The organism is Microbispora sp. CL1-1 (assembly GCF_012034195.1).
In the GTDB taxonomy this organism is placed as follows: Bacteria; Actinomycetota; Actinomycetes; order Streptosporangiales; family Streptosporangiaceae; genus Microbispora.
The window spans coordinates 1-56,280 of sequence record NZ_JAATEK010000041.1 but is presented as its reverse complement, the minus strand read 5'-3'; the positions used below and the strand labels follow the sequence as shown (position 1 = coordinate 56,280).

Below are 56,280 nucleotides of genomic sequence, written 5' to 3'. Positions count from 1 at the left end.
GACGTCGCGCTGGAGCGGGCGCTGGAGGAGTTCTGGCGGCATGGCTACGAGGCGACCTCGATCGCCGGCCTGACCGCGGTGATGGGGATCAACCCGCCGAGCCTCTACGCCGCCTTCGGGGACAAACGCCGGCTGTTCGGCGAGGCCGTGCGCCGTTACCAGGAGACCCACGGCGCGTTCGCCTCGCATGCCCTGGCGGGGGAGCCGACCGCGCGGGCCGCCGTCGAGCGCCTGCTGCGCGAGGCGGCGGAGGTCTACACCGACCAGGCCCACCCACCCGGCTGCATGATCATCTCGGCGGGAGTGAACACGAGCGACCCCGGCGTGGTCGAGGAGCTGCGGACGCACCGCGAGGCGAGCAAGGCGGCGATCCGCCGCCGGATCGAGCGGGACGTCGAGGCCGGCCTCCTCCCCCCGGAGACCGACGCCCCCGCGCTCGCGACGTTCTTCGCCGCCGTCATCCAGGGCATGTCCACCCAGGCCAGGGACGGCGCGAGCCGTGGCGACCTCGACGCGGTGGCGACGCTCGCCATGCGGGCGTGGCCGTAGGCTGTCGGGCGTGATCGACGACATCTGGGTGGACGACGCCGTCACGGCGCTACGTCCGGACTTCGCCGTCCTGGTGGTCTGCGCGTACGGCCTGCGCAACGGGCCCTCCGACGACCGGTCGCGGGCCTGGCTCGCCGACGCGGCGGCCCACGCCGTGCCGCTCACCGACGAGAGGATCGAGGCCTGGCGGACGGCCTACCGCGCCTTCGGCGCCAAGCCGCAGCGCACCCGGCCCTCGGTCGACGCGCTGGTCCGCCGGATGCCGCTACCCGAGATCAACCTCGTGGTGGACGCCTACAACAGCGTGTCCGTACGGCACGGCCTCCCGATCGGCGGCGAGGACCTGAGCCGCTACCAGGGCACGGCCCGGCTGGTGCGGGCCGCGGGCGACGAGCCCTCGGAAGAGGTGCTGGGCGACCCGGAGATCGGCGAGGTGGTGTGGCGCGACGACGCGGGCGTCACCTGCCGGCGCTGGAACTGGCGGCAGTGTGTCAGGACGAGGATCACCGAGGAGACGGTGGACGCGCTCTTCCTGCTGGAACGCCTCGAACCGCTCTCCCTCGAGGCGCTGCACGCCGCGGCCGACGACCTTGCCGGTATGCTGACCGATATAGCTCCCGATATCCAGATCAAGTCGCGGCTCATCGGCTGACCAGCCGCTGTGACCAGGGGGTAAGGGACACCTCACCACCCAGACGGGCTATCCGCGCGTGACCTGTTTTATCGATCCTGGGAGGATGGGCCGGGACCTACGACCCGCCGGGGCGCACGTCGGTGTGTGAGGCGAGTAGCCTTGGACAGGTTCACCAAACATCAACGCCGATCTGCGGAAGAGGGCGATTTCCGCCGTGTCGTCTGAGTCGTCGCGGTCAAACCCGCTGGCAAGCTTTGGACAAAATGAGTGGCTTGTCGACGAGTTGTACCAGAAGTATCTCGAAGATCCAGAGTCTGTTGATCAGGCCTGGTGGCACTTCTTCGCTGACTACAACGGGACGGCCAAGCCCGCTCCGTCCAAGTCCGCCGCCGTCGCGAACGGCGCGACGGCGACGGCAGCGCCCGAGGCTCCCGCTCCGGTGAGCCCGGCTCCGCAGACGGCGCCTCCGCAGCCCAAGCCGCAGGCGAAGCCGGCGGCCAAGGCCCCCGCAAAGGAGCAGGCCCCCGCCAAGCAGCCGGCCCCCGCCGGCGCGGTCGAGGAGAAGCTGCGCGGCGCCGCCGCGCGCACCGCCGCCAACATGGAGGCGTCGCTGGTCGTCCCCACGGCCACGAGCGTCCGCGCGGTCCCCGCCAAGCTCCTGATCGACAACCGCATCGTCATCAACAACCACCTGTCCCGCGGCCGTGGCGGCAAGATCTCCTTCACCCACGTCATCGGCTACGCGATCGTCCAGGCGCTCAAGTCGATGCCTGAGATGAACTACTCGTACGCCGAGGTGGACGGCAAGCCGGTCCTCGTCAAGCCCGAGCACGTCGGGCTCGGCCTCGCGATCGACGTCCAGAAGAGCGACGGCACCCGTCAGCTCCTGGTGCCCTCGATCAAGCAGGCCGAGACCATGGACTTCCGCCAGTTCTGGGTGGCGTACGAGGAGATCGTGCGCAAGGCCCGCGCGGGCAAGCTCGGTGTGGAGGACTTCCAGGGCACGACGATCTCCCTGACCAACCCCGGCACCATCGGCACGGTCCACTCGGTGCCGCGCCTGATGCCCGGCCAGGGCACGATCATCGGCGTCGGCGCGATGGAATACCCCGCCGAATACCAGGGCGCCTCGGCGGAGACGCTGTCCCGCCTCGCGATCAGCAAGGTGATGACGCTCACGTCCACCTACGACCACCGGATCATCCAGGGCGCCCAGTCGGGCGACTTCCTGCGCCGCATCCACCAGCTCCTGCTCGGCGCCGACGGCTTCTACGACGAGATCTTCCAGTCGCTGCGCATCCCCTACGAGCCGGTGCGCTGGGTCCAGGACATCTCGGCCACCCACGACGACGACGTCGCCAAGTCCGCGCGCGTGCTGGAGCTCATCCACGCCTACCGGGTCCGCGGCCACCTCATGGCCGACACCGACCCGCTGGAGTATCGCCAGCGCAAGCACCCCGACCTCGACATCCAGTCGCACGGCCTGACGCTGTGGGACCTGGAGCGCGAGTTCCCGACGGGCGGCTTCGGCGGCAAGCCGCTGATGAAGCTGCGCGACATCCTCGGCGTGCTGCGCGACTCGTACTGCCGCACGATCGGCATCGAGTACATGCACATCCAGAACCCCGAGGAGCGGGCCTGGATCCAGGCGCGGGTGGAGCGGCCGCATTCCAAGCCCAGCCGCGAGGAGCAGCTCAACATCCTGCGCAGGCTCAACACCGCCGAGGCGTTCGAGACCTTCCTGCAGACCAAGTACGTCGGCCAGAAGCGGTTCTCGCTCGAGGGCGGCGAGTCGCTGATCCCGCTGCTCGACTCGGTGATCAGCTACGCGGCGGCCGAGCACCTTGACGAGGTCGTCATCGGCATGGCCCACCGCGGCCGGCTCAACGTGCTCGCCAACATCGTGGGCAAGTCGTACGCCCAGATCTTCGGCGAGTTCGAGGGCAACATCGACCCCCGCAGCGCGCACGGCTCCGGCGACGTGAAGTACCACCTCGGCGCGAGCGGCGACTTCACGACGCCCGAGGGCAACACGATCAGCACGTCCGTGGTGGCGAACCCCTCGCACCTGGAGGCGGTCGACCCCGTCCTCGAAGGCGTGGTCCGGGCCAAGCAGGACCTGCTGGAGCGCGGCGAGGAGGGCTTCACCGTCCTGCCCGTGCTCGTCCACGGCGACGCGGCGTTCGCCGGCCAGGGCGTGGTCGCCGAGACCCTGCACCTGTCCCAGCTGCGCGGCTACCGCACCGGCGGCACCGTCCACATCGTGGTCAACAACCAGGTCGGCTTCACCACCTCCCCCGCGTCCTCGCGGTCGAGCGTGTACGCCACCGACGTCGCGCGCATGATCCAGGCGCCGATCTTCCACGTGAACGGCGACGACCCCGAGGCGGTCGTGCGGGTCGGCCGGCTCGCGTACGAGTACCGCCAGACGTTCCGCAAGGACGTCGTCATCGACATGGTCTGCTACCGGCGGCGTGGTCACAACGAGGGCGACAACCCGGCGTTCACGCAGCCGCTGATGTACGACCTCATCGACGCCAAGCGCTCGACCCGCAAGCTGTACACCGAGGCCCTCATCGGCCGCGGGGACATCACGGTCGAGGAGGCCGAGCAGGCCCTGCGCGACTACCAGGAGCAGCTTGAGCGGGCCTTCACCGAGACCCGCGAGGCCGTCAAGCATCCACCGGCGCCCGGTGCCGTCCGGGTCCCCGAGCCCGACGAGCTGATCCCGTGGTCGCACGAGGACACCAAGACGGCGATCTCGGAGGAGGTCGTCAAGCGGGTCATCGACACCCAGCTCAACCTGCCCGAGGGCTTCACCGTCCACCCGCGTCTCGCCCCGGTCATCCAGCGCCGCGGCACGATGGTCGCCGAGGACGCGATCGACTGGGCGACCGGTGAGCTGCTCGCGTTCGGCTCGCTGCTCATCGACGACCACCCGGTCCGCCTGGTCGGTCAGGACTCCCGCCGCGGCACCTTCGGCCAGCGTCACGCCGTGCTGGTCGACCGCGTCACCGGCGAGGAGCACACCCCGCTCAAGACGTTCAACCACGGCACCACGAAGTTCTACGTGTACGACTCGCTGCTCAGCGAGTTCGCCGCGATGGGCTTCGAGTACGGCTACAGCGTGGTCCGCCCGGACGCCCTGGTCGCCTGGGAGGCGCAGTTCGGCGACTTCGCCAACGGCGCCCAGTCGATCATCGACGAGTTCATCTCGTCGGGTGAGCAGAAGTGGGGTCAGCGCTCCTCGGTCGTGCTGCTGCTGCCGCACGGCTACGAGGGTCAGGGCCCGGACCACTCCTCCGCCCGCATCGAGCGCTACCTGCAGCTGTGCGCGCAGGACAACATGACGGTGGCGCAGCCGAGCACCCCGGCGAACTACTTCCACCTGCTGCGCTGGCAGGTGCTGTCGGAGCGGCGTAAGCCCCTGATCGTGTTCACGCCCAAGTCGCTGCTGCGGCTCAAGGCGGCGGCCTCGGCCACCTCGGAGTTCACCTCCGGCGCCTTCCGACCGGTCATCGGCGACTCGACGGTGGACCCGTCGGCGGTGCGCAAGATCGTGGTCTGCTCGGGCAGGATCTACTACGACCTGCTCGCGCGGCGCGAGAAGTCGGGCAGGAACGACGTGGCGCTGGTCCGCCTGGAGCGCCTCTACCCGTTCCCGGAGAACCCGCTCAAGGCCGAGCTGGCCCGCTACAGCGCGGACGCGGAGCTGCTCTGGGCGCAGGACGAGCCCGTCAACATGGGTCCGTGGCCCTACCTCAGCCTGAAGATCGTGGAGAAGCCCGACCTGCTCGGGGGCCGCACCTTCCGCCGGGTCTCGCGTACGCCGAACTCCTCGCCGGCCGTCGGCTCGCACGCCAAGCACGACGAGGAACTGCACGGCATCCTGGACGAGATCTTCGGCTGAGCGAGGATCCCGTACCACTGAGGAGGTCCCCCACGCCCGTGGGGGACCTCTCTCCATGATCAGACCATTCACTGGAGCTCACTGGAGCGAGGCATGTACTTCACCGACAGGGGGATCGAGGAGCTCGTCGAGCGTCGCGGCGAGGAGGAGGTCAGCGTCGGCTGGCTCGCGGAGCGGCTGCGCGAGTTCGTGGACCTCAACCCCGAGTTCGAGGTGCCCGTCGAGCGCCTGGCCACCTGGCTCGCACGCCTGGACGAGGACGACTGACAGGAGGCCACCAAGACCGGCTGGCCACGGAAACGCGATACATCTTGACTTTGCACAAACGCGATATATCGTGTTTGTGGATGGTTCGTCTGCGCGGAAGCCGACCCGTGCGGACGCAGGACTTCGCGTGGAAGGGCCTGAGCGATGCCCCAATGGACGATCGACTCTCCCGGACGGCTCACGTTCGGCGCGGTCACCGCGCTCAACGTGCGCATCATGGCCGGTCGGCTGGCGGTGCTGGCCAGTGACGGCCCGCCGGCCCTCGACGTGACGGAGGTGGACGGCGCGCCCCTGGTGGTGACGCACGACGATGACGGCCGCCTGACCGTCGCGTACAAGGACCTGACGTGGGACGGCGTCCTCGGGTTGTTACGCCCGGGCCCGCGCAGCACGACGCTGACGCTGACCGTGCCGAGGACGTGCCCCGTGCGGGCCGGGGTCGTCTCCGCCTCCGCCGTCGTGACGGGCATGGAGGGGAACACCGGGGTGAAGTCCGTGTCGGGCGACATCGTCCTCGACGGCGTCAGCGGCGAGGTGCACGCCGAGACGGTCTCGGGCTCGGTGGAGAGCCGGGGCCTGACCGGCGACCTGTCCTTCTCCAGCGTCTCCGGCGACCTCACCGTCGCCGCGGGCCGGCCGCGGCGGCTGCGCGCGAACACCGTGTCGGGCCGCGTCACCGCCGACCTCGAACTGGAGCCCACCGGTCACGTCACCGCGAACAGCATGTCGGGCTCGATCGTCGTACGGCTCCCGCACGACGTGGACGCCGACGTGTCCGTCCGCTCGACCTCCGGCAGGATCGAGTCGGCCTTCCCCGAGTTGCACGTCACCTCGGCCCCGGGCACCCGTTCGCTCAGCGGCCGGCTGGGCGGCGGTATGGCGTCCCTCTCGGCCATCACGGTGTCCGGCGCCGTCACCCTGCTCAGCGGCCAGCCCGCCGGCAGGCGAGAAGAGGAGAGAGCGTGAGCGAGCGAACGAGGCGGCACCGCACCGGGCGGCTGCCGCTCGGGGCCGAGAGCGAGGAGACGTCATGAGTCCCGTGTTCGGGCACGGCCGGCTGCGGCTGTACCTGCTGAAGCTGCTGGAGGAGAGCCCGCGGCACGGTTACGAGATCATCCGGCTGCTGCAGGACCGTTTCCTCGGCGTCTACTCCCCCTCCCCCGGCACGATCTATCCCCGGCTGGCCAGGCTGGAGGACGAGGGCCTGGTCACCCACGAGGTCGTGGACGGCAAGAAGGTCTTCACCCTCACCGACAAGGGGCGGGCCGAGATCAACGACCGGATGGACGAGCTGGCCGACCTGGAGCAGGAGATCACCGCCTCGGTCCAGGACATCGCGCGCGAGGTGAAGGAGGACGTGCGGCAGACCGTGCGGTCCCTGCGCGAGGAGCTCACCCAGATGGCCAGGGACATCGGCCACGACAACCGCGACCTGCGGCGTGAGCAGAAGGAGGAGTGGCGGCGGCAGCGCGACCACGCCAAGGAGGAGTGGCGTCGCCACAAGCGCCAGTGGAAGGAGGAGAGCGAGCGCTGGCAGCAGGAGTGGCGGCGGATCTGGGAGGAGTCCTGGGGATTCGGCGGCGGCCGCCAGGGCGACCACGACGCCGCGCTCAGCCGGATGCTGGCCGACTTCGTCGCCGACGTCCACCGCTCCTCCGACGGGGGCGTGCCCGGCGAACAGGCCCTCGCCGAGTGCCGGGCCGCCCTCGACGAGGCCGCCGAGCGCATCCGCCGGGCACTGCACCCCTGAGCGACGCGTACCCGGCCGAAGCCTTCCGGGCCGGGACGCGCCCTCCGCGCCCCGGCCACGCGCGTCAGAGCGTGAAGACCACCTTGCCGAAGACCTCGCCGCGGTGCATGGCCGTGAAGCCCTCCTCCGCCCGGGCCAGTGGCAGCACCCGGTCGATCACCGGCCGGACACCCGTCTGCTCCAGGAACACCGCGAGCCGCGCGAGCTGCTCGCGCGTCCCCATCGTGGATCCGATGATCGACTTCTGCAGGAAGTAGACCTGCGCGAGCTGCGTCGCGGCGACCATGCCGCTCGTCGCGCCGCAGGTGACGATCCGGCCGCCCGGGCGCAGGGAGCTGAGCGAGTGCTTCCAGGTGGCCTCGCCGACCGTCTCCATGACGGCGTCCACCCGCTCGGGCAGCCGCGCGCCGGTCTCGAAGACCCGGTCGGCGCCGAGCCCGAGGGCCCGTTCCCGCTTGTCCTGCGAGCGGCTCGTCGCCCAGACGCGGAAGCCGCCGGCCCGGCCGAGCGCGATCAGCGCGGTCGCCACACCGCCGCCTGCGCCCTGGACCAGGATGGTCGAGCCGGGCTCCAGCTCAGCCTTGTCGAAGATCATGCGAAAGGCCGTGAGCCAGGCCGTGGGCAGGCAGGCGGCCTCCTCGAAGGAGATCGACGCGGGCTTGGGCACCAGGTTGCGGCGGGGCACCGCGACCTTCTCCGCGAACGTCCCGTCGTACTTCTCCGACAGCAGCGAACGCGCCGGGTCGAGGGTCTCGTCCCCGTCGACCGGCGTGCCGATCACGGAGTGGACGATGACCTCGTTGCCGTCCTCGTCCACCCCCGCCGCGTCGCAGCCGAGCACGATCGGCAGCCGCTCCTGGCTGATCCCCACGCCCTTGAGGGTCCACAGATCGTGGTGATTGAGCGCGGCGGCCCGGACCGTGACGGTCGTCCATCCCTCCGGCACGACGGGCTCGGGGTGCTCCCCGAGCGTCAGGCCCTTGATCGGGTCGTCCGGATCGAACTGTGTGGCGGTGACGGCGAACATGCCAGAACATTACTCCGGCCGCCGCCTCCCGCCCGGACACCCTCGTACGGCTCGTCGCGACCGCGACGATCACCCCGGCCGTCGCGGCGGCACAGGCCACTCCGGGCGACGTGACCGTCAAGGCCGCGGCTCGGACACCCGAGAAGGCGGCCGCCAACCGGTGGACCCAGTGATGGCTCACGTCTGACATATCAGGGCAAGGTCGGACAGGGGGCCCGGCGGGACGTCCCGCCGGGCCCTCTCGTGTCACGGTTCCCCGGTCCACCTTTTACGTTCCCCGTACGCCGCGTGCGGTCGACTGGGATCGTCAGAAGTCGAACAGCGCCCCGGCGGCCGACTTCAGCTCACAGTCGTTGCCGAAGGTGCGCCGGAACTGGAAGTACTTCCCGTCCCATATGCCGCTGGCGGTGACCGTGACAGGTGCGTAGATCATCGTGCAGGGCGCGGCCGCGTTCACCCGCAGCGCGCTCGGGTCGACGCCCGCCCTGTTCAGCCACGCGCACGCCTCCTCCGCGGAAGGGTGCGAGCCGCCCACCGGAGAGCAGTTCAGGAACACCGACCGCGCCGGCGGCTCCGCCTGTTCGCCCTCGGCGACGGTCAGGATCACCGCCCGCACCCGGGCGGCCGACAGCCGGGACGCCCGCAGGGCGACTTCGGGCGGCGGTGGAGCGGGCAGGGTGTCCGCCCACTCCGGGAGCGATGTCGCCCCGTCGCCGGAGACACCCGGCCGAGCAGGAACCTGCGCGGCGGCCTCGGCAGAGGCCTGCGCAGCGGGGCCGGCGGCCAGCGCCGCACCGGCCAGTAGGACAAGCAGCGGTTTCATGCGATCCCCCCGTTTCCGCTGCTGACCAGCGTGTTCACGGGAGAGCTCCAGGGCAAGCGTCCACTCCGGACCTCAGCGGAAACGTGGCGTACCACAGACCACATCGGTTCCGCTCGATTCATAACGAGGTGGACAAGAAGCTGTGCCACAACCGTATGGATCTGGAAAAATCACCCCTTACTGACCATATCTCCGCCCCGAGAGGCTCACGGTGACCAGGAACCTCACACTCGCCATCGGTGGCGTCGTCGCCGCCGCGAGTGCGGTCGCCGTTTTCTGGAGCCAGGGGCCCGCCGTTCCCGCGACCGCCGCGTCCCGCGTGGCCACGACCCCGGTCTCCGCGGTGACCGGCGTCGACGAGAGCGCCGGTGTCAACAGGAACGCCGGCGTCAACAAGAACGGGGTCAGCGCCTTCCCGCTCGCTCCCAGCCAGGCGGACAAGCAGCGGGTGGCGGCCTATTGGAGCCCCGAGCGGCTCAAGCAGGCCAGCAGCTACGTGCCCAGCACCAAGCCGTCCCCCTCGACCAGGAGCACGACCTCCGCCGTGGAGATGGGCCCGGGGGACGCGAAGACGCACACGAGGACCCCACGGGGCGCCGCGCCCCCGCCCGTGGCCTCCCCGCCGATGGTGGGCAAGGTGTTCTTCAAGGTCGGCGACAAGGAGTTCTGGTGCTCCGCCTCCGCGGTGCACTCCGCCCATCGCAACCTCGTCGCCACGGCCGGGCACTGCGCGTACGCGCTGTCACAGGACAAGCCGGTGCAGAACTGGGTCTTCATCCCCGGGTACCACGACGGCGTCGCCCCTTCGGGCATCTTCGTCGGCCACACGCTCTACATGCAGGAGGACTTCGCCGGCCAGGGCGACTTCGACCGCGACTACGCCTTCGTGACCGTGCACCGGGGCTTCTCCTGGCAGCCGTACGTGGAGGGCGGCAGGCTCAAGTATCGCTCGGTCGACGTGGGCCGGCTGGAGGACAAGGTCGGGGCGTTCCGGTTCGCCTCCGGCAAGCCGCTCGGACGGCAGACGTACGTCTTCGGCTACCCGGCGGGCGCCAATCCCGACGGCACCCGCCCGTACACCGGGCAGACGGTGAAGTCCTGCGACGGCATCACCGAGAAGAAGTTCGTCAGCGCCCCGACCTGGCAGCTTGAGCACGGGGTGCGGCTGGCGGGCTGCCCGTTCACGGCCGGCGCGAGCGGCGGCCCGTGGGTGATCGGCTACAACGCCACCACGCGGACCGGCTACCTCGCCGGGATCACCAGCCTGACCTGGAACCTCAACGGCGGCGGACGCCTCGACGCCGTCTCCACGCCCTACTTCAACCAGCTCACCCAGCGGGTGTACACCCAGGCGAGCAAGCAGGGCACGGGCTGACCCCCTCCAGGCGCGTCACCATGTGATCTGCGTCACACAAGGACGCCCCCTTCGACTGCGCCGCGTGCTCGGCTTGACACGGACGGAAGCCGAGGAGACCTGCACTGATCGCACGTTCCTGACAAGCGCTGTCGAATGTCACGAAAAGATCACGCGCACATCGGTCCGAAAAGCTCCCGAAACACGGATAAGGCGCGGGGTACTGTCTTTACTGTCCCTTTACTGACGTGTGGGACGCATGTGACCTGCCCCGACAGCACCTGGAGATTCATGAACACGCGAGTCAAGCGCCTGATCCTGCCCATCGGGGGCGTGGCCGTCGCCGGCCTCGTCGGGGCCTCGATGGCGGCGCCGGCTCAGGCCGCCGGCGACACGGCCCACGACACCCTGGCCGGAAGCGGCCTCGCCGCGAAGAACGTCATCGCCTACTGGCTCAACCAGAAGGCCTCCAACCTGCTCCACGCCACCCCGTACGGGTATGAGAGCCAGGTCAGCGCCAAGCACATCTCGAGCGGCGGCCCGTCCGCCGACAGCAAGCCCGGCATCGTCTCCCCCATCGGCGGCGGGTCGTCCGGCGGCTCGCTGAAGAACGTGAACCTGCCGCGCACCACCGGCAAGGTCTTCTTCCGCGGCGGCGACGGCAGGCCGCACTGGTGCAGCGCGACCTCCGTCCACTCGAAGTACGGCAACCTGGTCGCCACGGCCGGGCACTGCGTCTACGACACCAAGACCAACCGGGCCACCATGGACCGCTGGGTGTTCATCCCCGGCTACTACCAGGGCAAGGCGCCGTGGGGCATCTACGTCGGCAAGACGGCCTACACCCACTACGACTACGACGTCTACGAGGACGGCGACCGCGACTACGCCTTCGTGACCGTCTACAACGGCATCAAGGCGGGGCGCGGCGGCGACCTGCGCAACGTCGCCGAGTGGAGCTGGAAGCAGGTCGACAGGAAGACCTACGCCGGCCACGACCGCTTCCTCCGCAAGAGCAAGGGCGGCAAGTACTACGTCGTCAAGTTCACCGACGCCGGCCGGCTCGAGAGCAACGTCGGCGCGCAGGGCCTGGCCTACAACCAGAAGGTCGGCAGCTCGGTCTACGTGTTCGGCTACCCGAGCGGGTCGCACCCGGACGGCAACCACGCCTTCACCGGCCAGACCCTCAAGTGGTCGTACGGCAAGACCTTCGCCGCCAAGGCCCCCTCGGTCAAGGGCGAGGAGCTCGTGGGCGTCAAGTCGTCCTTCACCGGCGAGGGCTCCCTGGGCTCGTCGTGGCTGCTGAGGTACAGCAGCTCCAAGCGGCTCGGCTACCTCAACGGCGTCACCAGCGGCGTCTCGGACACCGACGGCAACCGGCGGATCGACACCAGCGTCTCCCCCTACTTCGACGGCGAGACCTACGGCGTCTACAAGGCCGCCGCCAGCAACTGGTCCGGCTCGATCGCCTGAGTCGCGAACACCCCGGTGCCGGTCCGCGAGTGACATGCTGGGTGGACGGCGATCACGAGGAGATCAGGATGACCCACCCTTCCAGCACGCGGCCCGCCTTCCGGCGCACCCCCCTGAACGCGGAGGAAAGGGCGCGCGGCGAGATCACCTTCTCGCAGCTCGTCACCCACCACCTCACCACCCAGGGACGGTTCCGGATCACCGCGGACACCCCGGAAATGGTGGACCTGTGGCAGACGGTCGCCCGCAGGGTGGGTGAGACGCTCCAGCGGCCGGTGGTCAGCTACGCCAACGGCCGCGACATCGTCATCACCTTCGCCCAGGAGGCCGCCCAGCCCACGCAGGCCGCGCAGCCCACGCAGGCCGCGCAGCCCACGCAGGCTCCGGGTCTCACGGCACAGGCCTGAGCACCCCCCGGAAGTGCCCCGCCGCACCGCGGTGGGGCACTTCTGCGTTCCGGGAGAACAGCTCTCCACCCGCGTTGTTTTCCCGACTTGATCCCCGTCGCTGTATCTTCCTTCGCAGCCCCTTCACACCGCACTCCCGAGGGCGCCACGGGCGAGGGAGACGTTCCACAGCAAGGAGATCCGGTTGAAGCGCATCCTCCCCCCGCTGTGGGGTGCGGCGGCGACGGCCGCGTTGCTCGTCAGCGGGACGGCGGTGCCCGCTCACGCCTACGAGATCACGGTGACGACACCCCTCGTCTCCGGTGAGAAGGCGGCGGACGTGATCGCCTACTGGCTCGGCGACGGCGGACGCCCGCTCACGGCGGCCACTCCCTTTTCCGCACCGGCCGGGATCCAGGCCACTCCCGTCAAGGCCGAGGGCAGCGCCCCCGGCGGCGTGCGGGGCGTGGTGCCGGCCTCCGCCGGGGTCAAGCGGGCCTCCGGTCCGTCGAGGAACGTCAACCTGCCGAGGACGACGGGCAAGGTCTTCTTCGTCGGCTCGGACGGCCGCCCCCACTGGTGCGCGGGCACCTCCGTGCAGTCCGATCACCGCAATCTCGTGGCGACGGCCGGACACTGCGTGTACGCCCCGAGGCCCGCGGCAGGGAGCACGTCAGAAGGCACGGCAGCGGGCACGGCAGCGGGCACGGCAGCGGGCACGGCGCAGGGCGCGGAGGACTCCACCCCGGCGCCCTACCGCTACTGGATCTTCATTCCGGGGTACGCCGGCGGCGGCACGCCGTGGGGCGTCTACGTCGGCGCCCGGGTCTTCGCCCACAGCGACTTCACTCGATATGGCGACCTCGACCGCGACTACGCGTTCGTCAGCGTCCACGCCGGACTGCTGCCCAAGCGCGTCACGCTGCGGGACGCGGCGCAGTACGCCGCGTTCTCCGCCGGGCCGAAATATCGCACCGCCACCGGCTACACCGGCGTCAGGCTGCTGCCCGCGGGGCGTCTCGGCGACAAGGTCGGCGGGCAGGGCCTCGCCTACAACCTGCCGGTCGACCGGCCGCTCGCCATCTTCGGCTACCCGACGCAGACCGCCGAGGGCCACGCGACCGGGAGCACCCGGCTCACCCGCGCGTACGGCAGGCCCTTCCTGGCCCAGGACCTGTCCAGGAGGGCGAACGAGCTGATCGCCGTGCGCTCGGCCTTCACCGCCGCCTCGGGGTCGCCGTGGCTGGCCGCCTACCACGGCGTACGCGGCCTCGGATATCTGAACGGCCTGACGATCGGCCTCTCCGGCCCGGGGACCGGCCTGTCGCCGTACTTCGACGGGGAGCTGTTCCAGGTCTACAGCGCGGCGCGGCGCGCCGGCTGAGGAGCACCGGCTGAGAGCGGGGGCTGGCGGCGGCGTCGGATCAGACGCCGACCGCCTCCCTGCTCACGCTCTGCCTGCCCGTGCCCTGCCGGGCCGCGCCCTGCCTCCCCGCATCAGCCGTGTCCTTCGCGCGGCCCCGGCCGCGCTCCAGCACCTCCGCCACGCGCGGCTCCGCGGCGTACGGCGCGAACCGGCGGCACATGTCCGCCACGTACGTCCGGGTCCGCGCCGACTGGATGCCCTCGGCCAGGTCGAGGGCCGACGACGCCGCCTGGCACGCCTCCTCCAGCTCGCCCTCCTGGATGAGCGAGGTGGCGAGCAGCGAGAGGTTGAACATCTTGCCGCGCACGTAGCGCCCGTCCATCAGCAGCGAGCGCCGGGCCTGCTGTACGGCCCGCGTCCCGTCGCCGAGGTCGCGCAGGCAGTGCGCCGACTTCGCGGCGAGGTAGGCCTCGTCGAAGTAGCCGATCCAGCCGGGCTCGTCCTGGGGTCTGCGCCGGTCGAAGGCGACCTCCGCCTCGTGCAGCGCGCCGCCGCACGCCTTGTGCTCCCCGAGCAGGGCCAGGGCGTGCGCCTCCAGCACCCGGGCCTCGGCCAGCAGCGTGCCGACCCCCGAGCGCCGGGCCGCCGCGACGGCCGCCCCCGCCAGCTCCAGCGCGTGCCGGGAATGCCCGATGTAGACGGCCTGGTGGCTCATCCCGGCCAGGATCTCGCCGCACAGGGCGTGGTCGCCCGCGCCGCGCGCCAGGCCGAGCGCCTGGATCAGGTAGCGCTGGGCCAGCCCGTGCTGCTCCAGGTCGTAGGCCATCCATCCGGCCAGCCGGGTCAGCTCCGCCGCCGCCGTCGCGAGCGAGCGCCCGGTGGCCTCGCCGTACGCGCCGTCGCGCAGCAGCGGCGTCACGGCGGTGTGCAGGTAGCGCACGACCGGGCCGCGGATGCTGCCGCCGCCGAACCGGTTGTCCAGCTCGCTGAACGACCGGGTGACCTCACGGATCGCGGCCACGTCAGAGGGCCCGACCCGGCGCGGCCCGTTCGCGGAAAGCCGCTCCCCGTCGGGCGCCGCCAGCCAGCGGAACATGCCCGCCGAGCCCGCTCCCAGGGCGAAGGTGGAGTCGAGCAGGAACCTGCGCCGCTCGACGTCGGCCCTCCACAGTGCTGTCACGCTTGCCACACCCTCCTCCCACGAATGGGGGAACTTTTGTCCAAGATCGGCGGGCACCGTTCCGCGCGGCATGCCGATGTCCTCCCTGGACACCTGCCGCCCCAGCCGCAGCGAGAAGATCTCGGCCAGCAGGCCGGGCACCGGTTCGCGCGGGCGGCGTCCGCCGATCCAGCGCAGCACGGAGCCGTGGTCGTACCGCATTCCCAGCAATCCCCGGGCCGAGCCGAGGCCGTTGAGCCGCCGGGCCAGGCCCTTGCGGGACAGTCCGGCTTCGGTGAGGTGCTGCTGGAGGAGGCGGTTGGGGTCACGTCGCATCGCTCTCCAACCGGGACAGGCAATAACCGAGTTGGTTACGGAGAGCTTTCTTTATAGCACTAACCGTGAGGACCTAAAGGGATTCCCAAATGTTCGGCGCCCTGGCAAGGGGCGCTGACGAGGCCGACGACAGGGCACGATGCCAGAGCACGACGAAGGGCCGCGCCCCGCGTCCGTCACGCGGTGCGCGGCCCCCGGGGTCCGTGTCTACGGTCGTGTCTACGGCGGCGGCCACGTTCCGTGCCCATGCGGCCGCCTGCCTCAAGGGCGGCTACTTGCGGGCGACGCCGTCCTCGCGGGCCTGCTGCGCCACCGCGGCGATCACCGCGGGCGCGACCCGGGCGTCGAACGGCGAGGGGATGACGTAGCTCTCGGAGAGGTCGTCCCCGACCACGGCCGCCAGCGCGTCGGCCGCCGCCACCTTCATGTTCTCCGTGATCGTCGTGGCGCGGACGTCGAGCGCGCCGCGGAAGACCCCGGGGAAGGCCAGCACGTTGTTGATCTGGTTGGGATAGTCGGACCGGCCCGTGGCGACCACGCGGGCGTGCCGCGCCGCCACCGCGGGATCCACCTCGGGGGTGGGGTTGGACAACGCGAACACGATCGAGTCCTGCGACATCCCGGCGATGGCCTGCTCCGAGACCGTCGATCCGGACAGCCCGACGAAGACGTCGGCCCCGGCGAGCGCCTGCTCGGTCGACCCGGACAGGCCCGCCTTGTTGGTGTCGCGGGCCAGCGCCCGCTTGACCGGGTTCAGGTCCTCGCGGCCGGCGTGGATGACGCCCTTGGAGTCGGAGACCGCGATGTCGCCGATCCCGGCGTTCAGCAGCATCCGCGACACGGCGACGCCGGAGGCGCCGGCGCCGGCCACCACCGCGCGCAGCTCGCCGAGGGACCGCCCGGTGAGGCGGGCGGCGTTGCGCAGCGCGGCGAGGACCACGATCGCGGTCCCGTGCTGGTCGTCGTGGAAGACGGGGATGTCGAGAAGCTCCCGCAGGCGCTCCTCGACCTCGAAGCAGCGGGGGGCGCTGATGTCCTCCAGGTTGATGCCGCCGAACGACGGCGCGAGCCTGACCACGGTCTCGACGATCGCGTCCGGGTCGGTGCAGTCGATGCAGATCGGCACGGCGTCGACGCCGGCGAACTCCTTGAAGAGCAGGGCCTTGCCCTCCATCACGGGCATGGCCGCGGCCGGACCGATGTCCCCGAGCCCCAGGACGGCGGTGCCGTCGGAGACCACGGCCACGACGTTGGAGACCCAGGTGTAGTCGTTGACCAGGTCCGGGTTGTCGGCGATGGCGGTGCAGACGCGGGCGACCCCCGGTGTGTACGCGAGCGACAGGTCGTCGGCGTCGCGAACCGGAACAGTGGAGCGGACCTCCAGCTTGCCGCCACGGTGTAGCGCGAAAGCGGGATCCAGGTCGAGAGATTCCAAGGAAACAGGTGTAACGGTCACAGCGACCCCAGTGTCGAAAGGACGAGTTCCTTCGGTAGCGCGCCGTCAAGAGAACGAGAGCCCTGGCTTCGGTAGCCGCCGGGGGCCGTCGTCGTTGACGGTCGTCTCTTGAGGGGGGTACGGGGGTCACCCGTTCCCTGATTGTGCCACACGAAGTGACAACCGCCTCTGCCGGATCGGGTCGCATAACGTTGTACGCCGAGGTGTTCCCCCAGGCCATCGGGCGTGTAATACTCGGCTTTGCCAGTGATCTCTTACTCATTTGGGCGCCCCAGTGGACTTGACGTCTTACGCCGAGCTGGCCGTTCAACTGGTCAACATGGGCGACGAGCTCAAAAACCCCTTCTCCCTTCGTGCCCTGCTGGAGGAGACGGGCCGCACGGAGGCGGCCGCCCGCCTTACTCGCCGTGACATCGACGCGCTGTGCGAGCTGCGCGACGAGCTCGCGGGGGTCTTCGCCTCCGCCGCCGAGGGCGACGACGCGGACGTGGTCGAGCGGCTCAACGGGCTGCTGGTCCGCCATCCGGTGCATCCGCAGATCTCCGGGCACGACGGGCAGCCCTGGCACCTGCACCTGACCGAGGGCGGCCGGGTCGCCGACGCCCTCGCGGTCGGGTCGGTCATGGGCCTGGCCAGCGTGGTGACCCGGCTCGGCGTGGATCGCCTCGGCATCTGCCAGGCGACGCCGTGCCGCAACGCCTACCTCGACACCTCCTCGAACCGGTCGCGCCGCTACTGCTCCGAGCGGTGCGCCAGCCGGGCCAACGTGGCCGCCTACCGGGCGCGCAAGCGGGGCGCCTGACAGGTCCGGAGGCAAGGTCAGGAGGCAAGGTCAGGAGGCGAGATCAGGAGGCGGGCGGCGCCGGGAAGCGCAGCGCGGGCCTCGGCCAGTAACGCAGCACGACCCTGCCGACGACGTCCTCCTCGGGCACCGCGCCGAAGTCCCAGCTGTCGCGGCGCCCGGGGGCCGACTGGTTGTCGCTCTCCAGCCACCAGCCGTCCCCGGTGTGCCGGAAGGCCCGCTTGACGATCAGCCCGTGCGGCCGCCTGGCGACCACGACGTCGCCCGGGCGTACGGGGGCGCCCAGCCGTACCAGCAGCCAGTCTCCCGGGCGCAACACGGGCAGCATCGAGTCGCCGGAGACACACACCGCTGTGAGCACATCCCCCTCCGCACAGTCATTTCGAGACGAGTAAGGTCGGTCCTGGAACAGTGCTGTCACCAGCATTCCTAAGGAAGGATTCCGATGCTCGCACGACTGCTGCGACCCAGGCACGAGGCATCCGCCCATTGCGACCTGCCGTGCGGGGTCTACGACCCGGCGCAGGCCCGCATCGAGGCCGAGTCGGTGAAGGCGATCATTAAGAAGTACGCCGAGAACGACGACCCGGTCTTCAGGACCCGCGCGCTGATCATCAAGGAACAGCGGGCCGAGCTGGTCAAGCATCACCTGTGGGTGCTGTGGACCGACTACTTCAAGCCCCCGCACCTGGAGCAGTACCCCCAGCTTCACCAGCTCTTCTGGGACGCGACGAAGCTCGCCGGCGCCGCCGGGGCCAAGGGCACCGTCGACCCCTCGCTGGCCGACGACCTCCTCGCGAAGATCGACGAGATCGCCAAGATCTTCTGGGAGACCAAGGCCGCCTGAGCCGCGGAATCACGGCCCCGCACGGCCTCCACGGCCGCGCGGGGCCAGATCATCTCAAGGCCCATACAAACTCCATATTCGGTAGTACGGAATTTACGTGCAGTTACCTCCAAGGATCGCCACAATCAGCGCGTCCAGCCGGGGCAGCACCGCGCGAGTGGCGGTAGGTTGCAGTCAGCGGCACTCAGCCGGCTGAAGGGGCGAGGAGGAACGTGACCGAGGAAACCGAGACGCCTGCGGTGGATCTGACCGGGATTCGCGATGCTGTGAGTGTCCGGCTGCCCGCCGTGAGCGCCTACCTGTCCGTGCTGCGCACGGCAACCGCCGGGCTCGCCGCGCGGCTGGACTTCACCCTCGATCAGATCGAGGATCTGCGCATCGCCGTCGACGAGGCGTGCGCCATGTTGCTGCGGCACGCTGTGCCCGGAACGGATCTCCTCGCGGAGTTCGAGCTCACGGGCCAGGAGATGACGGTCCGCGTCGAGGTCAACACGCTCGGCGTCAGCTCGCCCAACCGGGAGGACTTCGCCTGGATGGTGCTGACGGCGCTGGCGGACGACGTGGACGCCATCTCCGATCACGCCGACCACCTGGCGATCGTGCTGCGTAAGCGCCGGAGCACGGCGAGGCCGTCGTGATGACGGAAAGGACGAGTGCGATGACCTCCGGCGACTCGGCGGTGCCGGACCGCGTACGCGCGCGCACACTCTTCGCCGAGCTGTCGGAGCTCCCGCCGGACGACCCGAGGCGCCAGCGCATCCGCGACGAGCTGGTCGAGCTCCACCTGCCACTGGTGGAATACCTGGCCCGTCGCTTTCGCAACCGGGGCGAGTGGCTCGACGACCTCACGCAGGTCGCCACGATCGGGCTGATCAAGTCGATCGACCGCTTCGACCTCGCACGCGGCGTGGAGTTCTCCACGTACGCCACCCCGACCATCGTCGGCGAGATCAAGCGGCACTTCCGCGACAAGGGCTGGGCGGTCCGCGTGCCGCGCCGGCTGCAGGAGCTGAAGCTGTCGCTCACCAAGGCGATAAGCGAGCTCTCGCAGCGGGAGAGCCGGGCGCCCACGGTCGCCGAGCTCGCCGTCCACCTGGGCATGAGCGAGGAAGAGGTCCTGGAGGGCCTGGAGTCGGCCAACGCCTACTCCACCGTGTCGCTCGACGCGCCCGACTCCGGCGACGACGACGCGCCCGCCGTGTCCGACTCGCTCGGCATCGTGGACGAGTCGCTGGAGGGCGTGGAATATCGGGAGTCGCTCAAGCCGCTGCTGGAGCGCCTGCCGCCGCGCGAGAAGCGGATCCTGCTGCTGCGTTTCTTCGGCAACATGACGCAGTCGCAGATCGCGACCGAGCTGGGGATCTCGCAGATGCACGTGTCCCGGCTGCTCGCCCGGACCCTGGCCCAGCTCCGCGAGGGCCTCACCGCCGAGGACTGACCGCCCGGCCCGCAAAGATCAGAGACGGACGACCGCGACGCCGCGCTCCCCCCGGCGGCGCCCGGTCAGTGGTGGATCGCCGCCCGCTCGGAGCCTGTTCAGCGTGCGCCGTCCTCGCCCATGAGGGCGTGGGTGGAGGCCGGCGCGAGCAGCGCGACCAGGGCGACCACCGCCGCGGTGATGAGCGGAACGCCGAACCCGTACTGCGCCGACTGGATGAGGCTGATCGCCACCGGAAGCGCGAATATCTGCGTCACCACGGCCGGGCCCCGGCTCCAGCGCAGCACCTGCCACACGCCCCAGGCCACCCAGAGCAGCAGGGCGCCGCCGAGCACGCCGAATCCGGCCACCGCGATGCTGGTGACCAGGTCGGTGGGTTTGCCGATCACGGTCTCAATGCCGACATAACCCCCCAAAGCCAGGGCGAGCAGGCCCTCCGCGGCCAGGACGACGGCGGCCACGGTCAGGGTCACGGGGCGGCCGGCGGAACTGCTGATCACACCGCACAACCCTACCCGCAGGCACCCGCGCCTCCGTGGGTGAGGCACCGGGGAGGCGTCACCCCGCACGAGCGGTAAACCGTTCGTTAACCTTCAGGCATGCGGGCACTCCTCCTCGTCAATCCCAAGGCGACCTCGACGCACCGGCGCACGCGCGACGTGCTGATCCGGGCGCTCGGCGCCGCCGTCGACCTGTCGGTCGAGGAGACCGCCTACCGCGGCCACGCGACCGCGCTCGCGGCCACCGCGCACGCCAAGGGCTTCGACGCGGTGGCGGTCCTCGGCGGCGACGGCACGATCAACGAGACGGTCAACGGCCTGCTGGACGCCCGCCCCGACGGCGGCGCGAACGAGCGGCCCGCGCTCATCGTGATCCCCGGGGGCAGCGCCAACGTCTTCGCCCGCGCGCTCGGGCTGCCCAACAACCCGGTCGAGGCGACCGGCGCCGCCCTGGAGGCGCTACGCGAGGGACGCCGCCGGACCATCGGTCTGGGACAGGCGATCTGGCACGACGAGGTTTCAGGCCCGGATCCGGGGGCAGGAGCGCCACCTGACCAGCAGAGGTCTAGATATTTCACATTTTGTGCTGGGCTGGGATACGACGCGGAGGTCGTCCGAGCCGTGGAGGGCCTGCGGAGCGCGGGGCGTCGCGCGCTGCCCGCTCTCTACGTGAACACGACGGTCCGCCACTTCTTCGTGACCGACCGGCGGCAGCCGGCGATCCGGCTGACGCGTCCCGGCCGGCCGGCGGAGAACGGGATCTTCATGGCGATCGTGTCCAACACGTCGCCGTGGACGTACGCCGGCACACGTCCGATCAACCCGACGCCGTGGGCCGGTTTCGAGACGGGGCTCGACATGCTCGGGCTCCGGAGGATGAGCCTGCCGACCATGCTCTCGCTCGTCCGGCAGATCATCGGCGAGCACCGGGGATTGCCGCGCGGTAAACACCTCGTTCAGCTTCATGACGAGGCCGAGTTCACGCTCCACGCCTCCCGCCCGGTCGCCTTCCAGCTCGACGGCGACTACCTGGGAGAACACGAGTGGGTGATCTTCCGCGCTATCCCTGACGCATTACAAGTCCTCGTCTAGCTTGTTACATGTAGTCATAGTGTGACGCATCCGACAGCCACGACGGGCAAAACCTTGTCCCAAACCTCTTGTGTGGTGTTGGAACGGCTGAAAAGCTGAACTACGACGTCGGAACGTAGGACCTTTACGGAGACCACAGCCTCCGGAAGGTGCCCCGACGATCACGCGGACAAGCCCGGCCCCCACCCTGGATCCGGGTAACCGTTCGCATCAGCTAGTGAAAGAGTTCACAAAGTTGACGGCCAGAGGAGCCACCGAGGCTCCGCCTTACGAAGGAGTGGAACGCATGGACTGGCGCCACCGCGCTGCCTGCCGTGACGTGGACCCCGAGCTGTTCTTCCCGATCGGGAACACTGGTCCGGCGCTCATGCAGATCGAAGAGGCCAAGCAGGTATGCCGGCGATGCACGGTCGCCGAGTCCTGTCTCAAGTGGGCCCTCGAGTCGGGTCAGGACGCCGGAGTCTGGGGCGGGCTCAGCGAGGATGAGCGTCGCGCTCTCAAGCGCCGGACGGCTCGCGCCCGCGCCCGCGCCGCCGTCTGACTCCCCCGCCGCACGCGAACGCCTTCGGTGAATGCCAGTCGGGGCATTCACCGGATCGCGGGGCCTCGGAGCCCGGCCGGGACTGCCGCGTAGCCTCCCGCCCACAGGGCCTTCTGTCCACCAACGCATCGCGTCCACTATGGCATCCCTCACACGGGTGCCGTGCAGCGGGACCCCCCGTGGAGCCGCCCGCGTACGCGATAGCCCCCGGATATCAGCAGGAGGACCGGATATCAGCAGGGGGATGAGCCCGGCTGCACCGGGATGCTGAGCCTGACCTCGGTGCCCCCGCCGTCTCTCCTGGCCACACCCAGGCGGCCCGACAGCTCGCCGACGACCAGCGTACGGACGATCTGAAGACCGAGGCTCCCCGTGGCCTCCAGGTCGAAGTCCTCGGGCAGGCCCTTGCCGTCGTCGGCCACCGTGAACTCCAGCCGGTCGGCGTCCCGGGAGACGACGACCTGGACGTTCCCGGAGGAGTGGGCGAACCCGTGCTCGACCGCGTTCTGCAGCAGCTCGGTCAGCACCATCGCGATGGGGGTCGCGACCGCGGCGGGCAGCACGCCGAAGCTGCCGACCCGCTTGATGGCCACCTGCGCGAGCGCCACCTCCGCCGTCATCGCGATGACCCGGTCGGCGATGTCGTCGAACTCGACCATCTCCTCCGGCATCTGGGCGAGGATCTCGTGCACGATCGCGATCGAGCCGACCCGCCGTACGGCCTCGTTCAGCGCCTCCTGGCCCTCCGGGTTGTTGAGCCGGCGCGCCTGGAGCCGCAGCAGCGCGGCCACGGTCTGCAGGTTGTTCTTGACCCGGTGGTGGATCTCGCGGATCGTCGCGTCCTTGGTGAGCAGCTCCCGCTCGCGCCGCCGCAGCTCGGTCACGTCGCGGATCAGCACCAGCGCGCCGATGCGGCCCCCGCCGACGATCAGCGGGATCGCCCGGAGCTGCACGACCGTGCCGCCGTTCTCCACCTCGGTCTCCCGGGGTGCCCGCCCGCTGGCGACGAGCATCAGGTCCTCGTTGATCGGCTCGTCGGAGTAGCACAGGGCGGCGGTCGTCTTGCCCAGGTCGGCCCCCACGAGATCGGCGTGCAGGCCGAGCCTGCGGTAGGCCGACAGCGCGTTGGGCGAGGCGTAGGTGACCCGCCCGGCCTTGTCGAGGCGGAGCAGGCCGTCGCCCACCCGGGGCGACCTGACCAGGATCGGCTCCTCCTCCGCGAAGGGGAACCTGCCCTCGGCCACCATCTGCGCCAGGTCGGACGCGCTCTGCAGATAGGTCAGCTCCAGGCGGGACGGCGTGCGCGCCGACGACAGGTTGGTCGAGCGCTGGATGACCCCGATGATCGGGCCGTCCTTGTCGCGCCGCACCGGGATCGTCTCCTCGCGGACCGGCACGCCGCTGGACCAGTCGGGGTCGCCCTCTCTGCAGATGCGGTTCTCGGACCAGGCCACGTCGATCAGCGGCCGGTCCCCGACCGCGATGGACATGCCCACGACGTCGTCGTGATAGACCGTGGGGCCCGTCGTGGGCCGCATCTGGGCCACCGCCACCCACCTCGTGCCGCCCTGGTCGGGCACCCACAGGATGAGGTCGGCGAACGACAGATCGGCCAGCAACTGCCAGTCCGAGACCAGCGAGTGGATCCAGTCGACGCCGGCGGGATCGAGTGCGGTGTGGCGCGACACCAGGTCGCTGAGAGTCGGCACGACTGCATGATGCGCCGCCGCCCGGGTCGAAAGCGAATCGACCATCGCCACCTGGCAAGATGCACCTCATGACAGGGCCGTTGGACAGACTGCGCGCGGCCGCCGCCGAGCGGGAGGCGGCGGGCCTGCGCCGCGTTCTCCGCCCCCGCACGCCCGGCCACGACGGCCTGCTCGACCTGGCTTCCAACGACTATCTGGGGCTCTCGCGGGACGAGCGGCTCGTCGAGGCGGCCGTACGGGCCACCAGGGAGTGGGGAGTGGGCTCGACCGGCTCACGTCTGGTCACCGGCTCCACCCGGCTCCACGCCGAGCTGGAGGACCGGCTCGCCGCGTTCACCGGCGCGGCCGGGGCCCTGGTGTTCTCCTCGGGCTACCTCGCCAACCTCGCCGCGGTCGCCGCCCTCGGGCAGGGCGGCCTGATCGTCTCGGACGCCGGCAACCACGCCTCGATCGTGGACGCCTGCCGGCTGTCGCGGTCGCGGGTCGTGGTGACGCCGCACGGGGACGCGGAGGCGGTGGACAAGGCCCTGGCCGAGCGTGCCGAAGAACACGCCCTGGTCGTCACCGACGCCGTCTTCTCCGTCGACGGCGACCTCGCGCCGCTGCGCGCCCTGCACGAGGCCGCCGTACGGCACGGCGCGCTGCTGGTGGTGGACGAGGCCCACGCGCTCGGCGTGGTGGGCGACCACGGCAGGGGCGCCGTGCACGCGGCGGGCCTCGCCGGCCGCGCGGACATTGTGAGAACCGTCACGTTGTCGAAGTCCCTGGGATCCCAGGGCGGCGCCGTCCTGGGCGCACCCGAGGTGATCGGCACGCTCGTGGACACCGGCCGGTCGTTCATCTTCGACACCGGCCTCGCACCGGCCTGCGCCGGTGCCGCCCTGGCCGCTCTCGACATCCTGGAAAGCACCGATGACCTGCCCGAACGGGCTCGGATGAGAGCCGGGGAACTGGCCGCGCTGGCCCGCGAGCTCGGACTGGAGACGACCGATCCGGCGGCCGCCGTCGTGCCGGTCGTGCTCGGCTCGCCCAGGCTCGCCCTGTCGGCGGCGGCCCTGTGTGCGGAACTCGGGGTCCGCGTGGGATGCTTCCGCCCACCATCGGTGCCTCGGGGCCGGTCCTGTTTGCGGTTGACCGCGAGGGCCGATTTGGGGTCCGATGATCTCGCGGTGGTCCGGGGTGCGCTCACCGCTGTGGCCGATTTGACGATGTTGCCTGAGTTGGGCGATGTGGCCGAGTTGAGGGTGGACAGGTGACGGAGCACAGCGAGGACTCTCCCCGGGTTCCGAAGTACTACGACGTGAAGCGCAGTCTTCTGGAGCTCACCAAGAGCCTGCCCGCGGGCAGCGCGCTCCCGCCCGAGCGCGCCCTCGCGGTGCGCTTCGAGACATCCCGGACGACGGTCCGGCAGGCGCTGTCGGAGCTCGTGGTCGAGGGGAGGCTGCTGCGCATCCAGGGCAAGGGCACGTTCGTCGCCCAGCCCAAGGTCGCCCAGGTCCTGCAGCTCACCTCCTACACCGGCGACCTGCGCACGGTCGGCCTGGAGCCGGACACCAAGATCCTCGACATCAGCTACATCACGGCCGACGAGGCGCTCGGGCGGCGGCTGGCCATCAACCCCGGCAGCCGGGTCCTGCGGATCCACCGCCTGCGCCTGGCCAACGGCGAGCCGATGTCCATCGACACCACGCACCTGTCCGCACGCAGGTTCCCCCGCCTGCGGCGCGAGCTGGAGGTGCACTCCTCGCTGTACGAGACGCTGCACAACGCCTACAACGTGCGGCTGACCGACGCCGAGGAGGTCATAGAGACCGTGCTCGCCACGCCGTACGACGCCCAGGTGCTGGGCGTGGACGTCGGCCTGCCCATGCTGCTGCTGACCCGGCACGCCTTCGACGCCGACGGCAACCCCGTCGAGTACGCCCAGTCGCTCTACCGCGGCGACCGCTACAAGTTCGTCACCCGCCTCCGCCGTCCCTGATCATGCCTCCCGCCTCGCGGGCGGGCAGGCTCTACCCTCGCGGGCATGAGTGTTCTCGTGGTGACCGGGACGGACACCGGGGTGGGGAAGACGGTGGTGACGGCCGCGCTGGCCGTCCTGGCCCTTGAGCGGGGCGCGACGGTCGCGGTGGTGAAGCCGGCGCAGACCGGGGTGACGGCCACGGAGCCGGGAGACCTCGACGAGGTGATCCGCATGTCAGGGGTGACGACGACCTTCGAGATGGCGCGCTACCCCGATCCGCTGTCTCCCGCCGCCGCGGCCCGCGTCTCCGGCATGCCGCCGCTGTCGCTCACGCCGGCGGCGGCGCGGATCGAGGAGCTGGCCGAGTCGCACCGGCTGGTGCTCGTCGAGGGCGCCGGGGGCCTGCTGGTCCGCTACGACGAGGAGGGCGGCACGCTCGCGGATCTGGCGCGGCGGCTGCGCGCCCCCGTCCTCGTGGTGGCGCGCGCCGCCCTGGGCACGCTCAACCACACGGCGCTGACGCTCGAAGCCATGGCGGGCCGGGGCCTCGACCTGGCGGGCGTGGTGATCGGGTCGTGGCCGGCCGATCCGGGGCTCGCCGAGCGGTCGAACGTCTCCGACCTGGAGATGCTCGCCGCCCGGCCGCTGTCGGGCGCGCTTCCGGAGGGCGCGGGCGCGCTCGGCCGGGAGGCGTTCGCCCGCGCCGCCCGCGCCGGGCTGGCGCCCACCTTCGGCGGCATGTTCGACCCTGCCGGATTCCGCTCGACCTTTAAGCTGCCCCTGTGACAGGAGTGCCGCCGAGGACCGACGGGAGCGCCGCGTGACGACCGACATCCTGGAGACCGCCCGGGTTCGGGTTCTGGACGAGGGCAGGGGTCTCGACGCGGCCCAGGCGCTCGAGTGCCTGACGCTGCCGGACGAGCGCCTGCCCGACCTGCTCGCGCTGGCGCACGAGGTGCGGATGAAGTGGTGCGGCCCCGAGGTCGAGGTGGAGGGCATCGTCTCGCTCAAGACCGGCGGCTGCCCGGAGGACTGCCACTTCTGCTCGCAGTCCGGCCAGTTCTCCTCCCCGGTGCGCGCGGCCTGGCTCGACATCCCCTCGCTCGTCCGGGCGGCCGTCGAGACGGCGGCGACCGGGGCGACGGAGTTCTGCATCGTCGCGGCCGTACGCGGGCCCGACCGGCGGCTGATGGACCAGGTGCGCGAGGGCGTCAAGGCGATCCGCGAGGCGGTCGACATCAACGTCGCCTGCTCCCTCGGCATGCTCACGCAGACACAGGTGAACGAACTGGCCGAGATGGGGGTCCACCGCTACAACCACAACCTGGAGACCGCCCGGTCGCACTTCCCGCGCGTGGTCACCACGCACACCTGGGAGGAGCGCTGGGACACCTGCCTCATGGTCCGTGAGGCGGGCATGGAGCTGTGCTGCGGCGGCATCGTCGGCATGGGCGAGACGCTGGAGCAGCGGGCCGAGTTCGCCGCACAGCTGGGCGAGCTGGCGCCCGACGAGGTGCCGCTCAACTTCCTCAACCCCCGGCCGGGCACGCCGTTCGCCGGCCTGCCCCTTCTCTCGGGCACCGAGGCGCTGAAGACGATCGGCACGTTCCGCCTCGCCCTGCCGCGTACGATCCTGCGCTACGCCGGGGGCCGCGAGCTGACCCTGGGCGACCTCGGCACGAGGGACGGCATGCTGGGCGGCGTCAACGCCATCATCGTCGGCAACTACCTGACCACTCTGGGCCGCGCGCCCGAGCGCGATCTGGAGCTGCTCGCCGACCTCAGGATGCCCATCAAGGCGCTGTCCCAGACCCTCTGACGCCGCCGGTGGTGATCGGCTGGAATCCCAGCCTGCGATGGCGGAGTAGCCGCGGCGACACCGGGCATCACTTCTGGAACACCCCAAAGTGACCGACTGGTAGGTTTCACCGTATGGAGTCCCCCAAACACGCAGGCGACATCGCCGTCGCCGTCTCCCAGGCCTACGGCGTGGACACGATGTTCACGCTGTCCGGTGGGCACGTCTTCCCCCTGTACGACGGGGCCGTCCATCAGGACATGCGCATCCTGGACGTGCGCCACGAGCAGAGCGCGGTGTTCGCGGCCGAGGCGACGGCCCGGCTGACCCGCAAGCCCGGCTTCGCGGTGCTCACGGCCGGCCCCGGCATCACCAACGGCGTCTCGGGGGTCGCCACCGCCCACTTCAACGGCTCCCCGGTCGTCGTGCTCGGCGGACGCGCCCCGCGCTCCCGCTGGGGCTCCGGGGCGCTGCAGGAGATGGACCACCCGCCGCTGTTCGAGCCCATCACCAAGCTCGCCTTCACCGCGTCGGGTGCGGACTCCATCGGGCAGGACGTCGAGATGGCCTTCAGGACCGCCCTGGCCCCGCACCGCGGCCCGGTGTTCCTGGACGTCTACATGGACGACCTGTTCTCCCCGTCGCCCGAGTACGTCTCGGAGACGCTGACCCCGTCGCCCCTTGAGCCCGACTCCGAGGCACTCGCCGGCATCGCGCGGCTGCTCGCCGAGGCCGAGCGCCCGGTGCTCGTGCTCGGCTCGGACGTCTGGATGGACCGCGCCGAGGAGGCCGCGCGCGACTTCGCCGAGGAGTGGCGGCTGCCCGTCGTCCCGAACGGCCAGGGCCGGGGCATCCTGCCCTCGGGGCACGAGCTGCTGGTCACCCGCGCCAGGGGCGTCGCCTTCGGCCAGGCCGACCTCGTCATCGTGGTCGGCACCCCGCTCGACTTCCGGCTCGCGTACGGCTGGTTCGGCGGCAAGGAGGGCGCGCCGCTCGCCAGGGTCGTCCACATCGCCGACGCGCCCTCCCAGCTCGCGACGCACACCGGCCTGTCCGGCTCGGCCGCCGGCGACCTGTCGGTCATCTTCTGGGGCCTGTCGGCCGCCTGCGGGGCCGCCGGGGTGAACCCCAAGGCGTACGAACCGTGGGTGAGCAGGCTGAGCGAGGCCACGGCGGCGGCGATCGCCGGGGACGCCCCCCTGCTGGAGTCGGACGCCGACCCGATCCACCCGATGCGCATCTATGGCGAGCTGAACAAGGTGCTCGCCGACGACGCGGTCGTCATCGGCGACGGCGGCGACTTCGTCTCCTACGCCGGCAAGTACGTCGAGCCGCGCAGGCCCGGCAACTGGCTCGACCCCGGCCCGTACGGCTGTCTCGGCACCGGGCTCGGCTACTCCATCGCGGCGCGTCTCGCGCGGCCGTCGTCGCAGGTCGTGCTGCTTCTCGGCGACGGCGCGGCGGGCTTTTCGCTGATGGACGTCGACACACTGGTCCGCCATCGCCTGCCGGTCGTCATGATCTGCGGCAACAACGGCATGTGGGGCCTGGAGAAGCACCCCATGCAGATGCTGTACGGCTACGACGTGGCGGCCGAGCTCCAGCCGCAGTGCCGTTACGACCAGGTCGTCACCGCGCTCGGCGGCGGCGGGGAGCTCGTCACGTCGCCGGACGAGATCGGCCCGGCGCTGCGCCGCGCCTTCGACTCCGGTGTGCCCTATCTGGTGAACATCGCCACCGACCCGGAGATCGCCTACCCGCGCAACACGACCGGTGTGTGACGACCGGGGTGTGACCACCGGGGTGTGACGACCGGTGTGTGACGACCGGTGTGTGACGAGCAGAGTGTGACGAGCAGGGTGTGACCACCGGCGGAGCCCCGCGTACGTCCGTCGCGCGGGGCTCCCGTCCGGCCTGTCTCAGGACGCCGCGGGAGAGCGGCTCCCGGCCGCGGTGGGCGACGGGCTGGGCGAGGGAGACGGGCAGTCCTTCTTCACGGTGAACGTGACCGCCGTGCCCTCCTTGACCATCGTGTTCGCGGCCGGCTTCTGGCTGACGACCGTTCCCTTGCAGTCCCCCTCGCCGTCATAGGCGGGCTTCGGGCTGAGGCCCAGCATGTTGAGCCGCGCCAGCGCGGAGCTCTCGGCCAGGCCCTTGAGATCGGGCACCTTGACCAGACCCGTCGTCGGGCTCGGCGAGGGCGTCGGGGAGGCGGTGGGGCTCGGCGTCGGGCTGGGAGTCGGGCTCGGCGTGGGGCTCGGCCTCCTCGTCCTGGGGGACGGGCTCGGCTGCGTCACCGGCACCTCGCGGGACGGCCTCGCGGAGGGCCGCGTGCCGCGGGTCCGTGACGGAGTCGGGGACGGGTCGGTGGTGGCCACCGTCAGGGACGGCGCGGGCGACTCGGTGACGCCCGACCCGGCCGAGGCCATGTTGATGCCGAGGACGGCCAGACCGCCGACGACGGCGAACGCGGCCACCCCGGCCGCGACGGGCAGCCCCTTGCCGCCCTTGGACCGCTGCGCCGCGCGCCGCGCCGTACGGGAACCCTGCTGCTGCGGAGAGGAGACGGTCGTCGGAGGCACGGCCGGGGCGTCGTTCCACGACTCCCGGGTGACGCGATAGGTGGCGCCGGCGGCCGGCACGGCCTCCGGCCCGCCCTGGTAGGGATGTGCCTGGGTGGCCGCGCCCGTGGGCGGAGGCACGGCCCCCATGCCCGTGGAGGCCGGGGCCCCCGTGACGCTCTGCGGGCCGTATCCCCCTCCGGCGAGACCCTGCGGGCCATAGCCGGGCGCGGCGTCCGGGAGCGCGGCGCCCGGAGGCAGCACCGACTGCCGGGCGGCCTGGCTCATCGCGGCGGCGGACGGCCAGCGGCGCGCCGGATCCTTCGACATGGCCCGTTCGACGATGGCCCGGACGGCGGGCGGCACGTCCGGCGGCAGCGGCGGCGGCTCCTCGCGGATGTGCTTGAGCGCGATCGCCACGGGCGATTCGCCGTCGAAGGGACGCTGCCCGGCCAGGCACTCGTACGCCACCACGCCCAGCGCGTAGATGTCCACGGCGGGTGTGACCGGGGCGCCCTCGGCCTGCTCGGGCGCGCAGTAGGCCGCGGTGCCGAGCACCATTCCGGCGTCGGTGAGGCGGCTGCCCTGGTCGGCGCGGGCGATGCCGAAGTCGGTCAGCACCAGCGTGCCGTCGGACCGCACCAGCAGGTTGCCCGGTTTGATGTCACGGTGCACGATCCCCCGCTCGTGCACGGCCTGGAGGGCGGAGGCGGCCTGCGCGATGAGCTCCATCGCGGGCTCGGCGCCGATGCGGCCGAGGCGCATCAGCAGTCGGTCGAGCGGCTCGCCGTCGACGAACCGCATGACGAGGTACGCGGTGGAGCCGTCGCCGGGGACCTCGGTGACCCCGTAGTCGTAGACGTCGACGACACCGGGGTGGTTGATGGTCGCCATCGCGCGGGCCTCGCCCTGGAAGCGGACGGCGAATCCGGGGTCGTCGAGACGACCGGGGAGAAGCACCTTGACGGCGACGGTGCGCGCGAGGACGGTGTCCTCACCACGCCATACCTCGCCCATGCCCCCGGCGCCGAGCCGGGCGTCCAACCGGTAACGCCCAGCCAGGGTCATGCCTTGGGCCACCATTTGCGCCCCGTACCCCCTAAGTCAATCGACCCCCGAAGGTGTCCAACAAAGCAGGTTCGTGTCGCGGGTTGATAACGACAACTTCACGGAACCCTGTACGCGTAAGGGATCCAGGCTCGGGGGATCGAAGGTCGAGCCTACCTGTTACCCGCCCGTACTACCGTGCACCGAGCACCGTGCCGTCCAGTTCCTGGGCGTGACCTGGACGACCATGCGGCGGCGGCAGTGCGGGCAGTAACGCGGTGGCTCCATCACCCTGGCGGCCAGACAGGCCGCGTGATCACCGTTGCCTGCCGGACGGCCGCAGTGATCGCAGTAGAGGTCCACAGTGCACCACCTTAACCGCTACCGCCTCCGACGTCCGGAAAGCACATGGAGTCCCCGTCGCCTTCTAAGACGCTCCGCGGTCCCGATTAGTTGCCTGCGGCCTCCGCGGGCACCGGGGAACGACGACCCAATAGGCTGACCCGCATGAGTGTTGCTCCAGGTCTGCGCGCCGAGGTCCTCATCATGGTGGAGCGCTCGGACACGGCGATCCGGGTCGGCAGCGGCGACGTGCCGGTGCTGGGCACGCCGCGGCTGCTGTCGTTCGCCGAGGGAGCCACGGTCAAGGCCGTCCAGCAGCACCTGGAGCCGGGGCAGACCACGGTGGGGACCAGGGTGCTGATCGAGCATGGGCTGCCCAGCCCGGTCGGGATGCACGTCGAGATCAGCGTCGAGCTCACGGAGGTGGACGGCAGGCGCCTCGTCTTCGCCGTCAGGGCCGTCGACAAGACCGGCGCCCTGGTCGCCACGGGCACGATCGAGCGGGTCGTCGTCGACCGGGAACGGTTCCTCTCCCGCCTCTGAACGTCCCGCCTCCGAGCACCCGCCTCCGAGCACCCGTCTCCGAGCGCCCGTCTCCGAACGTCCCGTCTCCGGACTCCCGGCACCGGCGGTCCGGCCGGCCCGCGCTACTCGATGACGGCGATGAGGTCTCCCTCCTGGACGACGTCACCCTCCTTCACGTGGAGCTTCGAGACGGTCCCGGCGTCCTCGGCGACGACGGGGATCTCCATCTTCATCGACTCCAGAATCACCAGGGTGTCGCCCTCTTCGACGACCCCACCCTCGCTCACGAGGATCTTCCAGACGTTCGCCACCATCTCGGCGCGCACCTCGGCCACCCGGGCACTCCCCTCAACGTAATTCAGCAGATCAGGCTTTTCTCATCCGGGAGACCAGCCCGGTGTCATAGTTCCCGCTCACGAACTCGGGATGGTCGAGCAACTCGGCGCAGAACGGCAGGTTGTTCTTCGGGCCCTCGACACGGAACGCGGCGACGGCCTCCCGGCCCCGCTCCAGCGCCTCCTCGCGGGTGGCGCCGACGACACAGAGCTTGGCCATCAGCGGATCGTAGAACGGCGTGACGGTGTTGCCCGCCGCGTATCCCGAGTCGATGCGCACTCCCTCACCTGCCGGCTCCTCCCAAACGCCGATCTTGCCAGGACCCGGCAGGAACCTGCGGGGGTCCTCGGCGTAGACGCGGAACTCTATCGCGTGGCCGTTAACGCGAGGTTCCAGGGAGTAGGTCTCGCCGGCCGCGATCCGGATCTGGTGCTCCACGAGGTCGAGACCGGTGACCAGTTCGGTGACGGGGTGCTCCACCTGGAGCCGGGTGTTCATCTCCAGGAAGACGAAGTCCTGGGCGTCCGCGTCCACCAGACACTCCACCGTGCCCGCGCCGCGGTAGGCCACGGCCTCTCCCGCCCGTACGGCCGCCGCGAGCATCCGCTCGCGCAGCTCGGGGGACACGCCGGGGGACGGGCTCTCCTCCACGACCTTCTGGTGACGCCGCTGGACGGAGCAGTCACGCTCGCCCAGGGCGACCACGGTGCCGTCGGCGAGACCGAGGATCTGCACCTCGACGTGCCTGGCCCGCTCGATGTAGCGCTCGAGCAGGATGGCCGGCTCACCGCCGAAACGGGCCGCCGCCCGGGTGGCCTGCTCGAACGCCTTGGCCAGCGACTCGGCGTCGCGCGCCACGCCCATGCCGATCCCGCCGCCCCCGCCGGCCGCCTTCACCATCACGGGGAACCCGATCTCCTCGGCGGCCCGCTCGGCCTGCGCGAGGTCGGAGACCGGCTCCCTGGTGCCGGCGGCGACCGGCACGCCCGCGGACTCCATCAGGTTGCGGGCGTTGATCTTGTCGCCCATCCGCTCGATGGCCTTCGGGTCCGGGCCGATCCAGGCGAGACCGGCGTCGATCACCGCACGGGCGAACGCGGCGTTCTCCGCGAGGAACCCGTATCCGGGGTGAATCGCCTGCGCTCCCGTCGTACGGGCGGCCTGGAGGACCTTGTCGACGTCGAGGTAGCTCTGGGCCGGGTTCGCGGGGCCGAGCAGCACGGCGTCGTCGGCCTCACGCACGAACGGCAGGTCGGCGTCCGCCTCGGAGTGGACCGCGATGGCGCGCAGCCCCATACCCCGCACCGTACGGATGATCCGGCGGGCGATTTCACCACGATTGGCGACGAGAACTGAGTCGAACACGCACCCAACTCTAGGGTGATCCCCCGCTCCGTCCCCCCGCCCCTTCCGACTGAACGCGGGGGCCGAATCTGTAGGGTCGCCACAACAACGACGGGCCCGGCGTGCCGTTGGAGACGTTCCGATGCTACGTCTGCTACAAGCGTGTGACGAGCACGAGCCGGTCGACGACGCGCGCCATCGCCTCCACCACGCCGGGGTCGTAGGCCGTTCCCCCGTCGAGGCGCAGCCGCTCCAGCGCCGCCGCCGCGCGGTCCCTGTCGGTCGATCCGCCCACGAGGTCGTCGTACGCGTTGGCGGCCTTGATGATGCGGCTGGCGATGGGCGGCGACTCGCCGAGGGTCTCGCACTGCCGCCTGACGATCTCCGCGACGCTGTGGAGGACGCCGGTCTTCCTGATCACCTCGGCGCCCAGCTCGGCGATCTGCCGCGCCTGCGCGGGGTCGGCCAGCACGGTCGCGCCTCCGGGGATGGGGTCGCGCAGCGACAACTGGCCGATGTCGTGCATGAGCGCGGCGTATTCCAGCTCCAGCAACTGCGGCTCGGCCATGCCCAGCTCCCGGCCGATGGCCACGGAAAGCTGGCTGACGCGGCGCGAGTGGCCCGGCTCGACATAGCCGCCGACCTCGGTGACCCGGCTCAGCGCGCGCACGGTCTGCAGGTAGGTCGCCCGGATGCCGGCGTACTTGCGGAACGCCACCTGCGTGACGAGGAGCGGCGCGGCGAACGCGGGCAGCGCGGTCATGTCCATGCTGTGCGAGGCGAGCGCGAGCAGGATGCCCGAGGCCGCGACGGCGGCGCCGAGCGGCGCGCCCATCCTGATCTCGTCCCGTACGGCCACGCCGAACGCGGTCCTGACCTGGTCGGCACGGAGCATGGCCGCGATCACCACGTCGGCCGCGAGCATGACCGTGACGAGCACGGCCATCACGCCGAGCGCAGGCCACCAGTTGCCGTGCCGGTCGGTGTCCCGCGCGAGCTCCCCCAGCGGGCCGCTGAGCGGCCGGTAGGCGAAGGCGAGCAACGACCCGGCGAGCAGCCGCCGGGCCATCGCGTCGAGACGCGGCGGCCTGCCGACCGCCAGATGCGGCAGCCCGCCCGCGATCATGCCGACCGCCATCACCGCCACGACCTGCAGGGCCGAGTGGTTCGCCGGCCGGCCGCCGACGTCGAGCAGCAGGGCGTATCCGAGGGAGGCGGCGGTGGAGATCGGGGCGACCTCGCGGTTGCCCGGCATCGTGAGCCGGGCCAGCTCTCCGGCCGCGATGAGCGCGCCGAAGCCGATGGCGACCCGCGCGTCGGTCAGGCCCACCGCGGCGGTGTGGGCGATCCCGGCCACGGTCAGCATCCCGGCGGCGCAGATGAGCAGGAGCTGGCCGGAGTCGAGCCCCACCGGCCTGGCCGTCAGCCGACGCTCTCTCACCGCTCCGACACCACCTGGATGGGCGTCGTCGGGTCGTCGTGGTCCTTCACGGTGGTCTCCACGGCGGTGTCGTCCATGGGTGCGGGCACCGGCTGCGCCAGGTCCCAGCCGTGCCGGTCGAGCGCCTTGACGAACGCGCACACCATGTCGGGGTCGAACTGGGTCCCGGCGTTCTTGCGCAGCTCCGCCACCGCGAACTCGATCGACTTGGCCTTGCGATAGGAGCGGTCGGAGGTCATGGAGTCGAACGCGTCGGCCACCGCGATGATCCGGGCGAACTCGGGGATCTCCGAGCCGGCCAGGCCCATCGGATAGCCCTTGCCGTCATGTCGTTCATGGTGGTGCATGATCCCGGCGAACGCCTCGTCGAGGAAGTCGATGCCCCGCACGATCTCCAGCCCGCGCATCGGGTGAAGCTGGATCGCGGCGTACTCCTCCTCGGTCAGGCGGCCGTCCTTCTGCAGCACCTTGGTCGGCACGCCGAGTTTGCCCACGTCGTGGAGCATGCCCGCGTATCGGATCGCGCGCAGCCGCTCGGTGCCCATCCCGATCTCCTCGGCGATCATGGACGACGCCGCGGAGACCCGCGTGCAGTGCCCGCGCGTGTAGTAGTCCTTGGTCTCCACCGCCTGGCACAGCGCCGCGATGGTCGCGTCGTACGCCCGCTGCTCGGCGTGGTAGTGCCCCAGCGCCCACCGGGCCACGAACAGCGGCAGCAGCACGAGCACGGCCGAGATCGACTGCACCGTCGACCACAGGGCCGCGATCAGCAGGCCGAAGGTGGCGAAGCCGACGTAGGAGCCAAGGAACTGCACCGTCGCGCGGAACGACACCTGGTCTCTGTGCACCCCCGACGCCAGCCGCAAAATGACCGCGGTCAGTGCGAAGTTGACGGCCACGAAGACCATCGCCGCCGCGGCGTACGGCACGAGGATGCCCGGGAAGTCGGAAGGCTCGGGCAGCGCGGCCCGTCCCCCCGCGCTCTCGTAAGCCCACCCGGCGGCGTACCCGCACAGGGCGTACTGCGCGCCGTTGAACAGCCGTTTCACCATCGGCAGGCCGGGGCGCACGCTCACGACGGCGGCCAGCCCCACCAGCGCCGCGCCCACCGGGCCGACCAGCACCACGGCGGCCAGCGCGGCGGAGAAGCTCACCGACATCGCGACGTTCGGCACGTTGAGCAGCGTCGGCACCGACTCGCAGAGCAGGAAGAGCAGCGCCAGAACGAGAAGCGCCGACCAGTCCTCCGCCACGAGCCCGTGATGCGAGAGGAGACCGCGCGTGATCACCAGACCCGCGGTTCCGACGAGTGCGACGAAGTAGACCCTGGCGGGCCACGGCAGTTCCCGCATGGCGGCCACCTTGACTGCGGTTCGGACCCGTGGGCCGGTCCTGCCGGACCGGCCCACGGGCAGTGACTACGTCCAGGAGATCCCCGGGGTGCCGGCCGCGAGACCGGCCAGAGCCACCACCGGAGTGAGCAGCGCCAGCGCCACTATCAGCCTGACGACGGTCTTCCCAAGCATTGCGCCGCCTCCACGTCGATGTCGCACTCAGGCTACAGAAGGGCCGACCGCCACTCCGGGATGTCGCGACCATCGCAGCCAAACCGTAACCAAGCCATCACACCGCGTGCAATTGCACCGGTATGTCGGTGCTGTTTCAGGGGGTCAACCGGGCCATCAGCCTATGGACGCCGCATCCGCCACGTGCCCTCCCGGTAGGCGGTGGTCAGGGCCTTCCCGACGTACGAGCGGGTCCGGACCGTGCCGTTCGTCGTCGTGACGCAGGAGTTCGCCTCCTCGGCGCTGCCCACCCACAGCGCCGAGCCGTCGGCGTACGCGAACCGGACCAGGTAGTTCGTCATCGGCCCGCCCATCTGCGTGCACACACCATCGGCCCTGCCGGTGGTCACCGGCAGGTACGCGAGGTCGCGGGCCATCACCGCCGCCTGGTCCGTCAGCGTCCGCGACCCGCCGAGCCGTTCGCCGCCCGGGTCGGTGTTGACGCCGGGATAGGCGCAGATCAGCGCGCGAACCGGCGCGCCGGGCACCAGCGACTCGTCCGCGCCGTCGACGTCCACGGCGTCCGGCACCCAGCCGCCGATGCCCTCCCCGCCCCAGCGCTGCAGGCACGCGTCGGGCACCGCCTTCGGCTCCGGAGCGCACCCGGCCAGTACGGCTCCCGCGCACAGGGCGGCGGCCATGAAGATCGAACGCACACGCATACGGATCAGACGTCCCGTCATGCCCGGCCGGTTCACCGCCGGTGGTGGCCGAAGCCGGTCAGACGAGCGCCTGGCGGGCCCATTCGACGGTGGCCTTGAGGCCCGTGGGCAGGTCGTGCCGGGGACGCCAGCCGAGGGCCTCGTACGCCGGAGCGGGATCGACGGCCATCGCGGGCAGGTCGCCCAGGCGAGGCGGCTCGAAGCCCGGCTCGTCGGGCGCACCGGCCGCCGCGGCGATCAGGCGGTGCAACTCGCGGTCGGTGGTCTGGACGCCGGTGCCGAGGTTGACCCGGCGCCCGTCGCCCCGGGGCCCGCAGGCGCGGGCGAAGCCGTCCACCACGTCCTCCACGAAGACGTAGTCGCGCGTCTGGGAGCCGTCGCCGAACACGACCGTCGGCTTTCCCGCGAGCAGGGCGTCGGTGAAGATGGCGACCACCCCGGCCTCGCCCTCGGGCGACTGGCGCGGCCCGTAGACGTTCGACAGCACGAGCGTGGTGTATTCGAGCCCGTACAGCGCCCGATAGGTGGCGAGGTACAGCTCACCGCCGAGCTTGGAGGCGGCGTACGGCGAGCGGGGATCGGTGTGGGCGTCGCCGGGCACCGGGATCACGGCCGGCCTGCCGTAGACGGCGACGGAGGAGGCGTAGACGATCTTGCGAGCGCCGGCGCGGCGGGCGGCCTCCAGGACGTTCACCGTGCCCTCGATGTTGACCCTGGCGTCGGTCACCGGGTCGGCCACGCTCCTGCGCACGCTGATCTGCGCGGCGAGGTGACAGACGACCTCCGGCCGCCAGCGCTCCGCGAGCTCGGCGAGCGCGGGGTCGCGCACGTCCATGACGTGCAGGGGGGCGTCGGGGTTGCGCACGTTGCCGGACGACAGGTCGTCCACCACCGCGACCTCGTGGCCGTCCGCCAACAGCCGATCGACGAGGGTGGAACCGATGAACCCCGCCCCGCCCGTGACCAGTGCCCGCATGTCCCCGTCCTTCCCCCGGCTGTAACGGAAGATCCTAACGAGCATTGCCCCGGCACGGCCCGGTCACGCCCCCACGGTGGAGGCACGCCCGGCGGCGGCAGGGCACGGCGCGAAGACGCGCGGCCTCAGCCTCCCACAACCGGCGGACGAGCCCCGGACCGGTCCTGGACTACTCCGCCATCTGGGCGCGTACCTGCTCGATCCGGGTGAGCACCTTGCTGCGCAGGTCGTGCGGGACGGGGTCGCACCCGCAGTGCTTGGCGACGAGCCGCTTGACGGCCTCCTCGAGCCCGTACTCCTCCAGGCAGGGAGAGCACTCGTCGAGATGCTGCCTGATCTTGGCGATGCGGTCGCTGTCCAGCTCACCGTCCAGGTAGGTGTACACCCGGTCGAGCACCTCGCTACACGGGGTGTCGTGGTGTTTCCCGCAGCTCATCGCTCCTCCTCGCCAAGCGTCCCGCCGAGACCCGCGCCGCGGGAGTCCGACCGCACGAGGCCGCGCTCGCGCGCGTAGTCCTCAAGCTGGTTGCGCAGCTGCCGGCGGCCACGGTGAAGGCGCGACATCACGGTCCCGATGGGCGTGCCCATGATGTCGGCGATCTCCTTGTACGGGAAGCCCTCGACGTCCGCCAAATAGACGGCGATGCGGAACTCCTCGGGGAGCGCGGCGAGAGCGTCCTTCACGTCACTGTCGGGAAGGTGCTCCAGCGCCTCGATCTCGGCCGACTTCAGCCCGCTCGACGTGTGCGACTCCGCCCGCGCGAGCTGCCAGTCCTCGATCTCCTCGGTGCCCGCCTGCTTGGGCTCCCGCTGCTTCTTCCGGTAGCTGTTGATGAACGTGTTGGTGAGGATGCGGTAGAGCCAGGCCTTGAGGTTCGTCCCCTCCTGGAACTGGTGGAAGGAGGCGAACGCCTTGGCGAAGGTCTCCTGGAGAAGATCCTCCGCATCCGCTGCGTTTCGGGTCATCCGGAGCGCGGCCGAGTAGAGCTGATCGAGAAACGGCATGACGTCGCGCTCGAACCGCTCACTGCGCTGCTCCAGAGTCTCCTCGGCTGTCTTGGAGACCGGACCCACCCCCTTCAGGACACCGTACCCAGCCGAGGATACCGGCCCGGCAACGTCGAGCCCGTCGAGGCCTTCTGGCAGCACCAACGTCTTCATGCACAACTGCAACAGGGCGGGCGTAGAGTCTGTTCCCGGTGCAGATTGAGGTGACGAACGACCCGGTGCGGGGAAAAAAGTAAGCACCGGCTTGGTAGCCCGGAAACCGAGTTTCGCTGCCGCACGCCCATGCGCGGGGCAGCCAGAGTCCAGGAGTCGCTCGTGCTGCCTATACCGGCCAACGAACTCAACGGCTCGGGCACGCTCGGACCGTACTGGACCTTTTATCACGCGGTGGTCGCCGAACAGCTGCGCCAGTGGTTGCCCGGCCGTCCGTCTCTGCTGCTGGATCTGTCCGGCGGACGGGGGCGGTGGCCGGCCCAGGCCGCGCGCGGCGGACACCGGGTGATCGAGGTCATGGACTTCCGCAGGCCGGCGGAACCGTGGTTGCGTGACGCCTCCGAGCGAATACAGAAGGTGCGCGCCGACAACCTGGGCTTCCTGCCCGACGGCAGCGTGGACGGCGTGATCGCCGAGGAGCGCGCGCTGTCGGTCGAGATCATGGCCGAGTCCGTCATCGAGGACGTGGCCCGGGTGCTGCGGCCCGGCGGGCGCGCGCTGCTGTGCGTCGACTCACTGGTCCTCGGCATGGCGATCCTGGCCGAGCAGAACTACTGGGCGCACCTGTGCCAGACGGGCGAGGTCATGCTCATCCCCTGGCCCGACGGCAGCATCACCCGATGCTTCACCAGCCAGCAGATCCGCGAGCTGATCACCGGCGCCGGCCTGGAGGTGGAGTGGGTGCGCCCGCGCACCGTGCTGTCCCCCTCCACCGTCGACCACGTGCTGAGCGGCGAGAGCAAGTCGCTGTCCTGGCTGGTCCGCACCGAGCTGGAGACCCAGGCCGACGGCGACGACACCGTCGGCATCCACCTGGTGGCCAGCGCCCGCAAGCCCCTGTGAACGCTTTCCCGGACGCCCGCCCGGGCGGGTGTCCGGGAGAGCGTCCGGGCGTTGTCCTGGCCGTGTTCGGGCAGGCGCCGGCCGGTCACCGGCGGCGCTCGGCCCGCGACTGGCACTGCACGCAGCGGGCCGCCTCGGGGCGGGCCTCCAGCCTGCCCTCGGGCACGAGCGTGCCGCAGTCGACGCAGCGGCCGTAGCCGCCGTCGTCCAGCCTGCGCAGCGCGGCCAGCACGGCCGTACGCTGCCGGGAGGCGGCGTCGAGCATGGCCCGGGTCCGGTCGGCGTCGGTGAGGTCGGCTCCCGCGTCGGCGAGCGATCTGTCGTGTCCGGCGGCCGGATCCCCACGCAGCACGCTGATCGACCGGTCGAGCTCGGCGAGCATGCTTTCCAGGCGCATACGCGCGGTCGCGACGTCCACGAATCCGCACCTCCGGGAGTGGGGGAGTCACCCGTCCAGGAGCCCCCGGTCTCCTGGAAGGTCCGCGGCCGATCACCTTCCGTGCGGCCGCTTTCTCGAACGGATGCCCACTTCGCGCGCCGCTTACACCCCTGACCTGCCCACCGTCCGCCGGCGCGGGTAGGGGTCGTACGTCAGAACAGGCGCGGGACGTCGTCGCCTTCGAGGGGCTCGATCAGCTCGGGACCGTTGTGGCGGACGCTGTTCACGGCGTCGGAGACGGCGTACGCCTCCAGCCGGTCCGGGCCGGCCGGGACGAGCAGGCCGGTGGGGTCGGTCACGCGCGGGTCGAGCCACTCCGTCCAGCGGTCGCGCTCGACCATCATCGGCATCCGGTCGTGGATGCGGCCCAGCTTGTCCGTCGCCGTGGTGGTGATCACCGTGCAGGTGCACAGCCACTTCAGCGGGTCGTCGTCCGGCCGGGTGGGGTCCTTCCAGAACTCGTACAGGCCGGCCATCGCGAGCACGCCGCCGTCGGCGGGGTGGATGAAGAACGGCTGCTTCTTCTTCCCTTCCAGCGGCATCCACTCGTAGTAGCCGTCCGCCGGGATCAGGCAGCGCCGCGACTTCAGCGCCCTGCGGTAGGACGGCTTCTCCGCCACGGTCTCCACCCTGGCGTTGATCATCCGCGCGCCCACGGACGGGTCCTTGGCCCAGCTCGGCACGAGCCCCCACCGGACCACCCGGAGCTGCCTGACCGGCTCGTCGCCCGGGCGCTCGCCGCCGTCGTCCTTCGGCACCCGGCTCATGACCGCGTACACGTTCTTCGTGGGCGCGACGTTGTAGTCGGGCCGCAGCTCGCCGCCGGGCACCTGGTCGGGCACCCCGTCCAGCTCGACCTGGAACTCCTCCAGCAACTCCTGCTTCTTGCGCGCAGACGCGTACCTCCCGCACATGCTCCCAAGACTGCCACTCGGGCGGGCCGCCCGCGCTCTCGCGACAGTGCGGAGGAGCGTGCGCGACTAAGCTTGCGGCATGGCCTCTCCGCAGTCCGCGTCCGGCGGCGCCGAGCCGCACGCCGTCCACCAGAACGCCGCCGCGCCGCTCTGGCCCGCTCCGGTGGCCGCCGAGCCGGTCCGTGCGACGGTCCGCCTGCCCGGCTCGAAGTCGGTGACAAACCGGGCGCTGCTGCTCGCCGCGCTGGCCGACGCCCCCGGCACCGTACGGCTCGCGCTGCGCAGCCGCGACGCCGACCTGATGGCGGCCGCGCTGCGCTCGCTCGGCGCCGAGATGACGCCGTCCAACGAGAGCGCCGACAGCGTGGACTGGTCGGTGACCCCACATCCCGTACGCGGCGGGGCATCGGTGGACGTCGGGCTGGCCGGGACCGTGATGCGGTTCGTGCCCCCGGTCGCCGCGCTGGCCGACGGGCCGGTCTTCTTCGACGGCGACGAGCACGCGCGCAAGCGGCCGATGGGCCCGATCCTGGGCGCGCTGCGCGCGCTCGGCGCGTCGGTGGACAACGACGCGCTGCCGTTCACGATCCGCGGGCCGATCCCCGGCGGCGAGGTCACCCTCGACGCGTCGTCCTCCTCGCAGATGGTCAGCGGCCTGCTGCTGGCCGCCGCGCGCTTCGAGAAGGGCGTGACGGTGCGGCACGACGGCCCGCCCGTCCCGTCGATGCCGCACATCGAGATGACCGTGCAGATGCTGCGTCAGGCCGGGGTCGAGGTGGACGACTCCGAGCGCGACGTGTGGCGGGTGCAGCCCGGCCCGATCCGAGCCAGGGACGTCACGGTCGAGCCCGACCTGTCGAACGCCGCTCCCTTCCTCGCGGCGGCCCTGGTCACCGGCGGCTCGGTCGTCGTGCCCGACTGGCCGGAGGAGACGACGCAGGGCGGCGACGCGCTTCGCGGGCTGCTCGCCGAGATGGGCGCACGGGTCGAGCGGGTGCCGGAGGGCCTGCGGGTCACCGGCGAGGGCGGGGTGCACGGCATCGACGCCGACCTGCACGACGTCAGCGAGCTCACCCCCACGATCGCCGCGCTCGCCGCCCTGGCCGACGGCCCGTCCCGCATCCGCGGTGTGGCGCACATCCGGGGGCACGAGACCGACCGGATCACCGCCCTCGCCACGGAGATCAACCGGCTGGGCGGCGACGCCCGGGAGACCGACGACGGCCTGGAGATCCACCCCCGGCCGCTGAGCGGCGGCGTCTTCCACTCCTACGCCGACCACCGCATGGCCACGGCGGGCGCGGTCATCGGCCTGGTCGTGCCGGGCGTCGAGGTCGAGGACATCGCGACGACGGCCAAGACACTGCCCGAGTTCCCCCGCATGTGGGCCACGATGCTGGGCGGCGCACCGGGCGAGGAGACGGCATGAACCGCGGGCCGATGCCTGCCGGGCGATCGGGGCGCGGGCACTGAGAAAGCGGCAATACGACGAGGACGACGTCAGGGTCCGGCCGGGCAAGGGCTCACGGCCGCGGACCCGGATCCGGCCTGCCCACAGCGAGGCCGTCGAGGGCTTCGTGGTGGCCGTCGACCGCGGGCGTTACACCTGCCTGGTCGGCGAGGGCGTCCCCCGCGCCACGACGCCGAAGAAGCGGCGGGGCGAGCGCACCCTCGTCGTGGCCATGAAGGCACGTGAACTCGGCCGCAAGGGCATCGTGGTGGGCGACCGCGTGGCGCTGGTGGGCGACGTGACCGGGCAGCCCGACACGCTGGCGCGCATCGTCCGCGTGGAGGAGCGCACCTCGATGCTGCGCCGCAGCGCCGACGACGTGGACGACATCGAGCGCCCCATCGTCGCCAACGCCGACCAGCTGGTCATCGTCACCGCGCTCGCCGATCCCCCGCCGCGCCCCCGGATGATCGACCGGATGCTCGTCGCGGCCTACGACGCCGACATCGAGCCGCTGCTCTGTCTCACCAAGGCCGATCTGGCCCCCGCCGACGACCTCGTCGCGATGTACGAGCCCCTCGGCGTGCCGTACGTGGTCGTGCGCAAGGGCGGCCCGGTCGACGACCTGGCCGAGGCGCTCGCCGACCGGATCAGCGTGCTGGTCGGCCACTCCGGGGTCGGCAAGTCGACCCTGGTCAACGAGCTGGTGCCGCACGCCCGCCGGGCCGTGTCCCACGTGAACGCCGTGACCGGCCGCGGCAGGCACACCTCCACCTCGGCGGTCGCCCTGGAGCTGCCGGGAGGCGGCTGGATCATCGACACCCCCGGGGTGCGCAGCTTCGGGCTCGCCCACATCTCGGTGGAGACCGTGCTCGCCGCCTTCCCCGACCTGGTGGACGCCACGACCGAATGCCCCAAGGGCTGCACCCACCTCGGCGACGACGACTGCGCTCTCGACCGCTACGTCGCGGAGGGGCACGCGGATCCCGCACGCCTGGAGTCTCTGCGGCGGCTGCTCGCCAGCCGCGAGGGCTCCGCCGACGACGACTAGCGACGACTAAGCGCTGAAGGCGAGCATCACGGCGAGTGCTCCGAGCATGCTGCCCATGGCGATCCGCTGGGCGCGCAGCCACGCAGGCCGGTGCCCCAGGAATCCCGCGACGCTTCCGGCGGCCAGCACGATCGAAAGGTTCACCGTCGCGGCCACCGCGATCTGGAAAAGGCCGAGAACGACGCCCTGAGCCAGCACGTTCCCCGCCCGGATATCGACGAACTGCGGAATCACGGAGATGTACAGAATGGCGATCTTCGGATTGAGCAGGTTCGTCATCAGTCCCATGGCGAAAAGCCGCGGCGGCGGGTCGTGCGGCACGTCGCGCACGGTGAACACCGAGGCGCCGCCGGGCCTGATCGTCTTCCACGCCAGCCACATCAGGTAGGCCGCTCCGGCCAGCCGTATCGCCGTGAGAAGCTGCGGGGCCGCGACGAACAGCGCGGCCAGGCCGAGATTCGTCGCCGTCAGATAGACGAGGAATCCCGCGACCACTCCGCTCAGTGAAATCACCCCGGCGCGGCGCCCCTGGCTGATGCTCCGCGACACGAGATACATCATGTTCGGGCCCGGAGAAAGCACCATTCCGAGCGCCACGGACACGACGCCCAGCACCGCGTGCGATTCGACCACGACGCCGCCCTTTCCTTTCAGGTCCTCTCAGCTCCTCTTCGTGCCGGTCCGGACGGCCTCATCAGGCTAATTCATGCCGAATAGTCAGTGCAATATTCAATATTGCTCTCGGAGCAATATTGTGTTTGGATCCCGTGGCAAGGAGAGGGGGCGGTGGTGGAGGACTACGCGGTGGTGGAGGACTATCGTGCGCTGGCCGACGAGATCGCCGCGGACATCGCGGCCGGACGGCTCAGGCCGGGAGACCGGCTGCCTCCGCAGCGGGACTACGCCCGGCGGCGCGGCATCGCCGGCTCCACGGCGGCACGCGTCTACGCGGAGCTGACCCGCCGCGGCCTCACGGTCGGCGAGGTCGGCCGCGGCACCTTCGTACGCGCCTCCGCCCGGCGGCCCGGCACCGCCCTGGCCGAGCCGAGCGGCACCAGGATCGACCTCGAACTCAACCATTCCGTCATCCCCGAGCAGGCCCGCCTGCTCGCTGACGGCATCAGGCCACTCCTGCGCCCCGACGTGCTGGAGGAGTCCATGCGGCCGGTGGGCGCGGCGGGCACTCCCCACGCCCGCGAGGCCGTCGCCGGCCTGCTCGCCCGGGCCGGCTGGCGACCCGACCCGGCGCGGGTGCTCTTCGCCGGCAACGGCCGCCAGGCGATCGCGGCCGTCATCGCCGCGCTGGTCCCGCCGGGTGCGCGGCTGGGCGTCGAGGAGCTCACCTACCCGGTCGTGAAGACGATCGCCGCCCGGCTCGGGGTCACCCTCGCGCCCCTGCCGGTCGACGAGGCGGGCCTGGTGCCCGAGGCGGTGGAGGCCGCCGCCCGCAAGGCCCCGCTCCGCGCGGTCTACCTCCAGCCCACGCTGCACAACCCCTTGTCGTTCACCATGCCGGTCGGGCGCCGCGCCGAGCTCGCGGGCGTGCTCGCGCGGCTGGACGTGCCCGCGATCGAGGACGGCATCTGGTCGTTCCTCCGGGACGAGCCGCTCCCGCTGGCCGCAGTCGCGCCCGAGCGCACGATCCTCGTCGACAGCCTCTCCAAACGACTCGCGCCCGGGCTGACCATCGGATTCGCCGTCGTGCCCGAGACCGTCATGCCCGCCATGACCGCGGCGCTGCATTCGGGAGGCTCCGCGCCGCCGCGGTTCGCGCTGGAGGCGGCGGTGCGGCTCGCCGGTGACGGCATCCTGGAATCGCTGAGCCGGGGCAAACGGCGGGACGCCGAGGCCCGCCAGGAGATCGCGATGCGCCACCTGGGCGAGTTCGCCGTCCGGGGGGATCCGCGGTCCTACTTCTGCTGGTGGGAGCTTCCGCCGCCGTGGCGGGCCGACACGTTCGTGGCCGCCGCCGCCCGGCACGGCATCGCCGTCACACCGGCGGCGGCCTTCGCCGTCGGCGACAACCGCACCCCCAACGCCGTACGGCTCGGCCTGGCCTCGCCCCCGGCCGAGACGCTGGCACGCGCCCTGGGCACGCTCGCCGGGATCGCCCGGTCCGCGCCGGACGACCTGCTGGCCGAGTGAGGGATCAGGCCGTGCGGTTGGGGCGCAGGGTCCAGGAGACGGTCGTCTCCGCCACGACGACGTCGTCGGCGTTGCGGATCTCGACGGCCACCTCGAACTCGGGCCGCTCCCCCGCGTCCAGCCGGGCGACGACCGCCTCCCGCTCGGCCCGGAGGGTGGCGGCGGCGGTGACCTCGCCCATCGCGAGCTTGCGATAGCCGATCCTCGCCTCGGTCGCCAGCGGCACGGCCCGGGAGAGCTGGTCGCCGAAGACCGACAGCATGGCCGCGCCCGAGGCGGACTCGGCCAGCGTGAACAGGGCGCCTGCGTGCGGGCCGCCCACGTGGTTGTGCAGGTCTCCCCGGTCGGCCAGGCGGGCGACCGCCGTGCCGGAGCCGATCGAGTCGAACGTGATGCCGAGCAGCCGCGCGAACGGAACGCTGTCGAGCATGAAGGCGCCGATGTCCATGGCCGGGATGTTACTCGTTGGTACGGTTCGGAGTGATTCTTCCTCTGATGTCAGCAGGTCGCGGCACGATACGTTGGCCCTGTGACGGAGTACCGCGACGACCTGCACCTCGCGCATCTGCTGGCGGACGCCGCCGACGACATCACGATGCGCCGTTTCAAGGCCGTGGACCTCAAGGTCGACACCAAGCCCGACCTCACCCCGGTCAGCGACGCCGACCGGGCCGTGGAAGAGGCGATCCGCGGCACGCTGCGCCGTGCCAGGCCCCGCGACGCCGTCGTGGGCGAGGAGTTCGGGATGACCGGATATGGCATGCGCTCCTGGATCATCGATCCGATCGACGGCACGAAGAACTACGTACGCGGAGTGCCCGTGTGGGCCACGCTGATCGCGCTGATGGAGCATGGCAAGGTCGTCGTGGGCGTGGTCTCGGCCCCGGCGCTCGGCCGCCGCTGGTGGGCCGCCAAGGAGAGCGGCGCGTGGACCGGACGGAGCCTGAGCAAGGCCACCCGCTGCGAGGTGTCCTCGGTCGGCCGCCTCGACGACGCCTCCTTCTCCTTCTCCGACCTGGAGGAATGGGAGAAGGCCGGGCGGCTCGACCCGTTCCTCGACCTCACGAGGGAGTGCTGGCGCACACGTGGCTACGGCGACTTCTGGTCGCACATGATGGTCGCCGAGGGCTCGGTGGACATCTCCGCCGAGCCCGAGCTGTCCCCCTGGGACATGGCCGCTCTCACGATCATCGTCGAGGAGGCCGGCGGCTCCTGCACCTCGCTCGACGGCTCCCCGCCCCTCGACGGCGGCAACCTCGTCTGCACCAACGGCCTGCTCCACGGCGAGGTCCTCAAGCGCCTGTCCCCCCGCTGAGCCGTTTCCCGGCCTGCCGGATCCTTTCGCACCTCTTTGGGCAGTTCCGCCGTCGCCATGTCAGTTCCGGCGGGACTGCCCAAAAAAAATGCCTTTATAACAGGATATTTCAATGTAAACGGTGGTGAATTCCGGCCGGCTCGGCGCGAATTCGTGTTCCTCTTGTGACACCCGTACGGCCAACCGGCTTCTCGTGGATGGCGTCGAAATAGCGGACGCGTAAGCGGCCTTTCCCAGCCCACGAATGGATAGAGCCGGAACACCGACGATGAGCGCACCAGCCAAGCCCAGAAAAGCGCAGGACGACCAGGGCGACAAGGAGCGGACGAACGCCCGGAAAATAGCGTGGATCAGCGGCATCCTGACCTTCGCCGGCACGCTCATCACCGCCGGGTCGGCGGTGGCGGTCGCCGTCATCACCTCCCCCGACACAGTGCGGGACGTCGTCGGCGACAGGATCGCGGTGACCCACACGGCCACGGCGACGGTCACCGCCACGGTCACTGTCAGCCCGCCGCCCCCTTCCTCGCAGGTGAACGCCACGGACGTCGCCACAGGAGCGAACGCCGCGACGTCCCTGGCCCGGCCGGACGCCGTCGACGTCGAGGGCTGCGGCCCGCCCGGAGGGTTCACCAACGACTGGCTCGACCGCTCGGTCGCCCTCGCGGGCTCGGACGAGCAGTTCAACGCCATAACGTGCCGCGTCGAAAAATCAGGCGCCGTGACTGGATATATCGACTACGTGGTGCCGCAGAACGCGACCACGTTCACCGCGAAAGCAGGAATCGACCGGGCGTCGCCCAACACGTCCGCGAGGGTACGGTTCTCCGTCGTCGACCTTTCCGACAACGTGCTCGCCCAACAGGTGGCGACGTATACGAACGCGGCGAGCATCACCGCCCGGGTCTCGGGAGTGCCGCGAATCCGCCTCAAGATGACGGTCGTCAAGAGCAGCGGCGTCTCCGGCTCCAACTTTTTCCGGTCCGCATGGATAAATCCCGCCTTCGGCTGAAAAAATCCCTATGGCTGTCACAGCGCGAGGACGTCACCCGCGGCGGTGAGGAGGCTGCCGCGGTACGCCTCTCCGAACAGGCAGACGTGGACGGCGAGCGGGTGGAGCTGATGCAGGGGCACCCGCTCACGCCACCCGTCCGATAGCGGCGCCGCCTCGCGATAGGCGGCGAGGATCGTGTTGAGGTGCGGCGCCCCGAACAACGCCAGCATCGCGAGGTCGGTCTCCCGGTGGCCACCATGGGCGGCCGGGTCGACCAGCACGACCCCGTCCGCCGACCACAGCAGGTTTCCGCTCCACAGGTCGCCGTGGATCCGGCTCGGCGGCTCGGCCGGCCCGGCGATCTCCGCCACTCGCTCGCACGCCTCCTCGACCAGCTCCACGTCCGCGGCCGACAGCGCGCCCCGGTCGCGCGCGAGCCGTACGAACGGGAGCACGCGGCGCGAGACGTAGAACGACGGCCAGTCGGGCGCGGGCTCGTTGCCCATCGGCAGCTCGGCGATGTAGCCGGGCCAGGGGGCGCCGAAGCCGTCCGCCCCGGCGGCGTGCAGGGCGGCCAGCTCACGCCCGAATCGTTCGGCGGCCACGGCCGTCGCGGGAGCGGTGTCGATCCACTCCAGCACCAGCGTGCCGCCGTCCGCGGCGATCACCTCGGGGACGACGACCGCTCCCGGCTCGGCCAGCCAGTGCAGCCCCGCCGCCTCGCTGCCGAGAACGGCGGACGCGTCCGGGCTTCTTTTGACGAACACCCTGCGGCCGTCGTCGAGCACGCCCTCGTGCAGCGTCCAGGCGTGGCCGCCGCCGAGATCCCTAGTGATCCTCAAGGTGCTTCGCCACCCCCTCGCAGGCGGCCTCGACCATCCGCAGCACCTCGACGAAGCCCTCGCGTCCGCCGTAGTAGGGGTCGGGCACCTCGGCGCCCTCGGGGGCGGCCGGGTCGAACGACCGCAGCAGCCGGATGTCGGCATCCGGCGGGGCGATCCGCCGCAGGGCACGCAGGTTGTCGTGGTCCATCACGAGGATCAGGTCACGCTCGGCGAACCACGCCCGGTCGAACTGGCGGGCCCGGTGGGACGAGCCGTCATAGCCGTGGTCGGCCAGCGTGGCCAGAGCCCGCTCGTCCATGGGCTCCCCGGCGTGCCAGCCGCCGGTGCCGGCGCTGTCCACCTCCGCGTCGAGCCCGCGTTCGGCCAGCGTACGGCGCAGCACGACCTCGGCCATCGGCGATCGGCAGATGTTCCCCATGCAGACCAGACATACACGCTTCATGAACTCCATCCTCTCCCATAACGCCCGTGACCTGCTCGTTATCTCTTCCGAGGCCGCACAAGAGCGACCGGGGGCGTTCACTGCCCGTTCACCTTTACCAGGGGTTTAAGTCACCTTGGCTCCCTACCGTCCCTCGTGTTGAGAAGACATGGGGAGGAAGACCGTGAAGTATGCAGGCCGGCTCGCCGCCGCCACTATCGTCGGCGTGCTCTCGCTCGCCGCATGCGGGACCGATGACAACACGAGCACCGCGGGGGGCACCTCCAGCGCCGCCGCCGCGCAGGGCGACGACACGCTGAAGGGCACCATCAACGCCGCCGGTTCCTCGGCCCAGGCGAACGCCATCGCGGAGTGGAAGAAGAACTTCCAGTCGTCGAACCCCGGCGTCAGCATCAACTACAACCCGAGCGGCTCCGGCGCCGGTGTCCAGGCGTTCATCCAGGGCACGGTGGCCTTCGCCGGCTCCGACTCGGCCCTGAACGACGAGAAGGGCGAGCCCGCCCAGGCCGACGCCCGCTGCAAGACCGGCAAGGCGATCAACCTGCCGATGGTGACCGGCCCGGTGGCCGTCGTTTACAACCTGCCGGGCGTGGACGGTCTCCAGCTCTCGCCGAAGACCATCGCCGGCATCTTCAACAGCAAGATCACCAAGTGGGACGACCCGGCCATCAAGGCCGACAACCCCGACGCCCAGCTGCCCTCGACCCCGATCCAGGCGTTCCACCGCTCGGACGAGTCCGGCACCAGCGACAACTTCACCAAGTTCCTGAAGGCCACCGCCGACGCCGGCTGGCCGTACGAGCCGGCCAAGGCGTGGCCGGCCGAGGCGCAGGGCCAGGGCGCCAAGGGCTCGGACGGCATCGCGTCCAGCATCAAGAGCACCGAGGGCGCGATCAGCTACGTCGAGCTGTCCTTCGCCGAGAACTCGCAGCTGCAGAAGGCCAAGGTCGCCAACGGCGCCGGCGAGTACGTCGAGCTCACGCCGGAGAGCGCGGGCAAGACCGTCGAGGCCGCCGAGATCGCGGGCACCGGCAACGACCTCAAACTCAAGATCGACTACGCCACCAAGGCCGCGGGCGCCTACCCGATCGTCCTCGTGACGTACGAGATCACCTGCGAGAAGGGCCTGTCGGCCGAGGACGCGACGCTGGTCAAGTCGTTCCTCACCTACACCTCCAGCGACGAGGGCCAGCAGGCGCTGACCGGCCTCGGCTACGCCCCGCTGCCGTCGAGCCTGCTCACGAAGGTCCGCACCGCTGTCGAGGCGATCTCCTAACAGATGGCGACATCAACCAGAACCAGGAAGAGCGGGCCGGCCATGCGCCGGTCCGCCTTCCGGCGCAGCCGCGGTGACGGTCCGTTCCGCTTCGCCTCGACCGGGGCCGGGATCGTCCTTCTGGCGATCATGGCCGCGATCGGGGTGTTCCTGGTCGTCAAGGCCGTCCCCGCCCTTCAGGCGAACACGTCCCACTTCCTCACCGAGCTGACCTGGCAGCCGAACGCCACCCAGCCCGTCTTCGGCATCGGAGCGCTCGCCTTCGGCACCGTGCTGAGCTCGCTGCTCGCGCTGCTCATCGCCACCCCGGTGGCGGTGGGCGTCGCGTTGTTCATCTCGCACTACGCGCCGCGGCGGCTCGCCTCCGTCCTGGGCTACGTGGTGGACCTCCTCGCGGCGGTCCCCAGCGTGGTGTACGGCCTGTGGGGCGTCACCTTCCTCGTGCCGTTCATGCTCGGCCCGTCGAAGTTCCTCAACGACTACCTCGGCTGGTTCCCGCTCTTCGGCGGTGACACCGCGGTCGGCAAGAGCATGCTCACGGCGTCGCTCGTACTCGCGATCATGATCCTGCCGATCATCGCCGCGATCTCCCGCGAGGTCTTCCTGCAGGCCCCCAAGATGCAGGAAGAGGCGGCGCTCGCGCTCGGCGCGACGCGCTGGGAGATGATCAGGATGTCGGTCCTGCCGTTCGGCCGGCCCGGCGTCATCAGCGCCGCCATGCTCGGCCTCGGCCGCGCGATGGGCGAGACGATCGCGGTCGCGCTCATCTTCCCCGCCACGTTCAAGATCTCGTTCCAGATCCTCGGCCCGACCGGCAACAGCATCGCCGCCAACATCGCCAACGGCTTCGGCGAGGCGACCGAAGTGGGTCGCGGCGCGCTGATCGCCTCGGGTCTCGTCCTGTTCCTCATCACCCTGCTGGTGAACATGGCCGCCCGATTCGTCATCGCCCGCCGCAAGGAGTACGCGAGGGCCGCAGCGTGACAACCGTACAGACCGGAATCCAGCCCATCTCCGCGGCCCGGCGGGCCAAGGACCGCCTAGTCCAGGTGCTCGTCTACCTGGCGTTCGCGCTCGCGGTCATCCCGCTGCTGTCGGTGCTGTGGCTCGTCGTCAAGAACGGCATCGGCCGCTTCGACCTGGAGTTCCTCACCCACTCCATGCGCAACATCGGGGCGCGCGACGCGGGCGGCGGCGCCTACCACGCCATCGTCGGCACCCTCGAACAGGTCCTGCTGGCCTCGCTCATCGCGGTCCCGATCGGCCTGCTCACCGCCGTCTACCTCGTCGAGTACGGCGAAGGCGGACGGCTCTCGCGCACGATCAGCTTCTTCGTGGACGTCATGACCGGCGTCCCTTCCGTCGTTTCCGGACTCTTCGTCCTGGCCTTCTGGATCCTCGTGCTCGGCATGCCGTTCTCCGGCTTCGCCGGCGCGCTCGCCCTGTCGATCCTGATGATGCCGGTCGTGGTCAGGTCGGCCGAGGAGATGCTCCGCCTGGTCCCCCGGGAGCTGCGCGAGGCGTCGTACGCGCTGGGCGTGCCCAAGTGGCGCACCATCGTCAAGGTCGTGCTGCCCACGGCCTTCACCGGGATCGTGACCGGCGTCATGCTGGCCGTGGCCCGCGTCGCCGGCGAGACCGCGCCGCTGCTGCTGACCGTGTTCATCACCGACTCCATCAACGTCGACCCGTTCGACGGTCCCCAGATGGGGCTTCCGCTGTACGTCTTCGATCAGGCCGGCCGTCCGACGGACACCGCGATCAACCGGGCCTGGACCGGCGCGCTCACGCTGATCCTGATCGTCATGCTGCTCAACCTGGTCGCACGCCTCATCACCTGGTGGCGTTCGCCCGCGAGGAGGAGGTAAGGAATGGCCAAGCAGATCGAAGTCGCGGGACTCGACGCGTACTACGGCTCGCACAAGGCGATCGAAGGCATCTCGATGACGATCGAGCCGCGGTCGGTGACGGCCTTCATCGGCCCCTCCGGCTGCGGCAAGTCGACGTTCCTGCGGACCCTCAACCGGATGCACGAGGTCATCCCCGGCGCCCGGGTCGAGGGCAAGGTGCGCCTGGAGGAGCAGGACCTGTACGGCGCGGACGTCGACCCGGTGTCGGTCCGCCGCACCATCGGCATGGTGTTCCAGCGGCCGAACCCCTTCCCCACGATGTCCATCTTCGACAACGTGGCGGCGGGCCTGCGGCTCAACGGCCGCTATTCGCGGTCCGAGCTGGAGGGCATCGTCGAGGAGTCGCTCAAGGGCGCCAACCTCTGGAACGAGGTCAAGGACCGGCTGAACAAGCCGGGCGCGGGCCTGTCCGGCGGCCAGCAGCAGCGGCTGTGCATCGCCCGCGCGATCGCCGTACGCCCGCAGGTGCTGCTCATGGACGAGCCGTGCTCCGCGCTCGACCCCATCTCGACGCTGGCGATCGAGGACCTGATCTCCCAGCTCAAGCAGGACTACACGATCGTGATCGTGACGCACAACATGCAGCAGGCCGCCCGCGTCAGCGACAAGACCGCGTTCTTCAATCTGGCCGCGCAGGGGCAGCCCGGCAAGCTCGTCGAGATGGACGAGACCTCGAAGATCTTCACCAACCCGGCCGAGAAGGCGACCGAGGACTACATCACGGGCCGCTTCGGCTGACGACCGCTTCAGGCTGACAGCATTGGAGGGACCTGGGTGACGGCACCCGCAGTGGAGGGGGACACTCGGACGGCGCCCATGCTCCTGGTGGCCGATCCGGACGCGGGTCTGGTGCGGCAGCTCTCGGCGGCGATGCAGGCCGAGGGCGTCGACGTCACCGGCGTGCCGGACGGCGCCCAGGCGCTGTTGCAGGCCGGTGCGCTCCGGCCCGACGCCGTGCTGGTCTCCGCCTCCCTTCCCATCGTCGGCCCCGTCGAGTTCGTCCGAGCCGTACGGCTCATGCGCGCCGTGCCCGTCCTGCTCGGCATCGACTTCGGGAGCGACGCCGAGCAGGCACTGCAGGCCCTGGAGGCGGGCGCGACGGCCTGCGTGGCCCGGCCATACCGCGTGCCCGAGCTGCTCCCGCTCGTCCAGGCGGCCTTCCGCCGGCAGGACGGCCACCGCACCGTGCTGACGATCGGCGACGTGGAGCTCGACGTGACGGCCTATCAGGTGAAGGTCGGCGGCCGCGTCGTGCACCTGCCGCTGCGCGAGTTCGAGCTGCTGCACTATCTGATGCGCAACGCCGACAGGACGGTCACCCGCGAGCAGATCATGCGCCACGTCTGGCACTCGTCCGACGGGACCTCCACCAACACCATCGCCGTCCACGTCAAACGCCTGCGCGCGCGGCTGGGCGACGTGGACGACACGATGATCCAGACCGTCCGAGGAGTCGGATACCGGCTGGTCAGCGGCTGACCTCACCGGGGCAGGCGGCCACCGGGAAGGGACGATCGCGGGGGAGGGGTGGCTGCCGGGAAAGGGGTCCGCCGGGCCGTGCCGAAAGCCGTCCGGTCGGCGCTCACATCCGGGATCTCAGCGCGTCGACCTCACAGCCCGGCGCGAACGGGTCGAAGCCGTGCTCGACCAGCCAGCGAATATTCGACAGGCTTCGCAGCGACCACCACGCGCGGATCACGTCCAGGTCGACGTCAGTGCCGTAGCCGGCGACGACCTCGCCGAGATGCTCCTCGTGTCCGAGCGTCAAGGTGGCCAGGTCGTACAGGGCATCACCCTGGCCCGCCTCGGACCAGTCGATGATGCCCGCGATCCCGTCGCCGTCGACGAACACGTGATCCACCTGCAGGTCGCCGTGCGTGAAAACCGGTGTCCACGGCCGGAAGGCGGCCTCGGCGACCTCGCGGTTGCGGGCGACCAGGTCGGCGGGCAGGACGCCGTTCGTCACGAGCCACCCGCACTCGACGTCGAGATCGGCCGCCAGCTCGTCGGAGCCCCGGCCCGCCCGGCCGACCCTGGGCGGCAACGGCGCGTCATGCAACCTCCGTACGGCGGCGCCCGCCGCGGCCCACGCCGCCGGGGACGCGGTCGACGGCTCACCGAGGCGGCCGAGCGCCGTCCCCGGGACCGCGGCGAGCGCGAGCACCGGCGGCTTGTGCCACAGGACCTCCGGGGTCGGGACCGGCACCAGGGCCATCGCCTCGACCTCGGCGTCGATGCGCGCCCGATCGGCGTCCACCTTCAGGAACACGTCACCGACGCGCAGCGTCGCGCGCTCGGAATGGGCGACGACCACTTTGACCGCATCGTTGACCTCATCCATCAGCGACCAGTATCCCGGGGGTGATCGTCGACGTCACCGGGTCGATCCCGTGCGATCGCGCGGTGTCAGGAGCCCTCAGGCGAAGGTATGGCCGAGGTGGGCCAGACCGGCGTCCGCATACGGTCTGATGCCCGTGCGCAGGCCGTACGCGATGTCCTCCAGCAGTGCGCACCGGGCGTAGAAGACGGCCCGCTCGTGGCCCGTGTCGTCGTGGCTGCCCTCGTAGTGCGCCAGCGTCCGCTCGTAGATCTCGGGTCCGAGGTCCCGGAAGACCAGCGCCAGGTCGTACGCGGGATCGGCGATGGCCGCGTCCGTCCAGTCGATGACGCCCGTCAGGGCGCTCGCCTCCACGTCCACCAGCAGGTGCTCGCTGCCCAGGTCGTTGTGGCAGAACGTCAAGGTCTCCTGGTCCGGGTCCGGGGGCGACTCGGCGGCGAGGAACTTCTCGATCTGCCGCCGGGCGGTCGGCGGCACCTGGGCGACGATGTCCCGGTAGTGCCCTTCGGCCTCCTCCCGGAGCTCGCTCAGCGGATAGATGTCCCGCGGCACGAACGCCTCCATCCGCTCCACCGGTGCCGTGTGGAGCCGGCTCAGGAAGTCGCCCAGCGGAGCCGCAAGACACGCGGGCTCTTTGACCGGGTGAAATTTCAGCGGACGGCCGGGCAACTTGCGATACGCGAATACGCCTGCCTCCTCGTCCACGAACATCGGCCGCGGCACCGGCAGCGGCGACAGGTCGCTCACGACCATGAGCAACGCCGCTTCCCGCTCGACCGCCTCACGGCGTTCATCGGGAGCCTCGGCCTTGCTCTGTCGTATGACCAGCTCACCATTGACCTCGTACACCGCGTTGTCCTGTCCCTCGCCCAGTCGTTCGACGGTTCTGACCTCGTAGCCGGACAGATGGCGGTTCAGCAGCCGGATGATGTGCTCGGCCACCTCCGGGACCCTAACCGAGATGCCGTTGGGTCGAGGGCGGTTTGGGGTGCGAACGGGAGGAATCGAGAGATCACGTGGATCTCGGACGCCGCGTGGACTTCGGACGCCGCGTGGACTTCGGACGCCACGTGGACTTGGGACGCCACGTGGACTTGGGACGGGTGCCGGACCGGTCA

General features: G+C 70.8%; 57 protein-coding genes (1 of these 57 only partly in view). 33 read left to right on the top strand and 24 right to left on the bottom strand.

Going from position 1 to position 56,280, the window contains the following annotated elements:
* The 6 genes from HCK04_RS32940 to HCK04_RS32915 form a co-directional block, all read left to right on the top strand.
* Positions 1-549, top strand: partial view of a TetR/AcrR family transcriptional regulator gene (locus HCK04_RS32940; protein ID WP_142651271.1) — the 3' portion only. 27 nt of this gene lie to the left of the window's left edge; the window shows 549 of its 576 coding nt (coding positions 28-576); its start codon lies beyond the left edge, outside the window; the stop codon is at positions 547-549.
* 10 nt (positions 550-559) lie between these two features.
* Positions 560-1,201 carry a phenylalanine--tRNA ligase beta subunit-related protein gene (locus HCK04_RS32935; RefSeq protein WP_142651270.1) on the top strand — a complete coding sequence of 214 codons (642 nt, stop codon included), beginning with the start codon at positions 560-562 and terminating at the stop codon, positions 1,199-1,201.
* Positions 1,202-1,397: 196 nt separating this feature from the next.
* Positions 1,398-5,093 carry a multifunctional oxoglutarate decarboxylase/oxoglutarate dehydrogenase thiamine pyrophosphate-binding subunit/dihydrolipoyllysine-residue succinyltransferase subunit gene (locus tag HCK04_RS32930; protein WP_142651269.1) on the top strand — a complete coding sequence of 1,232 codons (3,696 nt, stop codon included), beginning with the start codon at positions 1,398-1,400 and terminating at the stop codon, positions 5,091-5,093.
* Between the two features lie 93 nt (positions 5,094-5,186).
* A complete protein-coding gene (locus tag HCK04_RS32925) occupies positions 5,187-5,360 on the top strand; it encodes a DUF6104 family protein (RefSeq protein WP_167530605.1) in 174 nt (57 codons plus the stop codon).
* A gap of 144 nt (positions 5,361-5,504) precedes the next feature.
* Entirely contained in the window at positions 5,505-6,326 is an 822-nt protein-coding gene (locus HCK04_RS32920; RefSeq protein WP_142651268.1) for a DUF4097 family beta strand repeat-containing protein, read from the top strand.
* Positions 6,327-6,390: 64 nt separating this feature from the next.
* Positions 6,391-7,110 (top strand): PadR family transcriptional regulator, encoded by a 720-nt coding sequence (locus tag HCK04_RS32915; RefSeq protein WP_142651267.1) that lies wholly within the window; start codon positions 6,391-6,393, stop codon positions 7,108-7,110.
* Positions 7,111-7,174: 64 nt separating this feature from the next.
* Here the strand turns inward: HCK04_RS32915 and HCK04_RS32910 are convergent, their stop codons facing one another.
* Complete coding sequence (locus HCK04_RS32910) at positions 7,175-8,137, bottom strand: zinc-binding dehydrogenase (protein ID WP_142651266.1); 963 nt, start codon at positions 8,135-8,137, stop codon at positions 7,175-7,177.
* Between the two features lie 307 nt (positions 8,138-8,444).
* Positions 8,445-8,960 (bottom strand): SSI family serine proteinase inhibitor, encoded by a 516-nt coding sequence (locus HCK04_RS32905; protein ID WP_142651265.1) that lies wholly within the window; start codon positions 8,958-8,960, stop codon positions 8,445-8,447.
* Between the two features lie 211 nt (positions 8,961-9,171).
* On the opposite strand from HCK04_RS32905, the gene HCK04_RS44430 reads away from it, so the two are divergent.
* The 4 genes from HCK04_RS44430 (at position 9,172) to HCK04_RS32885 (ending at position 13,557) form a co-directional block, all read left to right on the top strand.
* On the top strand, positions 9,172-10,335 hold the full coding sequence (locus HCK04_RS44430; RefSeq protein ID WP_142651264.1) for a trypsin-like serine protease: 1,164 nt from the start codon (positions 9,172-9,174) through the stop codon (positions 10,333-10,335).
* A 270-nt stretch (positions 10,336-10,605) separates the two neighbouring features.
* Complete coding sequence (locus tag HCK04_RS32895) at positions 10,606-11,787, top strand: hypothetical protein (RefSeq protein ID WP_142651263.1); 1,182 nt, start codon at positions 10,606-10,608, stop codon at positions 11,785-11,787.
* 68 nt (positions 11,788-11,855) lie between these two features.
* Positions 11,856-12,194 carry a hypothetical protein gene (locus tag HCK04_RS32890; RefSeq protein WP_142651262.1) on the top strand — a complete coding sequence of 113 codons (339 nt, stop codon included), beginning with the start codon at positions 11,856-11,858 and terminating at the stop codon, positions 12,192-12,194.
* A 184-nt stretch (positions 12,195-12,378) separates the two neighbouring features.
* Positions 12,379-13,557: a hypothetical protein gene (locus tag HCK04_RS32885; protein WP_168066468.1), complete on the top strand. Its 1,179-nt coding sequence runs from the start codon at positions 12,379-12,381 to the stop codon at positions 13,555-13,557.
* A 40-nt stretch (positions 13,558-13,597) separates the two neighbouring features.
* On the opposite strand, the gene HCK04_RS32880 is transcribed toward HCK04_RS32885, so the two are convergent.
* Together HCK04_RS32880 and HCK04_RS32875 are read right to left on the bottom strand one after the other, a co-directional pair.
* Positions 13,598-15,034, bottom strand: coding sequence for a hypothetical protein (locus HCK04_RS32880; protein ID WP_205831002.1), 1,437 nt, complete (start codon positions 15,032-15,034; stop codon positions 13,598-13,600).
* A 271-nt stretch (positions 15,035-15,305) separates the two neighbouring features.
* Positions 15,306-16,469, bottom strand: coding sequence for an NADP-dependent malic enzyme (locus HCK04_RS32875; RefSeq protein ID WP_205831001.1), 1,164 nt, complete (start codon positions 16,467-16,469; stop codon positions 15,306-15,308).
* A 295-nt stretch (positions 16,470-16,764) separates the two neighbouring features.
* Here HCK04_RS32875 and HCK04_RS32870 point away from each other — a divergent pair, with 295 nt between their 5' ends.
* Entirely contained in the window at positions 16,765-17,292 is a 528-nt protein-coding gene (locus HCK04_RS32870) for a CGNR zinc finger domain-containing protein (RefSeq protein WP_142623090.1), read from the top strand.
* A 43-nt stretch (positions 17,293-17,335) separates the two neighbouring features.
* Here the strand turns inward: HCK04_RS32870 and HCK04_RS32865 are convergent, their stop codons facing one another.
* Entirely contained in the window at positions 17,336-17,719 is a 384-nt protein-coding gene (locus HCK04_RS32865) for a S24 family peptidase (RefSeq protein WP_168066466.1), read from the bottom strand.
* Positions 17,720-17,737: 18 nt separating this feature from the next.
* Between HCK04_RS32865 and sodN the strand changes: the two genes are divergently transcribed.
* From sodN to HCK04_RS32850, 3 genes are all read left to right on the top strand, one after another.
* Entirely contained in the window at positions 17,738-18,139 is a 402-nt protein-coding gene (gene sodN / locus HCK04_RS32860; RefSeq protein ID WP_142651260.1) for a superoxide dismutase, Ni, read from the top strand.
* 212 nt (positions 18,140-18,351) lie between these two features.
* The gene (locus HCK04_RS32855; RefSeq protein WP_079316287.1) at positions 18,352-18,777 is read left to right on the top strand and encodes an ATP-binding protein; all 426 of its coding nucleotides are present in this window, start codon (positions 18,352-18,354) and stop codon (positions 18,775-18,777) included.
* A complete protein-coding gene (locus HCK04_RS32850; protein ID WP_030511447.1) occupies positions 18,777-19,577 on the top strand; it encodes an RNA polymerase sigma factor SigF in 801 nt (266 codons plus the stop codon). The genes HCK04_RS32855 and HCK04_RS32850 overlap by 1 nt, the downstream gene beginning before the upstream one ends.
* A gap of 98 nt (positions 19,578-19,675) precedes the next feature.
* Here the strand turns inward: HCK04_RS32850 and HCK04_RS32845 are convergent, their stop codons facing one another.
* On the bottom strand, positions 19,676-20,077 hold the full coding sequence (locus HCK04_RS32845) for a hypothetical protein (protein WP_260617499.1): 402 nt from the start codon (positions 20,075-20,077) through the stop codon (positions 19,676-19,678).
* 99 nt (positions 20,078-20,176) lie between these two features.
* Between HCK04_RS32845 and HCK04_RS32840 the strand changes: the two genes are divergently transcribed.
* Positions 20,177-21,169, top strand: coding sequence for a diacylglycerol kinase family protein (locus tag HCK04_RS32840; protein WP_142651259.1), 993 nt, complete (start codon positions 20,177-20,179; stop codon positions 21,167-21,169).
* Positions 21,170-21,455: 286 nt separating this feature from the next.
* A complete protein-coding gene (locus HCK04_RS32835; RefSeq protein WP_030511444.1) occupies positions 21,456-21,710 on the top strand; it encodes a WhiB family transcriptional regulator in 255 nt (84 codons plus the stop codon).
* Positions 21,711-21,943: 233 nt separating this feature from the next.
* On the opposite strand, the gene HCK04_RS32830 is transcribed toward HCK04_RS32835, so the two are convergent.
* Complete coding sequence (locus HCK04_RS32830; protein ID WP_142651258.1) at positions 21,944-23,419, bottom strand: PAS domain-containing sensor histidine kinase; 1,476 nt, start codon at positions 23,417-23,419, stop codon at positions 21,944-21,946.
* A 68-nt stretch (positions 23,420-23,487) separates the two neighbouring features.
* On the opposite strand from HCK04_RS32830, the gene HCK04_RS32825 reads away from it, so the two are divergent.
* The 5 genes from HCK04_RS32825 (at position 23,488) to HCK04_RS32805 (ending at position 28,961) form a co-directional block, all read left to right on the top strand.
* Positions 23,488-24,675, top strand: a complete 1,188-nt coding sequence (locus HCK04_RS32825) for an 8-amino-7-oxononanoate synthase (RefSeq protein ID WP_142651257.1) — start codon at positions 23,488-23,490, stop codon at positions 24,673-24,675.
* A complete protein-coding gene (locus HCK04_RS32820) occupies positions 24,672-25,400 on the top strand; it encodes a GntR family transcriptional regulator (protein ID WP_030511441.1) in 729 nt (242 codons plus the stop codon). Before HCK04_RS32825 ends, HCK04_RS32820 begins: the two co-directional genes overlap by 4 nt.
* Before the next feature lie 45 nt (positions 25,401-25,445).
* Positions 25,446-26,168 carry a dethiobiotin synthase gene (gene bioD, locus HCK04_RS32815; protein WP_142651256.1) on the top strand — a complete coding sequence of 241 codons (723 nt, stop codon included), beginning with the start codon at positions 25,446-25,448 and terminating at the stop codon, positions 26,166-26,168.
* Positions 26,169-26,202: 34 nt separating this feature from the next.
* Positions 26,203-27,201 (top strand): biotin synthase BioB, encoded by a 999-nt coding sequence (gene bioB / locus HCK04_RS32810; protein WP_142651255.1) that lies wholly within the window; start codon positions 26,203-26,205, stop codon positions 27,199-27,201.
* 113 nt (positions 27,202-27,314) lie between these two features.
* Positions 27,315-28,961, top strand: coding sequence for an acetolactate synthase (locus tag HCK04_RS32805; RefSeq protein ID WP_142651254.1), 1,647 nt, complete (start codon positions 27,315-27,317; stop codon positions 28,959-28,961).
* A 138-nt stretch (positions 28,962-29,099) separates the two neighbouring features.
* Here HCK04_RS32805 and HCK04_RS32800 read toward each other — a convergent pair whose 3' ends face one another.
* Positions 29,100-30,809, bottom strand: coding sequence for a serine/threonine-protein kinase (locus HCK04_RS32800; RefSeq protein ID WP_240972037.1), 1,710 nt, complete (start codon positions 30,807-30,809; stop codon positions 29,100-29,102).
* A 486-nt stretch (positions 30,810-31,295) separates the two neighbouring features.
* Here HCK04_RS32800 and HCK04_RS32795 point away from each other — a divergent pair, with 486 nt between their 5' ends.
* On the top strand, positions 31,296-31,673 hold the full coding sequence (locus HCK04_RS32795) for a thioesterase (RefSeq protein ID WP_142651251.1): 378 nt from the start codon (positions 31,296-31,298) through the stop codon (positions 31,671-31,673).
* Positions 31,674-31,777: 104 nt separating this feature from the next.
* Here HCK04_RS32795 and HCK04_RS32790 read toward each other — a convergent pair whose 3' ends face one another.
* From HCK04_RS32790 to HCK04_RS32755, 8 genes are all read right to left on the bottom strand, one after another.
* Positions 31,778-31,990, bottom strand: coding sequence for a biotin/lipoyl-binding carrier protein (locus HCK04_RS32790; RefSeq protein ID WP_142651250.1), 213 nt, complete (start codon positions 31,988-31,990; stop codon positions 31,778-31,780).
* A 31-nt stretch (positions 31,991-32,021) separates the two neighbouring features.
* Entirely contained in the window at positions 32,022-33,356 is a 1,335-nt protein-coding gene (locus HCK04_RS32785) for a biotin carboxylase N-terminal domain-containing protein (RefSeq protein WP_142651249.1), read from the bottom strand.
* 133 nt (positions 33,357-33,489) lie between these two features.
* Positions 33,490-34,776, bottom strand: a complete 1,287-nt coding sequence (locus HCK04_RS32780) for an HD domain-containing phosphohydrolase (RefSeq protein WP_260617498.1) — start codon at positions 34,774-34,776, stop codon at positions 33,490-33,492.
* On the bottom strand, positions 34,773-36,128 hold the full coding sequence (locus tag HCK04_RS32775; RefSeq protein WP_142651248.1) for an HD-GYP domain-containing protein: 1,356 nt from the start codon (positions 36,126-36,128) through the stop codon (positions 34,773-34,775). Before HCK04_RS32775 ends, HCK04_RS32780 begins: the two co-directional genes overlap by 4 nt.
* 335 nt (positions 36,129-36,463) lie before the next feature.
* A complete protein-coding gene (locus HCK04_RS32770) occupies positions 36,464-36,997 on the bottom strand; it encodes a hypothetical protein (RefSeq protein WP_168066463.1) in 534 nt (177 codons plus the stop codon).
* A 64-nt stretch (positions 36,998-37,061) separates the two neighbouring features.
* Complete coding sequence (locus tag HCK04_RS32765; RefSeq protein ID WP_142651247.1) at positions 37,062-37,979, bottom strand: NAD-dependent epimerase/dehydratase family protein; 918 nt, start codon at positions 37,977-37,979, stop codon at positions 37,062-37,064.
* 169 nt (positions 37,980-38,148) lie between these two features.
* Positions 38,149-38,415, bottom strand: a complete 267-nt coding sequence (gene rsrA / locus HCK04_RS32760; RefSeq protein ID WP_142651246.1) for a mycothiol system anti-sigma-R factor — start codon at positions 38,413-38,415, stop codon at positions 38,149-38,151.
* Positions 38,412-39,053 carry a sigma-70 family RNA polymerase sigma factor gene (locus tag HCK04_RS32755; protein WP_079316278.1) on the bottom strand — a complete coding sequence of 214 codons (642 nt, stop codon included), beginning with the start codon at positions 39,051-39,053 and terminating at the stop codon, positions 38,412-38,414. The genes rsrA and HCK04_RS32755 overlap by 4 nt, the downstream gene beginning before the upstream one ends.
* A gap of 249 nt (positions 39,054-39,302) precedes the next feature.
* On the opposite strand from HCK04_RS32755, the gene HCK04_RS32750 reads away from it, so the two are divergent.
* On the top strand, positions 39,303-40,043 hold the full coding sequence (locus HCK04_RS32750; protein WP_142651245.1) for a methyltransferase domain-containing protein: 741 nt from the start codon (positions 39,303-39,305) through the stop codon (positions 40,041-40,043).
* An 85-nt stretch (positions 40,044-40,128) separates the two neighbouring features.
* Here the strand turns inward: HCK04_RS32750 and HCK04_RS32745 are convergent, their stop codons facing one another.
* Positions 40,129-40,461 (bottom strand): TraR/DksA family transcriptional regulator, encoded by a 333-nt coding sequence (locus tag HCK04_RS32745; protein ID WP_142651244.1) that lies wholly within the window; start codon positions 40,459-40,461, stop codon positions 40,129-40,131.
* Between the two features lie 173 nt (positions 40,462-40,634).
* Positions 40,635-41,396 carry an SOS response-associated peptidase gene (locus tag HCK04_RS32740; protein ID WP_142651243.1) on the bottom strand — a complete coding sequence of 254 codons (762 nt, stop codon included), beginning with the start codon at positions 41,394-41,396 and terminating at the stop codon, positions 40,635-40,637.
* 79 nt (positions 41,397-41,475) lie between these two features.
* On the opposite strand from HCK04_RS32740, the gene aroA reads away from it, so the two are divergent.
* Positions 41,476-42,825 carry a 3-phosphoshikimate 1-carboxyvinyltransferase gene (aroA, locus tag HCK04_RS32735; RefSeq protein WP_142651242.1) on the top strand — a complete coding sequence of 450 codons (1,350 nt, stop codon included), beginning with the start codon at positions 41,476-41,478 and terminating at the stop codon, positions 42,823-42,825.
* Positions 42,826-42,865: 40 nt separating this feature from the next.
* Positions 42,866-43,897 (top strand): ribosome small subunit-dependent GTPase A, encoded by a 1,032-nt coding sequence (rsgA, locus tag HCK04_RS32730; protein WP_142651241.1) that lies wholly within the window; start codon positions 42,866-42,868, stop codon positions 43,895-43,897.
* 6 nt (positions 43,898-43,903) lie between these two features.
* Here rsgA and HCK04_RS32725 read toward each other — a convergent pair whose 3' ends face one another.
* Positions 43,904-44,530, bottom strand: a complete 627-nt coding sequence (locus HCK04_RS32725; protein WP_142651240.1) for a LysE family translocator — start codon at positions 44,528-44,530, stop codon at positions 43,904-43,906.
* Positions 44,531-44,683: 153 nt separating this feature from the next.
* On the opposite strand from HCK04_RS32725, the gene HCK04_RS32720 reads away from it, so the two are divergent.
* Entirely contained in the window at positions 44,684-46,042 is a 1,359-nt protein-coding gene (locus HCK04_RS32720) for a PLP-dependent aminotransferase family protein (RefSeq protein WP_260617497.1), read from the top strand.
* 4 nt (positions 46,043-46,046) lie between these two features.
* Here the strand turns inward: HCK04_RS32720 and HCK04_RS32715 are convergent, their stop codons facing one another.
* The gene (locus tag HCK04_RS32715) at positions 46,047-46,490 is read right to left on the bottom strand and encodes a DUF4442 domain-containing protein (RefSeq protein ID WP_142651239.1); all 444 of its coding nucleotides are present in this window, start codon (positions 46,488-46,490) and stop codon (positions 46,047-46,049) included.
* Positions 46,491-46,571: 81 nt separating this feature from the next.
* Between HCK04_RS32715 and hisN the strand changes: the two genes are divergently transcribed.
* Together hisN and HCK04_RS32705 are read left to right on the top strand one after the other, a co-directional pair.
* Positions 46,572-47,357: a histidinol-phosphatase gene (gene hisN / locus HCK04_RS32710; RefSeq protein WP_142651238.1), complete on the top strand. Its 786-nt coding sequence runs from the start codon at positions 46,572-46,574 to the stop codon at positions 47,355-47,357.
* 268 nt (positions 47,358-47,625) lie between these two features.
* On the top strand, positions 47,626-48,369 hold the full coding sequence (locus tag HCK04_RS32705) for an NPCBM/NEW2 domain-containing protein (RefSeq protein ID WP_168066461.1): 744 nt from the start codon (positions 47,626-47,628) through the stop codon (positions 48,367-48,369).
* A 17-nt stretch (positions 48,370-48,386) separates the two neighbouring features.
* Here the strand turns inward: HCK04_RS32705 and HCK04_RS32700 are convergent, their stop codons facing one another.
* Positions 48,387-49,193 (bottom strand): fructosamine kinase family protein, encoded by an 807-nt coding sequence (locus HCK04_RS32700; protein ID WP_142651236.1) that lies wholly within the window; start codon positions 49,191-49,193, stop codon positions 48,387-48,389.
* On the bottom strand, positions 49,180-49,638 hold the full coding sequence (locus tag HCK04_RS42980; protein WP_142651235.1) for a low molecular weight protein-tyrosine-phosphatase: 459 nt from the start codon (positions 49,636-49,638) through the stop codon (positions 49,180-49,182). Before HCK04_RS42980 ends, HCK04_RS32700 begins: the two co-directional genes overlap by 14 nt.
* 163 nt (positions 49,639-49,801) lie before the next feature.
* Here HCK04_RS42980 and pstS point away from each other — a divergent pair, with 163 nt between their 5' ends.
* The 5 genes from pstS to HCK04_RS32670 are packed head-to-tail and all read left to right on the top strand — an operon-like array spanning position 49,802 to position 54,303.
* Positions 49,802-50,914, top strand: a complete 1,113-nt coding sequence (gene pstS / locus HCK04_RS32690; RefSeq protein ID WP_221890007.1) for a phosphate ABC transporter substrate-binding protein PstS — start codon at positions 49,802-49,804, stop codon at positions 50,912-50,914.
* A gap of 3 nt (positions 50,915-50,917) precedes the next feature.
* On the top strand, positions 50,918-51,898 hold the full coding sequence (pstC, locus tag HCK04_RS32685) for a phosphate ABC transporter permease subunit PstC (RefSeq protein ID WP_142651233.1): 981 nt from the start codon (positions 50,918-50,920) through the stop codon (positions 51,896-51,898).
* Complete coding sequence (gene pstA, locus HCK04_RS32680) at positions 51,895-52,782, top strand: phosphate ABC transporter permease PstA (RefSeq protein WP_142651232.1); 888 nt, start codon at positions 51,895-51,897, stop codon at positions 52,780-52,782. The genes pstC and pstA overlap by 4 nt, the downstream gene beginning before the upstream one ends.
* A gap of 3 nt (positions 52,783-52,785) precedes the next feature.
* On the top strand, positions 52,786-53,562 hold the full coding sequence (gene pstB / locus HCK04_RS32675) for a phosphate ABC transporter ATP-binding protein PstB (RefSeq protein ID WP_142651231.1): 777 nt from the start codon (positions 52,786-52,788) through the stop codon (positions 53,560-53,562).
* A gap of 36 nt (positions 53,563-53,598) precedes the next feature.
* A complete protein-coding gene (locus HCK04_RS32670; protein ID WP_260617496.1) occupies positions 53,599-54,303 on the top strand; it encodes a response regulator transcription factor in 705 nt (234 codons plus the stop codon).
* 103 nt (positions 54,304-54,406) lie between these two features.
* On the opposite strand, the gene HCK04_RS32665 is transcribed toward HCK04_RS32670, so the two are convergent.
* Positions 54,407-55,165: an aminoglycoside phosphotransferase family protein gene (locus tag HCK04_RS32665; RefSeq protein ID WP_142651230.1), complete on the bottom strand. Its 759-nt coding sequence runs from the start codon at positions 55,163-55,165 to the stop codon at positions 54,407-54,409.
* A gap of 75 nt (positions 55,166-55,240) precedes the next feature.
* A complete protein-coding gene (locus tag HCK04_RS32660; protein WP_168066459.1) occupies positions 55,241-56,104 on the bottom strand; it encodes a phosphotransferase in 864 nt (287 codons plus the stop codon).
* Positions 56,105-56,280: the final 176 nt, after the last annotated feature.

Excerpts from the sequence above, each read along its gene's own strand:
- HCK04_RS32925 (WP_167530605.1), top strand. The coding sequence starts at position 5,187 with ATGTACTTCACCGACAGGGGGATCGAGGAGCTCGTCGAGCGTCGCGGC.
- HCK04_RS32920 (WP_142651268.1), top strand. The coding sequence starts at position 5,505 with ATGCCCCAATGGACGATCGACTCTCCCGGACGGCTCACGTTCGGCGCG.
- HCK04_RS32915 (WP_142651267.1), top strand. The coding sequence starts at position 6,391 with ATGAGTCCCGTGTTCGGGCACGGCCGGCTGCGGCTGTACCTGCTGAAG.
- HCK04_RS32910 (WP_142651266.1), bottom strand. The coding sequence starts at position 8,137 with ATGTTCGCCGTCACCGCCACACAGTTCGATCCGGACGACCCGATCAAG.
- HCK04_RS32905 (WP_142651265.1), bottom strand. The coding sequence starts at position 8,960 with ATGAAACCGCTGCTTGTCCTACTGGCCGGTGCGGCGCTGGCCGCCGGC.
- HCK04_RS32895 (WP_142651263.1), top strand. The coding sequence starts at position 10,606 with ATGAACACGCGAGTCAAGCGCCTGATCCTGCCCATCGGGGGCGTGGCC.
- HCK04_RS32890 (WP_142651262.1), top strand. The coding sequence starts at position 11,856 with ATGACCCACCCTTCCAGCACGCGGCCCGCCTTCCGGCGCACCCCCCTG.
- HCK04_RS32880 (WP_205831002.1), bottom strand. The coding sequence starts at position 15,034 with ATGCGACGTGACCCCAACCGCCTCCTCCAGCAGCACCTCACCGAAGCC.
- HCK04_RS32865 (WP_168066466.1), bottom strand. The coding sequence starts at position 17,719 with ATGCTGGTGACAGCACTGTTCCAGGACCGACCTTACTCGTCTCGAAAT.
- sodN (WP_142651260.1), top strand. The coding sequence starts at position 17,738 with ATGCTCGCACGACTGCTGCGACCCAGGCACGAGGCATCCGCCCATTGC.
- HCK04_RS32850 (WP_030511447.1), top strand. The coding sequence starts at position 18,777 with ATGACGGAAAGGACGAGTGCGATGACCTCCGGCGACTCGGCGGTGCCG.
- HCK04_RS32840 (WP_142651259.1), top strand. The coding sequence starts at position 20,177 with ATGCGGGCACTCCTCCTCGTCAATCCCAAGGCGACCTCGACGCACCGG.
- HCK04_RS32835 (WP_030511444.1), top strand. The coding sequence starts at position 21,456 with ATGGACTGGCGCCACCGCGCTGCCTGCCGTGACGTGGACCCCGAGCTG.
- HCK04_RS32825 (WP_142651257.1), top strand. The coding sequence starts at position 23,488 with ATGACAGGGCCGTTGGACAGACTGCGCGCGGCCGCCGCCGAGCGGGAG.
- bioD (WP_142651256.1), top strand. The coding sequence starts at position 25,446 with ATGAGTGTTCTCGTGGTGACCGGGACGGACACCGGGGTGGGGAAGACG.
- HCK04_RS32805 (WP_142651254.1), top strand. The coding sequence starts at position 27,315 with ATGGAGTCCCCCAAACACGCAGGCGACATCGCCGTCGCCGTCTCCCAG.
- HCK04_RS32800 (WP_240972037.1), bottom strand. The coding sequence starts at position 30,809 with ATGACCCTGGCTGGGCGTTACCGGTTGGACGCCCGGCTCGGCGCCGGG.
- HCK04_RS32795 (WP_142651251.1), top strand. The coding sequence starts at position 31,296 with ATGAGTGTTGCTCCAGGTCTGCGCGCCGAGGTCCTCATCATGGTGGAG.
- HCK04_RS32775 (WP_142651248.1), bottom strand. The coding sequence starts at position 36,128 with ATGCGGGAACTGCCGTGGCCCGCCAGGGTCTACTTCGTCGCACTCGTC.
- HCK04_RS32765 (WP_142651247.1), bottom strand. The coding sequence starts at position 37,979 with ATGCGGGCACTGGTCACGGGCGGGGCGGGGTTCATCGGTTCCACCCTC.
- rsrA (WP_142651246.1), bottom strand. The coding sequence starts at position 38,415 with ATGAGCTGCGGGAAACACCACGACACCCCGTGTAGCGAGGTGCTCGAC.
- HCK04_RS32740 (WP_142651243.1), bottom strand. The coding sequence starts at position 41,396 with ATGTGCGGGAGGTACGCGTCTGCGCGCAAGAAGCAGGAGTTGCTGGAG.
- aroA (WP_142651242.1), top strand. The coding sequence starts at position 41,476 with ATGGCCTCTCCGCAGTCCGCGTCCGGCGGCGCCGAGCCGCACGCCGTC.
- HCK04_RS32715 (WP_142651239.1), bottom strand. The coding sequence starts at position 46,490 with ATGGACATCGGCGCCTTCATGCTCGACAGCGTTCCGTTCGCGCGGCTG.
- HCK04_RS32705 (WP_168066461.1), top strand. The coding sequence starts at position 47,626 with ATGAGCGCACCAGCCAAGCCCAGAAAAGCGCAGGACGACCAGGGCGAC.
- HCK04_RS42980 (WP_142651235.1), bottom strand. The coding sequence starts at position 49,638 with ATGAAGCGTGTATGTCTGGTCTGCATGGGGAACATCTGCCGATCGCCG.
- pstC (WP_142651233.1), top strand. The coding sequence starts at position 50,918 with ATGGCGACATCAACCAGAACCAGGAAGAGCGGGCCGGCCATGCGCCGG.
- pstB (WP_142651231.1), top strand. The coding sequence starts at position 52,786 with ATGGCCAAGCAGATCGAAGTCGCGGGACTCGACGCGTACTACGGCTCG.
- HCK04_RS32665 (WP_142651230.1), bottom strand. The coding sequence starts at position 55,165 with ATGGATGAGGTCAACGATGCGGTCAAAGTGGTCGTCGCCCATTCCGAG.